At 69.7% G+C, this 55,997-nt stretch carries 53 protein-coding genes, 1 tRNA gene and 1 pseudogene (1 of these 55 running past the window's edge); 37 read left to right on the top strand and 18 right to left on the bottom strand.

All coding sequences use genetic code 11. The features are described 5' to 3' along the window. On the top strand, positions 1 to 1,121 hold the 3' portion of the coding sequence (gene dprA / locus F0U44_RS08200) for a DNA-processing protein DprA (protein WP_149727827.1). The gene continues 19 nt to the left of window position 1, outside the view; 1,121 of the gene's 1,140 nt are visible here — the last part of the coding sequence; its start codon lies off the left edge, out of view; its stop codon occupies positions 1,119 to 1,121. Between the two features lie 21 nt (positions 1,122 to 1,142). Here dprA and F0U44_RS08195 read toward each other — a convergent pair whose 3' ends face one another. Continuing rightward, positions 1,143 to 2,651, bottom strand: a complete 1,509-nt coding sequence (locus F0U44_RS08195; protein ID WP_149727826.1) for a hypothetical protein — start codon at positions 2,649 to 2,651, stop codon at positions 1,143 to 1,145. Positions 2,652 to 2,997: 346 nt separating this feature from the next. Between F0U44_RS08195 and F0U44_RS08190 the strand changes: the two genes are divergently transcribed. After that, on the top strand, positions 2,998 to 3,897 hold the full coding sequence (locus F0U44_RS08190; RefSeq protein WP_149728966.1) for a tyrosine recombinase XerC: 900 nt from the start codon (positions 2,998 to 3,000) through the stop codon (positions 3,895 to 3,897). Between the two features lie 3 nt (positions 3,898 to 3,900). On the opposite strand, the gene F0U44_RS08185 is transcribed toward F0U44_RS08190, so the two are convergent. After that, positions 3,901 to 4,488, bottom strand: coding sequence for a M23 family metallopeptidase (locus F0U44_RS08185; RefSeq protein WP_149727825.1), 588 nt, complete (start codon positions 4,486 to 4,488; stop codon positions 3,901 to 3,903). 343 nt (positions 4,489 to 4,831) lie between these two features. Between F0U44_RS08185 and rpsB the strand changes: the two genes are divergently transcribed. The 8 genes from rpsB to F0U44_RS08145 all read left to right on the top strand — a co-directional run bounded on the left by rpsB (position 4,832) and on the right by F0U44_RS08145 (position 11,812). Then, on the top strand, positions 4,832 to 5,782 hold the full coding sequence (gene rpsB, locus F0U44_RS08180; protein WP_149727824.1) for a 30S ribosomal protein S2: 951 nt from the start codon (positions 4,832 to 4,834) through the stop codon (positions 5,780 to 5,782). 53 nt (positions 5,783 to 5,835) lie between these two features. After that, on the top strand, positions 5,836 to 6,645 hold the full coding sequence (gene tsf / locus F0U44_RS08175) for a translation elongation factor Ts (RefSeq protein ID WP_149727823.1): 810 nt from the start codon (positions 5,836 to 5,838) through the stop codon (positions 6,643 to 6,645). Between the two features lie 156 nt (positions 6,646 to 6,801). After that, positions 6,802 to 7,986 (top strand): SHOCT domain-containing protein, encoded by a 1,185-nt coding sequence (locus F0U44_RS08170; protein ID WP_149727822.1) that lies wholly within the window; start codon positions 6,802 to 6,804, stop codon positions 7,984 to 7,986. 1 nt (position 7,987) lies between these two features. Then, positions 7,988 to 9,262, top strand: a complete 1,275-nt coding sequence (locus F0U44_RS08165) for a TFIIB-type zinc ribbon-containing protein (protein WP_149727821.1) — start codon at positions 7,988 to 7,990, stop codon at positions 9,260 to 9,262. Beyond that, entirely contained in the window at positions 9,259 to 9,540 is a 282-nt protein-coding gene (locus F0U44_RS08160) for a hypothetical protein (RefSeq protein WP_149727820.1), read from the top strand. Before F0U44_RS08165 ends, F0U44_RS08160 begins: the two co-directional genes overlap by 4 nt. A gap of 34 nt (positions 9,541 to 9,574) precedes the next feature. Next, complete coding sequence (pyrH, locus tag F0U44_RS08155) at positions 9,575 to 10,288, top strand: UMP kinase (protein WP_149727819.1); 714 nt, start codon at positions 9,575 to 9,577, stop codon at positions 10,286 to 10,288. A gap of 53 nt (positions 10,289 to 10,341) precedes the next feature. Further along, positions 10,342 to 10,896 carry a ribosome recycling factor gene (frr, locus tag F0U44_RS08150; RefSeq protein WP_246160470.1) on the top strand — a complete coding sequence of 185 codons (555 nt, stop codon included), beginning with the start codon at positions 10,342 to 10,344 and terminating at the stop codon, positions 10,894 to 10,896. Positions 10,897 to 10,918: 22 nt separating this feature from the next. After that, complete coding sequence (locus F0U44_RS08145; protein WP_149727817.1) at positions 10,919 to 11,812, top strand: phosphatidate cytidylyltransferase; 894 nt, start codon at positions 10,919 to 10,921, stop codon at positions 11,810 to 11,812. A 9-nt stretch (positions 11,813 to 11,821) separates the two neighbouring features. Here F0U44_RS08145 and F0U44_RS08140 read toward each other — a convergent pair whose 3' ends face one another. Then, positions 11,822 to 12,349, bottom strand: coding sequence for a glycosyltransferase (locus F0U44_RS08140; protein ID WP_188113391.1), 528 nt, complete (start codon positions 12,347 to 12,349; stop codon positions 11,822 to 11,824). 166 nt (positions 12,350 to 12,515) lie between these two features. Between F0U44_RS08140 and F0U44_RS08135 the strand changes: the two genes are divergently transcribed. Together F0U44_RS08135 and rlmN are read left to right on the top strand one after the other, a co-directional pair. Next, positions 12,516 to 12,944, top strand: coding sequence for a hypothetical protein (locus F0U44_RS08135; RefSeq protein ID WP_246160384.1), 429 nt, complete (start codon positions 12,516 to 12,518; stop codon positions 12,942 to 12,944). Positions 12,945 to 12,951: 7 nt separating this feature from the next. Next, positions 12,952 to 14,085 carry a dual-specificity RNA methyltransferase RlmN gene (gene rlmN, locus F0U44_RS08130; RefSeq protein ID WP_149727815.1) on the top strand — a complete coding sequence of 378 codons (1,134 nt, stop codon included), beginning with the start codon at positions 12,952 to 12,954 and terminating at the stop codon, positions 14,083 to 14,085. Between the two features lie 44 nt (positions 14,086 to 14,129). Here the strand turns inward: rlmN and F0U44_RS08125 are convergent, their stop codons facing one another. Then, positions 14,130 to 15,830: a TIGR03767 family metallophosphoesterase gene (locus F0U44_RS08125; protein ID WP_223163625.1), complete on the bottom strand. Its 1,701-nt coding sequence runs from the start codon at positions 15,828 to 15,830 to the stop codon at positions 14,130 to 14,132. Between the two features lie 130 nt (positions 15,831 to 15,960). Here F0U44_RS08125 and F0U44_RS08120 point away from each other — a divergent pair, with 130 nt between their 5' ends. Then, positions 15,961 to 17,082, top strand: coding sequence for a glycosyltransferase family 4 protein (locus tag F0U44_RS08120; RefSeq protein ID WP_149727814.1), 1,122 nt, complete (start codon positions 15,961 to 15,963; stop codon positions 17,080 to 17,082). Here F0U44_RS08120 and F0U44_RS08115 read toward each other — a convergent pair. Together F0U44_RS08115 and F0U44_RS08110 are read right to left on the bottom strand one after the other, a co-directional pair. Then, complete coding sequence (locus F0U44_RS08115) at positions 17,051 to 17,917, bottom strand: LOG family protein (protein ID WP_223163624.1); 867 nt, start codon at positions 17,915 to 17,917, stop codon at positions 17,051 to 17,053. The genes F0U44_RS08120 and F0U44_RS08115 overlap by 32 nt on opposite strands. Then, positions 17,914 to 18,618 (bottom strand): winged helix-turn-helix transcriptional regulator, encoded by a 705-nt coding sequence (locus tag F0U44_RS08110; protein ID WP_149727812.1) that lies wholly within the window; start codon positions 18,616 to 18,618, stop codon positions 17,914 to 17,916. The genes F0U44_RS08115 and F0U44_RS08110 overlap by 4 nt, the downstream gene beginning before the upstream one ends. Positions 18,619 to 18,721: 103 nt before the next feature. On the opposite strand from F0U44_RS08110, the gene F0U44_RS08105 reads away from it, so the two are divergent. Next, positions 18,722 to 19,894: an acyl-CoA dehydrogenase family protein gene (locus F0U44_RS08105; protein ID WP_149727811.1), complete on the top strand. Its 1,173-nt coding sequence runs from the start codon at positions 18,722 to 18,724 to the stop codon at positions 19,892 to 19,894. A gap of 49 nt (positions 19,895 to 19,943) precedes the next feature. Continuing rightward, positions 19,944 to 21,263 (top strand): choice-of-anchor P family protein, encoded by a 1,320-nt coding sequence (locus tag F0U44_RS08100; protein WP_149727810.1) that lies wholly within the window; start codon positions 19,944 to 19,946, stop codon positions 21,261 to 21,263. 8 nt (positions 21,264 to 21,271) lie between these two features. Here F0U44_RS08100 and F0U44_RS08095 read toward each other — a convergent pair whose 3' ends face one another. Next, complete coding sequence (locus F0U44_RS08095) at positions 21,272 to 22,165, bottom strand: serine protein kinase RIO (protein ID WP_149727809.1); 894 nt, start codon at positions 22,163 to 22,165, stop codon at positions 21,272 to 21,274. Between the two features lie 187 nt (positions 22,166 to 22,352). Here F0U44_RS08095 and F0U44_RS08090 point away from each other — a divergent pair, with 187 nt between their 5' ends. From F0U44_RS08090 to F0U44_RS08075, 4 genes are read left to right on the top strand one after another with little or no spacing between them, the layout of a single operon-like run. Beyond that, positions 22,353 to 23,783 carry a M1 family metallopeptidase gene (locus F0U44_RS08090; protein WP_149727808.1) on the top strand — a complete coding sequence of 477 codons (1,431 nt, stop codon included), beginning with the start codon at positions 22,353 to 22,355 and terminating at the stop codon, positions 23,781 to 23,783. Between the two features lie 59 nt (positions 23,784 to 23,842). Further along, positions 23,843 to 24,340: a MarR family winged helix-turn-helix transcriptional regulator gene (locus F0U44_RS08085; protein WP_149727807.1), complete on the top strand. Its 498-nt coding sequence runs from the start codon at positions 23,843 to 23,845 to the stop codon at positions 24,338 to 24,340. A 10-nt stretch (positions 24,341 to 24,350) separates the two neighbouring features. Continuing rightward, positions 24,351 to 25,301 carry a co-chaperone YbbN gene (locus F0U44_RS08080; protein WP_149727806.1) on the top strand — a complete coding sequence of 317 codons (951 nt, stop codon included), beginning with the start codon at positions 24,351 to 24,353 and terminating at the stop codon, positions 25,299 to 25,301. 11 nt (positions 25,302 to 25,312) lie between these two features. Beyond that, positions 25,313 to 26,047: an EI24 domain-containing protein gene (locus F0U44_RS08075; protein WP_149727805.1), complete on the top strand. Its 735-nt coding sequence runs from the start codon at positions 25,313 to 25,315 to the stop codon at positions 26,045 to 26,047. On the opposite strand, the gene F0U44_RS08070 is transcribed toward F0U44_RS08075, so the two are convergent. Further along, on the bottom strand, positions 26,033 to 26,923 hold the full coding sequence (locus tag F0U44_RS08070) for a LysR family transcriptional regulator (protein ID WP_149727804.1): 891 nt from the start codon (positions 26,921 to 26,923) through the stop codon (positions 26,033 to 26,035). The two genes, F0U44_RS08075 and F0U44_RS08070, sit on opposite strands and share 15 nt — an antisense overlap. Before the next feature lie 13 nt (positions 26,924 to 26,936). Here F0U44_RS08070 and F0U44_RS08065 point away from each other — a divergent pair. Further along, positions 26,937 to 27,824 (top strand): annotated as a pseudogene (locus tag F0U44_RS08065) (EamA family transporter); the annotation flags it as partial. Between the two features lie 33 nt (positions 27,825 to 27,857). On the opposite strand, the gene F0U44_RS08060 reads toward F0U44_RS08065, so the two are convergent. The 6 genes from F0U44_RS08060 to F0U44_RS08035 all read right to left on the bottom strand — a co-directional run bounded on the left by F0U44_RS08060 (position 27,858) and on the right by F0U44_RS08035 (position 36,297). Next, positions 27,858 to 28,628 carry an NUDIX domain-containing protein gene (locus F0U44_RS08060; RefSeq protein ID WP_149727803.1) on the bottom strand — a complete coding sequence of 257 codons (771 nt, stop codon included), beginning with the start codon at positions 28,626 to 28,628 and terminating at the stop codon, positions 27,858 to 27,860. Between the two features lie 41 nt (positions 28,629 to 28,669). Further along, positions 28,670 to 29,206 (bottom strand): hypothetical protein, encoded by a 537-nt coding sequence (locus tag F0U44_RS08055; protein WP_149727802.1) that lies wholly within the window; start codon positions 29,204 to 29,206, stop codon positions 28,670 to 28,672. Between the two features lie 68 nt (positions 29,207 to 29,274). Then, positions 29,275 to 31,284, bottom strand: a complete 2,010-nt coding sequence (gene glgB, locus F0U44_RS08050) for a 1,4-alpha-glucan branching protein GlgB (RefSeq protein WP_149727801.1) — start codon at positions 31,282 to 31,284, stop codon at positions 29,275 to 29,277. Further along, positions 31,206 to 32,537, bottom strand: coding sequence for a maltokinase N-terminal cap-like domain-containing protein (locus F0U44_RS08045; RefSeq protein WP_149727800.1), 1,332 nt, complete (start codon positions 32,535 to 32,537; stop codon positions 31,206 to 31,208). Before F0U44_RS08045 ends, glgB begins: the two co-directional genes overlap by 79 nt. A gap of 35 nt (positions 32,538 to 32,572) precedes the next feature. Beyond that, on the bottom strand, positions 32,573 to 34,321 hold the full coding sequence (treS, locus tag F0U44_RS08040; protein ID WP_149727799.1) for a maltose alpha-D-glucosyltransferase: 1,749 nt from the start codon (positions 34,319 to 34,321) through the stop codon (positions 32,573 to 32,575). After that, positions 34,318 to 36,297 (bottom strand): alpha-1,4-glucan--maltose-1-phosphate maltosyltransferase, encoded by a 1,980-nt coding sequence (locus F0U44_RS08035; protein ID WP_149727798.1) that lies wholly within the window; start codon positions 36,295 to 36,297, stop codon positions 34,318 to 34,320. The genes treS and F0U44_RS08035 overlap by 4 nt, the downstream gene beginning before the upstream one ends. An 82-nt stretch (positions 36,298 to 36,379) precedes the next feature. On the opposite strand from F0U44_RS08035, the gene F0U44_RS08030 reads away from it, so the two are divergent. Next, the gene (locus F0U44_RS08030; protein ID WP_149727797.1) at positions 36,380 to 36,970 is read left to right on the top strand and encodes a class I SAM-dependent methyltransferase; all 591 of its coding nucleotides are present in this window, start codon (positions 36,380 to 36,382) and stop codon (positions 36,968 to 36,970) included. Here the strand turns inward: F0U44_RS08030 and F0U44_RS08025 are convergent. Next, the gene (locus F0U44_RS08025) at positions 36,960 to 38,171 is read right to left on the bottom strand and encodes a molybdopterin molybdotransferase MoeA (protein ID WP_149727796.1); all 1,212 of its coding nucleotides are present in this window, start codon (positions 38,169 to 38,171) and stop codon (positions 36,960 to 36,962) included. The two genes, F0U44_RS08030 and F0U44_RS08025, sit on opposite strands and share 11 nt — an antisense overlap. A gap of 180 nt (positions 38,172 to 38,351) precedes the next feature. Here F0U44_RS08025 and glgP point away from each other — a divergent pair, with 180 nt between their 5' ends. Next, positions 38,352 to 40,946, top strand: a complete 2,595-nt coding sequence (gene glgP / locus F0U44_RS08020; protein ID WP_149727795.1) for an alpha-glucan family phosphorylase — start codon at positions 38,352 to 38,354, stop codon at positions 40,944 to 40,946. Positions 40,947 to 41,043: 97 nt separating this feature from the next. After that, entirely contained in the window at positions 41,044 to 41,286 is a 243-nt protein-coding gene (locus F0U44_RS08015; protein WP_149727794.1) for a hypothetical protein, read from the top strand. Between the two features lie 3 nt (positions 41,287 to 41,289). On the opposite strand, the gene glgX is transcribed toward F0U44_RS08015, so the two are convergent. Next, positions 41,290 to 43,407, bottom strand: coding sequence for a glycogen debranching protein GlgX (gene glgX / locus F0U44_RS08010; protein WP_149727793.1), 2,118 nt, complete (start codon positions 43,405 to 43,407; stop codon positions 41,290 to 41,292). 73 nt (positions 43,408 to 43,480) lie between these two features. Between glgX and F0U44_RS08005 the strand changes: the two genes are divergently transcribed. The 4 genes from F0U44_RS08005 (at position 43,481) to F0U44_RS07990 (ending at position 46,544) form a co-directional block, all read left to right on the top strand. Further along, entirely contained in the window at positions 43,481 to 44,263 is a 783-nt protein-coding gene (locus F0U44_RS08005) for an enoyl-CoA hydratase/isomerase family protein (protein ID WP_149727792.1), read from the top strand. A gap of 5 nt (positions 44,264 to 44,268) precedes the next feature. Further along, the gene (locus F0U44_RS08000; protein WP_223163622.1) at positions 44,269 to 44,619 is read left to right on the top strand and encodes a hypothetical protein; all 351 of its coding nucleotides are present in this window, start codon (positions 44,269 to 44,271) and stop codon (positions 44,617 to 44,619) included. A 190-nt stretch (positions 44,620 to 44,809) separates the two neighbouring features. Beyond that, positions 44,810 to 45,580, top strand: coding sequence for an electron transfer flavoprotein subunit beta/FixA family protein (locus F0U44_RS07995; protein WP_246160380.1), 771 nt, complete (start codon positions 44,810 to 44,812; stop codon positions 45,578 to 45,580). A gap of 13 nt (positions 45,581 to 45,593) precedes the next feature. Beyond that, on the top strand, positions 45,594 to 46,544 hold the full coding sequence (locus F0U44_RS07990) for an electron transfer flavoprotein subunit alpha/FixB family protein (RefSeq protein ID WP_149727790.1): 951 nt from the start codon (positions 45,594 to 45,596) through the stop codon (positions 46,542 to 46,544). A 63-nt stretch (positions 46,545 to 46,607) separates the two neighbouring features. On the opposite strand, the gene F0U44_RS07985 is transcribed toward F0U44_RS07990, so the two are convergent. Further along, positions 46,608 to 48,122 carry a lysyl oxidase family protein gene (locus tag F0U44_RS07985; RefSeq protein ID WP_149727789.1) on the bottom strand — a complete coding sequence of 505 codons (1,515 nt, stop codon included), beginning with the start codon at positions 48,120 to 48,122 and terminating at the stop codon, positions 46,608 to 46,610. Between the two features lie 106 nt (positions 48,123 to 48,228). Between F0U44_RS07985 and F0U44_RS07980 the strand changes: the two genes are divergently transcribed. The 3 genes from F0U44_RS07980 (at position 48,229) to F0U44_RS07970 (ending at position 52,237) form a co-directional block, all read left to right on the top strand. Continuing rightward, the gene (locus F0U44_RS07980; protein WP_149727788.1) at positions 48,229 to 49,479 is read left to right on the top strand and encodes a glutamate-5-semialdehyde dehydrogenase; all 1,251 of its coding nucleotides are present in this window, start codon (positions 48,229 to 48,231) and stop codon (positions 49,477 to 49,479) included. Between the two features lie 2 nt (positions 49,480 to 49,481). Then, complete coding sequence (locus F0U44_RS07975) at positions 49,482 to 51,023, top strand: LuxR C-terminal-related transcriptional regulator (protein ID WP_149727787.1); 1,542 nt, start codon at positions 49,482 to 49,484, stop codon at positions 51,021 to 51,023. Positions 51,024 to 51,145: 122 nt separating this feature from the next. Then, positions 51,146 to 52,237, top strand: coding sequence for a class I SAM-dependent methyltransferase (locus F0U44_RS07970; protein ID WP_149727786.1), 1,092 nt, complete (start codon positions 51,146 to 51,148; stop codon positions 52,235 to 52,237). 25 nt (positions 52,238 to 52,262) lie between these two features. Here the strand turns inward: F0U44_RS07970 and F0U44_RS07965 are convergent, their stop codons facing one another. Continuing rightward, positions 52,263 to 52,853: a 1-acyl-sn-glycerol-3-phosphate acyltransferase gene (locus F0U44_RS07965; protein ID WP_223163621.1), complete on the bottom strand. Its 591-nt coding sequence runs from the start codon at positions 52,851 to 52,853 to the stop codon at positions 52,263 to 52,265. 38 nt (positions 52,854 to 52,891) lie between these two features. On the opposite strand from F0U44_RS07965, the gene F0U44_RS07960 reads away from it, so the two are divergent. The 7 genes from F0U44_RS07960 to F0U44_RS07935 all read left to right on the top strand — a co-directional run bounded on the left by F0U44_RS07960 (position 52,892) and on the right by F0U44_RS07935 (position 55,971). Next, complete coding sequence (locus F0U44_RS07960; protein WP_149727785.1) at positions 52,892 to 53,536, top strand: CDP-alcohol phosphatidyltransferase family protein; 645 nt, start codon at positions 52,892 to 52,894, stop codon at positions 53,534 to 53,536. After that, positions 53,533 to 53,994: a YqaA family protein gene (locus tag F0U44_RS07955; protein WP_149727784.1), complete on the top strand. Its 462-nt coding sequence runs from the start codon at positions 53,533 to 53,535 to the stop codon at positions 53,992 to 53,994. The genes F0U44_RS07960 and F0U44_RS07955 overlap by 4 nt, the downstream gene beginning before the upstream one ends. A gap of 18 nt (positions 53,995 to 54,012) precedes the next feature. Then, positions 54,013 to 54,171, top strand: coding sequence for a hypothetical protein (locus tag F0U44_RS22960; protein WP_188113389.1), 159 nt, complete (start codon positions 54,013 to 54,015; stop codon positions 54,169 to 54,171). 43 nt (positions 54,172 to 54,214) lie between these two features. Next, positions 54,215 to 54,802 carry a nicotinate-nucleotide adenylyltransferase gene (nadD, locus tag F0U44_RS07950; RefSeq protein ID WP_246160469.1) on the top strand — a complete coding sequence of 196 codons (588 nt, stop codon included), beginning with the start codon at positions 54,215 to 54,217 and terminating at the stop codon, positions 54,800 to 54,802. Next, positions 54,799 to 55,182, top strand: a complete 384-nt coding sequence (gene rsfS / locus F0U44_RS07945) for a ribosome silencing factor (protein ID WP_149727782.1) — start codon at positions 54,799 to 54,801, stop codon at positions 55,180 to 55,182. Before nadD ends, rsfS begins: the two co-directional genes overlap by 4 nt. Continuing rightward, positions 55,175 to 55,789: a histidine phosphatase family protein gene (locus F0U44_RS07940; protein ID WP_149727781.1), complete on the top strand. Its 615-nt coding sequence runs from the start codon at positions 55,175 to 55,177 to the stop codon at positions 55,787 to 55,789. The genes rsfS and F0U44_RS07940 overlap by 8 nt, the downstream gene beginning before the upstream one ends. Positions 55,790 to 55,898: 109 nt before the next feature. Next, positions 55,899 to 55,971: transfer RNA gene (locus F0U44_RS07935), tRNA-Ala, on the top strand. Positions 55,972 to 55,997: the final 26 nt, after the last annotated feature.

Raw genomic sequence — 55,997 nt, 5'->3', positions numbered from 1 at the left:
GGCGTGCTCGGGTGATCCTGAGCCTCGTCAGCGAGCCCGGTGACTGGGGCTTCACCACACTTGCGCACGAGCTGGGCGGACGCGCCCTCCTCGAGGCGCTGCACAGCGATCCCGACCGCCACGACCTGCTCAGCGCTGCTGCAGCCCGCCTGTCGACGGTCGATGGTGACGCCACCCTGGCTCGCGCGGCGGCGGCAGGGATGCGGTTCGTGATCCCGGGTGACGCCGAATGGCCCGAGCAGCTCACCGCGCTCCATGGGAGCGACCCGCTTAACGAGCGCGGTGGCGTCCCGATCGGGCTGTGGGTCCGTGGGCCGCTGCTCCTCGACACCCTGACCGACTCGGTGTCGATCGTCGGTTCGCGGACCTCGAGCTCCTACGGTGAGGAGATCGCGGCCGGCATCGCCGGTCAGGTCGCGGCAGCGGGTCACCCGGTCATCTCCGGCGCGGCGTTCGGCATCGACTACGCCGCGCACCGAGGCGCGGTGAGCATGCAAGGGCACACCGTGGCAGTCCTCGCCTGCGGCGCCGACCGGATCTACCCGCCCGCTCACCGGCGGATGCTCGAACACCTCGCCGCCGAGCACGCGATCGTGTCGGAAGCGCCGCCCGGTGCTGCGGCCCAGCGGGTGCGCTTCCTGGCACGCAACCGCCTTATTGCCGCACTCGCCAAGGGCTCGGTGATCGTGGAGGCGGCCGCACGCAGCGGGGCGCTCAACACCGCCAACTGGGCGCAGCGCCTCAACCGGGTCGTCATGGCGGTGCCAGGGCCCGTCAGCAGCGGCAGTTCGGAGGGCGCCCATCACCTCATCCGGGTCGGCGCGGCAACGCTGGTGACAGGTGGCGCCGATGTGCTCGAGCTGGTCGGCGGCTCGGGTCAGCACCTGGTCTCCGAACCGCGAGGGCCGTCGACTCGGCGCGACCGGATGTCGGTCAAGCAGCGTCAGGTCCTCGACGCGGTCCCGGTCACCTGCGGCGCCACCGCGGTCTCGATCGCCACCGTCGCGGGGCTCGGGATCATCGAGGTCCGCAAGGCACTGGGGCGGCTCGAGGACGCTGGTCTGGTGACCCAGGCGGGCGGATCCTGGGTCGTGCGCCCCGAGACTTCCGCAATGGTTTGACCACCGCGCCGCCGGGAGGCGTCACCACTGCCGGCGCGCCACCAGCCATCGATTGTCGTCCTTGGCGTCGACGAACTCGCCATGAAGCAAATCTGTCGTGAAGGTCTGCTTGATCTTCGGTTTCCAGTCGTCGAAACACACGAGCTCATCGGAGAGCAGGCGCTCCAGCGGGTCGTTGCCCGGGATGAGAAGTGCGCCGTCGTTGAGCGTCCATCCCTTCACATGACCCCGCGACCAGTCGCTGCTCGTCTGCCACTGAGCGAGGACGCCAACGATCGCCAGAGTCACGTCCTTCTGTGGGCCCTGGGGTAAGGCTGCGATCAGCTTGTGGATGCCTGAAATGGCGGCCCTCGCCGCGCGCTTCGCGAGGCGCCCTCCGTGCTTGATCGCGAAGGCGATCGCGTCTGCCGCCGAATCGATCGCCTTCGCCATGGGGCGGACGATTTTCTCGAGCTTCTTCCCGTCGATCTTGCGCAGTAGCCCAGCGACGATCCTGAAACCTCGAGGGACCTTCGTGACGTACTTGATCTTGCCGATGATGGGAATTCCCATGCACATCTGGACCGACGCGCGAGCCGTGACAGTGTCGCCCTCGACCTTCACATCGGGCTCGGTCCAGCGTTCGTGTGGCGTGAGGAAGAAGCGAATCGCCTGCGCGAGGAACTCGGCAGCGAGGGTCGTCGCCGGAGTGACACCAGCGGCGACCGAGTCCAGCACGAGGACGTCACCTGTCGAGTTCTTGCACCAGGTCGTATCGAGGCTGAACTCATACGACGGCGGATCGACATCGGGCGGGCCGACCTCGAACGTGTCCAAAGTGGTGTAGTCAGCGGTGGCGCACAACTGATCGAGCGAGGAACATCCCGTCCCATCGTCAGCGAGGTTCGGACCCGGTGTGACGCGCGCCTGGTCGTCCAGCGGCGTCACGATCGTCGGCGTCGCATCGACCGTATCCGGGATGCCGTCTGCGTCGTAATCGCACTCGTTGGTCAACCGCACACGAAGCTCGTAGCCACCCGTGCGGGTCTCGGAGTAGTTCGGCTCCTGGAAGTCGCAGCCGTCGAACAGCTCCTGACAGAGCTCGTCCAGGGTGGCTTCGATCTGGTAGTCGAAACGCGATGTGTCCGCGTCGAAGTACTCCTCTGACCGCTCCGTCGCGACGCTGTCGAAGTAAGCCGCCCCTCCGACCGCTCCGGCCTGGAAGTCGGGAATCGGACCTGTCCCGAAGATGGGATCGCAGCGAGGATCGTTCTCCTGGATGGCCGGCTGGCCAAGGCCGCCGGTGCCTATGCGCCGAGCCTCGAGGTCGACAGGGCTGATGTAGGTCCGCGACGACCTGTCAGCCGTCTGCCGTAACCCCGTACAGGGGCTGCCGCTGGCCCATGAGTAGAAGTCGACCTCGCCGGTGACTTCGTCCGTCGTGCCATGTCCGTCGGGGCCGACGAAGAACTGCCAGGTCGCATCGACCTCGTCTGACTGACCGTGGCCGTCGCTCTCGGAGATCCACGTGAACGACGACGCTCCTCTCATCCTGATAAGCCCGGAGTAGTCGCGAAACGCGGGGGCTCGGTCGTCGGCACCGGCAGTCTCGGTTGACTGATCGGCCGACGCCCTCGCCGGTGAGACGGCTGGACCGAAGGAGGCCACCATGCCCGCGACGGCGCTGAGCGCAACGAGTGCGCGTCTTGTTGTTCCCACCATCTACCCCCTGGATCGTGGCCTGCTGCCTTCCGGCTCGTCCCGAGGTAGTGCCGTCTGTCGAACGTGGGCCAGCATAATGAACCCCGCGCGGCACCGCCGCGATACACGTAGCGCTTCTTAGACTCAGGACGTGTCCGCCGAACCCGATGTCCCGGAGGACGGTCTTCCCGAGGCGATGGCGCGCGTGCTCGGCGACTACGAGCGTCACCTCACCTCCGAGCGCAACCTCGCGCCGCTCACGGTGACGGCCTACTCGAAGGACATCGCCGCGCTCCTCGACCACGCCCACCGGCTCGGCTTCACCGAGGTTGCCGAGCTGGACCTGCGGACCCTGCGCAGCTGGCTCGCTAAGCAGCAGACCATGGGCCGCTCGCGGACCACGCTCGCCCGCCGGGCCACCGCGGCCCGCGTCTTCACCGCGTGGCTGGCGCGCACCGGACGGGTCCCGAGCGACGTCGGCTCGTCGTTGGGCTCACCGAAGCCGCACCAGACCCTGCCGAGCGTGCTGCGGGTCGACGAGGCACGCGAGCTGATCGCGACGGCGACCGCCTTGGCCGACGACGGCAGTCCGGTCGGCCTGCGCGACGTGGCGATGCTCGAGCTGCTCTACGCGACCGGCATGCGCGTCGGCGAGCTGTGCGGGCTCGACATCGACGACCTCGACCGTGACCGCAACGTGGTGAGGGTCTTCGGCAAGGGACGCAAGGAACGCACGGTCCCGTTCGGCCAGCCGGCCGCGCAGGCGCTCGACACCTGGCTCGTGCGGGGGCGCGCCCCCTTGGCGCGTGCCGGCTCCGGGCCCGCGCTGTTCCTCGGCGCCCGCGGCGGCCGCATCGACCAGCGTGCGGTCCGCACCCTGGTGCACCAGCGCATCGCCGACGTGCCGGGGGCGCCCGATCTCGGGCCGCACGGTCTTCGCCACACCGCGGCCACCCATCTCCTCGAAGGGGGCGCTGACCTGAGGTCGGTGCAGGAGCTGTTGGGTCACGCATCGCTGGCGACGACGCAGCGCTACACCCACGTGACGACCGACCGGCTTCGCTCGGCCTACCGCCAGGCCCACCCGCGGGCCTGATCGTCACGCCGGCCACCCGACGGGTCGCCATCGGGCGTAGGGGAGCGGCGCAGGCATCCACGACCCGGTGGGTGGTGGGGCCGCCGGAAGGTCGCGCCAAAGCGGAAGCAGCCGGACCGGCCCGGCATCGACCAGGAGGAGCGGGTCGAGGTAGGTCTGGTCCCTCAGCCAGCCCCAGTGCAGGCAGACCCGGGGCGCGCAATGGGAACCGGTCGGCTGCAACGCCCCGATGACCGCTCCTTCCGCGACCACGTCGCCGACCGACACGCGAGCGGCCACCGGTTGGTACGTCGTACGGGTGTCTCCGTGGCTCACGACGACCACCCCCAGCCCCGCGAGGGTGCCCGCGAAGGTCACCCGGCCCGGGAGTGCTGCCAGCACCTGCTCGCTGGCGTGGCCGAGGAGGTCGACGCCGCGGTGACCGGCGCCGTAGGTGGACGTCGGTGGGTCGAACCGCGCCGCCACCTCCGGCTGCGGCCGCAGCGGCCATGAGCCGAGCGGATCGTCCCCGGCAGCAGCGGGGGAGACCGGCGCGAGGGTAATCAGGGCGGGGAGCAGGACTGCTCGGAGCAGCAGGGAGACAGGTCGCATACGAGGACCCTCGCCGGCATCTCGGACGAACCGGGCGCCGTACGGGCTGAGCCTGTGGATGACGCGGACCCGTAGCGCTCCTGTGGACGCTCAGCGGCCTCCGCGGCGATTGGTGGCGCGGGGGCAGGGGCGAGTAGTCTGGGCGGACCGGTTCCAGGACCGTCGGTCGGGCATGCCCGCCGAAGGGAATGGATCGGAATACGCACGCCAGCAGACCACGACGGCTCTCTCTCCGAGCGCCGGCCGCCCGTGGGTGCAGGTCCTCAGTCCCGAGTGATCGGGTCGGACCGCACGCCGGCGTCAGGACCGAACTGAAAACAACCACACATAGGAGACACCCATCATGGCTGTCGTGACCATGCGCCAGCTCCTCGAGAGCGGCGTCCACTTCGGACACCAGACCCGTCGTTGGAACCCGAAGATGAAGCGCTTCATCATGACGGAGCGCAACGGCATCTACATCATCGACCTGCAGCAGTCGCTGGCCTACATCGACCGCAGTTACGCCTTCATCAAGGAGACCGTGGCCAAGGGCGGGACGATCATGTTCGTCGGCACCAAGAAGCAGGCTCAGGAGGCGATCGCCGAGCAGGCGACCCGCGTCGGCATGCCCTACGTCAACCAGCGTTGGCTCGGCGGCATGCTCACCAACTTCCAGACCGTCCACCAGCGGATCAACCGCCTCAAGGAGCTCGACGAGGTCGACTTCGAGGACGTCGCGGGCAGCAGCCGCACCAAGAAGGAGCTGCTGCAGATGCGCCGCGAGCGCGACAAGCTCAACAAGTCGCTCGGTGGCATCCGCGAGATGGTCCGCACCCCCTCTGCGGTGTGGATCGTCGACACCAACAAGGAGCACCTGGCGGTCGAGGAGGCGCGCAAGCTGCGCATCCCGATCATCGCGATCCTCGACTCCAACTGCGACCCGGATGACGTCGACTTCCCGATCCCGGGCAACGACGACGCCATCCGCGCCGTCGGCCTGCTGACCCGCGTGATCGCGGACGCCGTCGCCGAGGGCCTCATCGCCCGCTCCGGCGCCAAGTCCGAGGGTGAGCCCACCCCGGGCGCCGAGGAGCCGCTGGCCGAGTGGGAGCGCGAGCTGCTCGAGCAGCCCGAGGCCGCTGCCGAGGCGCCCGTCGCCGACGCGCCCGCCGCTGAGGCGCCTGCTGCCGACGCCCCCGCCGCTGAGGCGCCTGCTGCTGAGGCCCCCGTCGAGGAGGCCCCGGTCGCCGAGGCTCCTGCCGAGGAGACCGTTGAGGTCGCCGCCGAGACCGAGGCTCCGGCCGAGGCCTGATCCGGCTTCCGCCGTACTCCTTAACCACCACACGTAGATCCGAGGGAGGATCCATGGCATTCACCGCTGCCGACGTCAAGAAGCTCCGTGAGCTGACCCAGGCCGGGATGATGGACTGCAAGAAGGCGCTCGACGAGACCGACGGCGACTTCGACAAGGCCGTCGAGCTGCTTCGCGTCAAGGGCGAGGCCAAGATGAACGCTCGTGCCGCTGAGCGCGACGCGTCCGCCGGTCTGGTCGCTGCTTCGGGCAGCGCCCTGATCAGCCTCAAGTCCGAGACGGACTTCGTCGCGAAGAACGAGGCGTTCGTCAACGCCGCCCAGGCGATCGCCGACGCGGCCAACGCCAACAAGATCGGCGACGCCGAGGCCCTCAAGGCCGTGTCGCTGGGCGACAAGACCGTCGGCGAGACGGTCGACGACCTGGCGCGCACCATCGGCGAGAAGATCGAGCTCGGCGAGGTGGCCTACTTCGAGGGTGCGACCACGGTCTACCTGCACAAGAAGGCGACCGACCTTCCCCCGGCTCTCGGCGTGCTCGTTGAGTACGAAGGTGACGAGGCTGCCGCCAAGCAGGCCGCTCAGCAGGCTGCGGCGCTCAAGGCGCAGTACCTCACCAGCGACCAGGTGCCGGCAGATGTCGTCGCGGCTGAGAAGGACGTGCTGACCAAGAAGACGCTCGAGGAGGGCAAGCCCGAGGCTGCCGTCGCCAAGATCGTCGAGGGTCGCATCAACGCGTTCTTCAAGGAGATCGTCCTGCTCGACCAGGAGTCGGTCTTCGAGTCGAAGAAGTCCGTCAAGCAGGTCCTGGATGCCGCTGGCACCTCGGTGACCCGCTTCGCGCGCTTCGAGGTCGGCACCTGACGCCCCCTCGCACCACTTGATCGAAGGCCGGTCCCACATCCGTGGGGCCGGCCTTCGGCATTTTAGGTTTGAGGCCTTCGGCAGTCGGATAGTTTCTCTGACGCGCACGACGCACTTTCGCGAGCGTGCCTCTCGTCAGGTGAAGGAGCAACGCAGGTGGGACTCATCCAGGCCGCTATCGGTTCGATCGGCGGCACTCTCGCTGACCAGTGGGTCGACTTCTTCACCGTTCCCGACGGCATCAGCCCGACGGCGGCGATCTTCCCCGCCGTCAAGAAGGGCGACAACGCCGGCCGCGGGAGCAACACCCAGGGATCCGACGGCGTCATCACCAACGGGTCGAAGTTCGTCGTCCCCGAGGGCTACGGCCTGGTCCTGCTCGAGGACGGCGGCTTCACCGGCTTCGCCGCCGAGCCCGGCGCCTACGAGTGGAAGTCCGACGAGCCCGCGTCGCAGTCGATCTTCACGGGCGGTGGCTTGGTCGACTCCGTCATCAAGCAGAGCTGGGAGCGCTTCAAGTTCGGCGGCCGTCCTTCGACGCAGCAGAACGCGCTCTTCGTCTGCCTCAAGGAGCTGCCCAACAACAAGTTCGGCACCCAGTCGGAGATCTACTGGGACGACGCGTTCCTCAACACCCAGGTCGGCGCGATCACGCGCGGCACCTACACGCTGAAGATCACCGACCCGCTGACCTTCATCCGCAACTTCGTCCCGGCCAACATCATCTCCGGCCGCGGCGTCTTCGACTTCACCGACATGGACAACCCCGCCGGTGAGCAGCTCTTCAACGAGGTCGTCGGCTCGCTGGCGCCAGCCTTCTCGATGTACACGAACGACCCTGCCAAGGGCAACCGCATCGCCAAGCTCCAGCAGGACTCCATCGGCTTCGCGCAGTCGCTCTCGGCCGCTGTCGAGCAGAACTACCAGTGGAAGACCGGGCGCGGGCTCGAGATCTTCAAGACCGCGATCATCTCGATCGAGTACGACGCCAACACCCGTGAGCTGCTGAAGAACGTCCAGCGCGCAGACGCCCTGTCCGGTGCCCGCGGCAACTCCAACCTGCAGGCCTCGGTCGCCGCAGGTTTCGAGGCGGCTGGTGAGAACGCCGGTCCCGGCGGACTGATCGGGATGGGCATGGCCGCTGGTGGCGCGGGCATCGGTGGCCTGCAGCAGCCGGTCGCCCAGCCGGCTCCTCCGGCCCCGGCCGCACCTGCGGCACCGGCAGCCCCTGCTGCGGAGGACCCGATGGCGGTCCTCACCAAGGCCAAGGCGATGCTCGACGCAGGTCTCATCACGCAGGAGGACTACGACGCGGCCAAGGCAAAGGCGCTCGGTCTCTGAGATGACGCAGGAGCCCACTGACGCCGCCCCGCCGCCGCCCCCGCAGCAGCCGACCTTCGACGGTCCGCCCCTGTCGCTGGAGGAGGAGCTCGCTGCGGCGAAGGCCGAGCCCGAGGCCGGGCCGAGCATCGAGACGATCAACGAGTCGCTGAAGGACGGGCTCAACAAGTGCCCGAAGTGCGGCTCGACCGACGTGAGCCTGCGGGGCTCCACCGGCCAGCTCGTCTGCCACTTCTGCCGCCACGAGTGGCAGGAGGCGCGGGTCGAGGAGCAGTTCGGTCTCGGTGACGGCATCGACTCGCTCGAGGGCACGGTCATCGCGAGCGGCGCGAAGGACATCCAAGCCGATGCGGCCGACATGCTCACCTTCAAGTGCGAGGCGTGCGGCGCGGAGGTCGTGGTCGATACGGCCCACGCGCTCAATGCCCGGTGCCACTGGTGCCGGCACACGCTCAACGTCAACCAGCAGATCCCCAACGGGGCCGTGCCCGACGCCGTACTCCCGTTCAAGCTGACCAGGGAGGAGGCGATCGAGAAGATCCGCGAGTTCGCCTCCAAGCGGCGGCTTTTCGCCCACCGGCAGTTCAAGAAGGAGTTCGTGCCGGAGAACGTCCTCGGCGTCTACATGCCCTACCTGGTCATCGACGCCCGGGCCGAGTCGCACTACTGGGGCAAGGGCGAGGTCCAGACGAGGCGTTGGACCGAGAAGCACGGCGACAACAACGTCACCTACTACGCCGCCGACGTCTATCAGGTGGCTCGCCAGGTGAGCTTCACCGTCGATGACCTGACGGTCGAGGGATCCGCAGAACGACTCGACTTCAACGGCGCCAAGACCAACAACATCATCAACACGATCCTGCCGTTCGACACCAAGAACGCGGTGCAGTGGAACTCCAGCTACCTGGTGGGCTTCACCAGCGAGAAGCGTGACGTCAACGTCGAGGCGATGAAGCCGGTCCTCGAGGACCAGCTGCTCTCGATCGGCCGTTCGCAGGTGCGCGGCTCGCTCGACAAGTTCGGGCGCGGCGTGCGCTGGGAGCAGGAGAAGGTCGACGTCGGCGGGTCCCGCTGGGTGTCGATGTATCTCCCGGTGTGGCTCTACTCCTTCCAGCAGGAGAGCAACAAGATGCTCCACTACATCGCGGTCAACGCCCGGACCGGCGAGACCATGGGCAGCATCCCGGTCTCGCAGCCCAAGCTGCTCCTCGCAGCATTCACGGTCGGCACCTTCCTCGAAGGCATCGCCGGCGCGATCTTGGTGGCGGCCTCATGACGATCGACCTGATCCAGCTACTGGCCCAGTCCAGCGACAGCAACCCGGTCTGGTTGCTGGCCGCGGGGCCGGCGGGCGGCGCAGCGACCTACTGGGCCTTCTGGCGCTACTACCGCAACACCGACAAGTCCCACCAGTTCGAGCGCGACACCATCATCGCTGCGCAGCCGGTCCAGGGGGGCGAGGAGAAGGTCGACCACATCTCCAAGACCCGTGACTCCGACATCGACGGTGACAACAGCAACAACCACCGTCAGCGGGTCCAGCGGATCGTTTGAACAGACGAGGTGACTGCCCGGTAGGGTCGCCTGCGTGACGGGTTACAAGCGCGTGCTTCTGAAGCTGTCCGGTGAGGTCTTCGGCGGCGGGAAGCTCGGTGTCGACCCCGATGTCGTCCAGGGCGTCGCCAAGGAGATCGCCTCGGTGGTCGAGTCCGGCACCCAGATCGCGGTCGTCATCGGTGGTGGCAACTTCTTCCGCGGTGCCGAGCTGCAGCAGCGCGGCATGGACCGGGCGCGGGCCGACTACATGGGCATGCTCGGCATCGTCATGAACTGCCTGGCGCTCCAGGACTTCCTCGAGAAGCTCGGCATCGACACCCGGGTCCAGAGCGCGATCACGATGGGCCAGGTCGCCGAGCCCTACATCCCGCGCCGCGCGATCCGTCACATGGAGAAGGGGCGGGTCGTCATCTTCGGCGCCGGCATGGGCATGCCCTACTTCTCCACCGACACCGTGGCAGTCCAGCGGGCCCTCGAGAGCAAGTGCGACGTCGTGCTGGTGGCCAAGAGCGGGGTCGACGGTGTCTACAGCGCCGACCCGCACGTCGACCCGACGGCGACCAAGTACGACGAGGTCACCTACGACGAGGCGATCGTCCAGGGCCTGCGGATCATGGACCAGACCGCGTTCGCGCTGTGTGGCGAGAACAAGCTGCCGATGGTCGTCTTCGGCATGGAGCCGGAGGGCAACATCCTCCGGGTCGTGCAAGGTGAGAAGATCGGCACGCTCGTCAGCGCCGGCTGACCTCGCCGGATCTCGACAAGCTCGATCAACGAAGGACGAAGGGGCACTAGATGATCAACGACATCCTCAACGAGGCCGACGGCAAGATGGACAAGTCGGTCGGCGCGACCCGTGAGGAGTTCGCGACCATCCGGGCAGGTCGGGCCCACCCGAGCATGTTCAGCAAGATCATGGTCGACTACTACGGCTCCCCGACGCCGATCCAGCAGCTCGCGTCGTTCACCGCCCCCGAGGCGCGGATCATCCTGGTCCAGCCCTTCGACGTGGGCGCCATGGGCAACGTGGAGAAGGCCATCCGTGACTCCGACCTCGGCATCAACCCGGCCAACGACGGCAAGGTCTTGCGCTGCGTCTTCCCCGAGCTGACCGAGGAGCGCCGCAAGGAGTTCATCAAGCTGGCCAAGGAGAAGGCCGAGGGCGGCAAGATCGCTGTCCGTCAGGTCCGCCAGAAGGCCAAGCAGAACCTCGAGCGCCTCGAGAAGGACGGCGAGGCCGGCAAGGACGACGTCGCCGGGGCCGAGAAGCGCCTCGACGGCATCACCAAGCAGCACACGGACGCCATCGACGACCTCCTCAAGGCCAAGGAAGCCGAGCTCCTCGAGGTCTGAGCCTCGAAGGAGACAACCGTCGATGACCGACATCACCCCGCCGGCCGCCGCTGCGCCGGAAGCCCCGAAGAAGGACCACGGCCGCGCCGGCCGCGACCTCAAGGCCGCGGTCGCCTCGGCCGTCGTACTGCTGGCCGCGATCGGCACCTCGCTGTACTTCTGGAAGCCGGCCTTCATGGTGATCGTCGCCGTGGCGGTGGTCGTCGCGGTCTGGGAGCTGCGCAAGGGCATGCTCGCCAAGGACATCGACCTGCCCGAGCAGCCGTTGATGGTCGGCGGTGTCGTCATGGTCGTCGTCGCCTACACCTCGGGTGCGGCGGCGCTGGTCACCGCGACCGCGGTGACCTCGCTCGCGATCATGTTGTGGCTGCTGCGCCGCGGCGTCGACGGCTACGTCAAGAACGCCACCGCATCGGTCTTCACCCTCGTCTACCTGCCGTTCCTGGGCTCGTTCGTCGCCCTGATGCTGGCCGAGGGCGGTGAGACGTGGACCGGCGGCGGGTTCGACGACGACGGCGTCGCCGGCATCCTCACCTTCATCCTCGTGACGATCGCCTCGGACATCGGTGGCTACATCGCGGGCGTGCTGTTCGGCAAGCACCCGATGGCGCCGGTGATCTCCCCGAAGAAGTCGTGGGAGGGGTTTGCCGGATCCCTCATCGCGTGCCTCGGTGCGGGCTGGGCGCTGGTCGTCTACCTGCTCGACGGCGACTGGTGGGTCGGGCTGTGCCTCGGCCTGATCGCGGTCGTGATGGCCACCCTGGGCGACCTCTGCGAGTCGGTGATCAAGCGCGACCTCGGCATCAAGGACATGAGCCAGGTGATCCCGGGCCACGGTGGCCTGATGGACCGGCTCGACTCGCTGCTGGCCACGATCGCCCCGATCTGGCTGCTGCTCCACTACGCCGTCTTCTAGTCCCCACTGTCAGGCGCCGTGCGCTGAGGCGCGTGCCGCCGCCAGCGCGATCCCGCTGGCCGGCTCCGGCGGAACAGTGAGTACGTCGACCATCGCATCGGCGATCGACAGCACCGTGTCGCCGTAGGCCACCACATCGGCCAGGACCGCGCGCAGGCCCGGCAGATCGCGGGCGACGACGGGCACGCCGGAGGCGAGCGCCTCGAGCGCTGCCGCGCAGTGGTCGGCTGAGCTCGGGAGGTGGACGAAGCCGGCGGCTGCTGCGATCAACCGCGAAAGGTCCGCGTCGCTGACGTCGCCCAGGACGACGGGGGAGACCCCGAGCTCCCAGGCTCGCTCGACGAACTCCGCCCCGTAGTCGGTGGGGACGTCGGCCCGCCACCCCGCAACGACCAGGCGCACGCCCGCCAGGGCCCGTCGCTCCTGGAGCATGGCGGCGTAGGCCTCGAGCAGCTCGATGCTGCCGAGCTCAGGTGCGATCCCGCCGACGGCCAGCAGGTAGCTCCCGTAGCGTCTGGGGTCGACTGTCGTGCTCACGGCGGATTCCTCCCGAGATAGATCCAGATCCGCTCACTACTGCAACGGTAGGTCGACGGCCGCGGCCGGGGATCCTCCGATCGGTCATTTCCGCGGTGGCCGATGGGTGGGCGATGGGCTCAGGATCAGGCTGATGCCTGCCCGGGCGGCTACCCTTGAAGGCAACATGGAGCAGGCAGTGGAGACCCCGGGGCCCGCCGCGAGCGACCCCGTCGAGGTCGACGCGGCGCTCGACGTCGTGGTCAGCGACCGCGATGCCGACGGCGACTCCGAGAAGACCTCGCGACGGCCCGACTGGTGGCACCGTGACCACCCGGTCTTCGTGCCGCTCGCCGGCTTCTTCACCGGCATGGTCTTCATCATCGTCGTGCCGGGCGCCTACGGAGCGATCCTCAAGAGCGTCGTGGGCTACAAGCGCGCCGAGGACCTCTTCCCGTTCGTGCTCCTGACCCTCGTCGTGCCGATCGCCCTGCTGGCTCCGCGCCACACGCGGAGGTTCGGCCGCTACATGCTCTTCGGGGTGGTGGCGACCGCGATCGTAGTGGTCGGCGTCGCTCTCGGCGTGCTGTGGTTCCTCATCAACCGCGATCGGTGACCGCTCAGTGACCAGTCCTGAAGAGCCCATCCGACTGCCGCTCGTGCTCGCGGAGCCGAAGGGCCGCAAGAAGCCCCCGCCGCACCTCGCCGACCTCGATGCCGAGGAGCGCAAGGCGCGCCTTGTCGAGCTGGGGCTTCCGGGCTTCCGGGCCAAGCAGCTGTCGACCCACTACTTCGCACGCCTGGCCGACGACCCGGCCCAGATGACCGACCTGCCGGCGGCCCAGCGCGACGAGCTGGTCTCCGCGCTGCTGCCGCACCTGATGACGCCGCTGCGCACGCTCGAGGCTGACCGCGGCACGACCCGCAAGACGCTGTGGCGGCTCTTCGACGGAGCGCTGGTCGAGTCGGTGCTGATGCGCTACCCGGGGCGCGTGACCATGTGCGTGTCCAGCCAGGCCGGCTGCGGCATGGCCTGCCCGTTCTGCGCCACCGGCCAGGGCGGCCTCCAGCGCAACATGTCGACCGCGGAGATCGTCGAGCAGGTGCTCGCGGGGGCGCGGGCGCTGGCGCGCGACGAGGTGCCGGGCGGCACCGGTCGCGTCAACAACGTCGTGTTCATGGGCATGGGTGAGCCCCTCGCCAACTACAAGGCCGTCATCGGCGCCGTCCGCCGGCTCACCGACGACGCCCCTGACGGCTACGGCATGTCGGCCCGCGGCATCACGGTCTCGACCGTCGGCCTGGTGCCCCGCATCCGCCAGCTGGCCGACGAGGGCATCCCGGTGACGCTGGCGCTCAGCCTGCACGCGCCCGACGACGAGCTGCGCAACGAGCTGGTGCCGATCAACACCCGCTTCTCCGTGGCCGAGACCGTCGAGGCGGCCTGGTCCTACGCGGAGAAGACCAAGCGCCGCGTCTCGATTGAGTACGCCATGATGCGCGGCATCAACGACCAGGCGTGGCGGGCCGACCTGCTCGGCGACGTCCTGACGTCGTACGGCGACTGGGGCTGGGTCCACGTCAACCTGATCCCGCTCAACCCCACGCCGGGGTCGAAGTGGACCGCGTCCGACCCGGCCGACGAGCGCGAGTTCGTGCGCCGTCTCGAGGCCAAGGGCGTCCCGACCACGGTGCGCGACACCCGGGGTCGGGAGATCGACGGGGCGTGCGGCCAGTTGGCCGCCGCCCCCGACTAGAGCCTCGGTTTCGAGGCTCGCTTCGCTCGCACCTCAACCAGCGGCTACGCCAGCGGGTTGTCGATCAGCAGCTCGGTGTTGCGGTCGAGCGGCGACCCGGTCGACGCCGCCAGGTTGTTCTGCGGGTCGTTGACCGACAGCTCGCGGCTGAGCGACGCGAGGACCAGGGTGTTGCCGATCCGGCCGTTGAAGTCGAGCGGTCCGCCGTGGTCGAGGACCGTGGTCATGATCGACCAGGTGCCGTCGGCGTTGTCGACCACCTCGATGATCCGCGCCTGCTGCGGGTAGTCGATGTGCGAGGCGGTGTTGATCTCCCAGAAGCCGCCCGTGCCGGCAGCGTTGGGGTGAGCGGTGATCTTGTTGACGTGCGTGTGGCCGTTGACCCACGCGATGACGTGCTGCTGGGTGAGCAGGTAGTCCACGACGTCGCCACCGAGCACGCGCGGGAGCTGGGGGTCGCCTCCGGTGAGGATGAGCGGGTTGGACATCGACGAGCTCGTGTGGTGGCTGTAGACGATGACCGCCTTGCCGGTGGCCGCCTCGATCGTCGCCTTCAGCCAGGTGAACTGCTCGCCGTCGAGCGACCCGTCCGCGTAGCCGTTGGGGTTGACGGAGTCCATCACGACGTGACGGATGGTGCCCTCATCGAAGTAGTAGTAGGCGGTGCCGTCGTCGACGTTGGCCTGCGTGAAGCCGTGACCCGCCGGCAGGCCCGTGGTGACGAAGTGCTCCTCCACGATCTCCTTGCGGGTCAGGTTGTGGCGGTTCTTGTCGCGCGTGACCAGTCGGACGGTCGGTGAGACGCTCAGGTCGCCGACGAGGCCGAGCACGTCGCCTGCGGTCAGCGCGTCGATCACCTCGGTGTCACTGAGGCCGACCGGCGGCGAGATCACCTTCAGCGCCGACACCGCCAAGGTGTTGAGCTGGAGCGTGTGCGGGAAGTTGCCCTGCACGAGACCGTCGTGGTTGCCGAAGACGCTGTACCAGGGGATGTCGAGTCCCGCAGCGGTGAACGGGCGGCGGCACGCGTTGAGCAGGTTGTTGACCGTGGGGAAACCGTGCTCGGTCTTGTACTTGTCCGCCTTCTCCTTGAGCGGGACGGGGTGCGGGTGCCAGTAGTCCGTGTCGTAGTAGGTCTTGTTGTTGTCCATGACGCCCTCGTAGGTCGTCAGCTTCCCGCTGTCGGGACGGACGGACCCGCCGTCCATGATGTCGATGTACCAGCGGGTCTCGTTGTACTGGCAGTTGTCGGAGTTGTCGCCGGTCTCGATGGTGAACGCGAAGTCGAGCCCGGTCACGGGCCCCTTCTTCTGCGCGTTGACCGCCTGGACCATGGCGTCGGCCACGTGGGCGGTGAGCATCTCCTGGGGGCGGTAGGACGACGACAGCAGCCCCGGCGTCTCGAACCGGTCGAGCCACTCGACGCGGGCCGGCGACTGGTGGTCGACGACGTGCATGTCGCTGAACTGGACGAAGGCCTGCAGCCCGACTCTGCGCGTGTCGCGGCCGGACTGAGCGGCGACGCCGAGGTCGGTGCGCACCAGGCGTACCTCGCCGGGGCCCTGGACGATCTTCGAGTAGCCCAGCGCGTTGGGTGGCCCCGGTTGGAGCGTCCGCGTGAGCGTGGTGCGGGCGGCGACGGCGGCGCGAGAGGAGCCGGGCAAGGCGACGCCGTTGACTGCTGCGGCCGCCACACCTCCTCCGAGCAGGCCGGCGCGCATGAGGTCGCGTCGTGACAGCTTCACGGGGCTCCAACGATCCGGGAGTGACTTAGGTCACGCGTCCTGCAAGGTTGTGACAGACGTTCATCCTGAGGTCACTGGGACCTCGCGTCGGGTCGCCTTCGCGTTGGTTCGGATCCCTAGCGTCAGCCCCATGAAGCTCCGGGTCCTCATCGTCTCCGAGTCGTTCCTCCCGCAGATCAACGGCGTGACCAACTCCGTACGGCGGGTGCTCGAGCATCTCGCCGCCGAGGGGCACGAGGCCGAGCTCATCGCGCCGACCGGCCCCGACGTCTACGCCGGATTCCGCGTGACCCGTGCCCGCGGCGCCAACCTGCCCTTCTACAAGGACTTCCGTATCGGACTCGAGACGCAGCGCCGGCTGCGCGCCGCGATGGTCCGCTTTCGCCCCGACGTGGTCCACATCGCCTCGCCGGCGACCCTCGGCTACCAGGCAGCCCGGGCGGCTGGCGAGCTCGGCATCCCGACGGTCGCGATCTACCAGACCGACCTGGTCGGCTTCGCGGATCGCTACGACTTCCCGGGCGGAGCGCGCGCGGCGGCGGCGCTGACGCGCAAGATCCACCTGCAGGTCGACCGGACGCTCGCCCCGTCGACCGCGAGCATGACCCAGCTCCTCGATCTCGGCGTCCCCGGCCTCGAGCGGTGGGGCCGCGGCGTCGACCTCCACGCGTTCCACCCGCGCCACCGCGACGAGGAGCTGCGTCGTGCGCTGGCGCCCGGAAAGCTGCTCGTCGGGTACGTCGGTCGGCTCGCCGCTGAGAAGGAGCTGGAGCTCCTCACGCACATCTCGAGCGACAACCGGTTCGGCCTCGTCATCGTCGGCGCCGGCCCCGAGGAGGAGCGGTTGCGCGCGCTGCTCCCGGACGCGCACTTCCTCGGCCTGCTGCACGGCAGGGACCTGAGCCGTGCCTACGCCTCGCTCGACGTGTTCGTCCACACCGGCCGCCACGAGACGTTCTGCCAGTCGGCGCAGGAGGCCCTGGCGTCGGCGGTGCCGGTGGTCGCCCCCGCGCAGGGCGGCCCGCTCGACGTGGTCTGCGACGGCTTCACCGGGCTGCTCTACGAGCCGGGTGACGGCGACGCGATGGCCGCCGCCGTCGACCGGCTCGTCAGCGACCGGGGAATGCGTGAGCGGCTGCGTGCGGCAGCGGTCCGGAGCGTGCAGGAGCGGTCGTGGTCATCGATCAACGAGCAGCTCGTCGGCCACTACCGCGCCGTGATCACCGAGCGTCCGGAGCTGATGGTCGGCTGACCGGTGGTCGGTTGAGGAGCGCCGCGGCCTCGTCGACGGTGTCGACGAGGTGCACGTGGTCCTCCATCGCCCGACCGCGGGCAAGGGCCGTGAGCAGCTGCCAGGCAGGGAGGGTCTCGGTCCAGTACCGCCTGCCCACCAGCACCATCGGCGCGACCTTGTCCCCGGTCGCGTAGTAGTTCTCGCAGGCATCTTGGAAGATCTCCTGCACAGTGCCGCCCGCGCCGGGCAGGAAGACGATGCCGGCGTCGCAGATCATCAGCAGGATCGCCTCGCGCTGGGCGTTCCTGAAGTACTTCGCGATCGAGGTCGCGAACACGTTGGGCGGCTCGTGCCCGTAGAACCAGGTCGGCACGCCGAGGTTGGGGCTCGGCGTCGGACAGAGCGCGCGGGCGCGCCAGGCAGCGTCGACCCAGGCGTCGACCGACGGCCGGAAGCTCGGCACCTCGGCCAGGACGCCGAGGGCCTCGTCCACCGCGGCGTCGTCCGCCTCGGCCAGCGAAGCACCCAGGTTGGCTGCCTCCATCGCGCCGGGGCCGCCGCCGGTGGCGACCGTGTGCGTGGCACCGAGCGTTCGTCCCAGGCGGGTCGCGTCGGCGTACTCCTGACTGCCGCGTTCGGCGGCGTGGCCGCCCATCACCCCGACGAGCTTCCGCGGGTCGCACCATCGCCCGAGCGCCTGGTCGATGCTCTCGTCGTGGAGGGCACGGGTCAGCAGCGCGTCGGGGGAGCGGTCCTCCGAGGACCACTGATAGGCGCGCGCGTCGCTCGAGGTGGAGTACGGCGTCGCGTCGTAGAGCTCCTCGGGCCGGTAGAGGCCGTCGCGGCTCCTCACGAACCCGTGCGCGCCGCGCGGTCGGCGCGCTCGCGGGTCACCTCGGCCCAGGGGCTCCACAGGAACCAGCGGGGGAGGGCCGCGACCAGACGGGGTGCTCCGGTCACCTCGATGCGTCCCTCGTCGACCGCCTCGTGCCACTTCCGGTAGCCCTGGAAGACGTCGGCGAAGTCGTCGGTCGAGGCGGCCGCGACCACGTCGACCTCGAAGCCGGGGTGCTGGTGGCAGACCGAGACGTCGCTGCGGTCGAGGATGAGCCAGATCGTCTGCGGCGTCGGCGCCGTGTGCCGGAACTCCACGACCGTTCGGACCGGCGGGAGCTTGTCGCGGTCGACCCGGCGGTGCATCCACCACATGAGGGTCGTCGGCGGCACGTCGTGGGGACGAATCTCGTCGAAGAGCCATTCGATCGCCCATCGCCCGAGCGCGTCGATGACCCGGTGGAGGTCCTGGCCGGCGGGGGTCAGGTGATATTCGTTCCCACGGCCCGTCGGCGACGGCCAGGTCTGGATGACTCCCTTGTTCTCCAGGTGACGCAGCCGCTGCACGAGGAGGGAGCGCGACATGCCGGGCATCGCTCGCGCGATGTCGTTGAACCGGGTGTTGCCGAGCACGAGCTCGCGGATCACGAGCGGGGTCCAGCGGTCGGCGACGACCTCGGCCGCCAGCTGCACCGCGCAGAAGTCTCCGTAGTCGGGCATGACGGCAGGATCGCAGAGGCCTGGGTCGGTAGTCACGAATTTGGACCAGGTAGGTCACGATCTTGGACTAGTTGCGGATGTCGCCCGGGCCCACAGTGGACCCATGACCGCAACCATCGCCCCCGCCACCGGCTCCAGCGCCGACTCCAGCGCCGACTCCGCCCCCAGCCCGGCCGCCCGCGCGGCGGCGATCGGGCCGGCGATCGCCCAGCACGCGGCCCGCCACGACCGCGAAGGCACCTTCGTCACCGAGGCCTACGACGAGCTCCGCGCAGCCGGCCTCCTCAAGGCCGCCGTGCCGGTCGAACTCGGTGGCGACGGTGCGACCGTCGCCGAGCTGACGGCTCTGCAGCGCGAGCTGGGCCACCACTGCGGATCGACGGCTCTGGCGAGCTCGATGCACCAGCACGTCGTGGCGTTCACGGCCTGGCGCTACCGCCGGGGCCTGCCCGGCGCCGAGGCGACGCTGCGTCGGGTCGCGGACGAGGGCATCCTGCTCGTCTCGACCGGCGGAGGGGACTACACGCATCCCCACGGTGAGGCCGTGAAGGTCGACGGCGGCTACCGGGTCTCGGGGCACAAGCGGTTCGCGAGCCAGTCGAGCCACGGCACCGTGCTCTCGACGATGTTCGTCCTCGACGACCCCGAGCAGGGCCAGCGGGTGCTCAACGTCCCGGTGCCCGTCGCCGCCGACGGGGTGACCGTTGCCGACAACTGGAACACGATGGGCATGCGCGGCACCGCGAGCAACGACGTCGTCATCAAGGACGTGTTCGTTCCCGATGAGCGGGTCCTCGCGAATCGCCCGTACGGCGTCGTGGACCCGCCGCTCCAGGTCATCTCCGAGATCGCCTTCCCGATCGTCAGCGGGGCCTACCTCGGGATCGCCGAGGGCGCGGCCGCCGCCGCCATCGCGGCAGCGGGCAGCAAGGCCGAGAGCCCTCTGGTCCAGCGTCAGGTCGGTCGGGTGCGCCAGCTGCTCCAGGTCGCGTCGTGGGCGCTGGACGGAGCTATCGGGGCCGTCGGTGACGACCCACAGCCCTCGCACGAGACCTACCTCGCGGTGATGGCCGCGAAGGCCCAGGTCGCCGAGGCGGTCATCGAGGTCTGCGACCTCGCGATGGACCTCGCCGGCGGACCTGCGTTCTTCAAGGGTTCGGTGGTGGAGCGCGCCTACCGCGACGTCCGTGCGATCAAGTTCCACCCGCTCACGCCGGAGGCCACCCTGGTCGAGCTGGGGCGGCACGCGCTCGGTATCACCGGCATCCTGCGCTAAGTGGGGCCTTCCTACCCATCCGGTCTAGTCCGGGGTTAGGTTTGGCTCCATGCTCCCCACATCTCGGATCGGTTCGTCCCTGCTCGCCCTCGTCACGGGCGCCGCGATCTTCCTCGGCCCCCTCGCCCCGGCCGCCCCAGCTGCGCCGGTGACCCCGACCCGCGCGGCAGCGGAGGGCGACACCGAACCGGTCTTCCACGCGGTCAGCGGCGGCACCCGGATCAACGTCGCCGGGGTGGTCCGTTCCGAGCTGACCGCAGCGAGCACGATGCGGGTGAAGACAGCGCCACGTCAGACCGGCAACAAGACGGCCGGCGTCAACCTGCTCCACGGGCTCGTCAAGGCCGAAGGGGTCGAGACCTCCCAGAAGACCACGCGGAAGCTCGGCGGCGGCATCACGGTCACGTCCGAGGCGAAGCTGGCCGACGTCCGCCTGCTCAACGGTGCGATCACCGTCAAGGCGATCGTGACCACGGCGAGCGCGACGATCGATGCCAACGGGGAGGTCTCGCGCAAGGGTCGCACCAAGCTCGTCGGTCTGCGGGTGGCGGACCACCACATCCCGCTGGTGGTTCCGAAGAACTTCGGGCTGGAGATCCCCGGCGTCGCCTCGATCGTGCTCAACCGGGTGCGCGGCCAGATCGGTGGCGACGCGCTCATCAAGTCCGAGGCGACGGGCATCGCCGTCACGCTGCTCGAGCCGCGTGATGGGCTCAGCGCCGGCGCGAGCATCGAGGTGACGCCGACCAAGGCCAGCATCTTGCTGCCGAAGCCGATCAACGGCGACCCGGCGTTCGGGTTCGCCTACTCCTCACGCGTCGCGGTGCACGCCGGTGACGCGGTCAACGTCATGTCCGCCCCGACCGGGATCGTGATCTGCCCGGCAGGCGGCACCAACGGCGTCGAGCTGACCAATGCGACCACCCGCGCCCGGCTCCCCGGAGTCGTCGACGTCCAGGGCCTGGCCAACACCGCCGACGCGGTCGTCACCAACCGGCTGACCGACGGCAAGATGATCGCCCACATCGGTGCGGTCAACCTCCTCGGTGGTGCGATCACCCTCGACGCCATCACCGCGACGTCACGTGTCATCCAGAAGGGTGATCGCCGTGCCAAGAAGCGTGCCCACGCGGAGATCCTCGGCCTCGTCATCGGCGGCAACCCGATCCCGGTCGGCGTCGAGCCCAACACGGTGATCGAGATCCCCGGGCTGGTGAAGGTGATCATCAACGAGCAGACGCGGCTGCCCTTCCCCTACAACGGCCGGGCCGTTCGCGCGCTGCACGTGATCGCCCTGCCCGGCGCCCCCGACGACATCGCCGGCATCGACATCGAGATCGGCGTCGCCGCCGCCTGGGTCAACCGCTGACCGAGTCGTCAGAAGGCGTGGGCCATCAGGTCGCCGAACAGGTCCTGGGCGTCGACCGGTAGCCCACGTCGGGCGAACCACTCGCAGACGTTGGTGCAGTCCCGCAGCAGGAAGTCGAAACCGGCGGCGTTGCCGACCAGGTCGACGACCTGGGGGAGGTCGATGATCACGAGCCGGTCGCCCGCGGCCAAGATGTTGTAGGGCGACAGGTCTCCGTGCACGAGGCCGGCTTGGACGAGCGTGCCGAGTGCCTCACGCAGCTGGTCGAAGTACGACGCCAGGAGGGCTGGCTCGGGGCGGGTCTGGGCCAGCCGAGGCGCGCTGTCGCCGTCGACGGTGATCCACTCCATCAACAGCTCGGTGCCGTCGATCTGCACGGGGTAGGGGACCGGCAGGCCCAGCTGCCAGCAACGAACGAGTGCCGACCACTCCGAGACGGCCCACTCGCCCGCCGCAACCTCCCGGCCGAAGGTGCTCTTGCGCTTGAGGGCGCGCTCGTCGCGCGACCGTTTCATGCTGCGCCCCTCCGTGTAGGTCGCTGACCGGTGGAAGGACCGGTGCTCGGGGGCGCGGTAGCGCTTGGCCGCCATCACGACGGACCGGGTCGGGTCGTGCGGGTCGGCCCGCTCGAGCAGGAAGACGTCGGCCTCCTTGCCGGTCTTCAGGATGCCGAGCTCGGTGTCGATCGCGCCTTGGGAGGTGACGACCCAGTCGGGCCGAGGCTCGGGGCCACGGCTGAGCGGCTCGACATCGAGCCAGGTGGACCATCGTTGGCCCGGGCCGAGCTCGTCGTAGGCGACGAAGTCGAAGACGAACCGGGGGTCGAGCGGGTCGGACGGGGTCGGCTCGATCGCCGGGAAGGTGCCGGTCTCAGCCGGCGTGGAGGGGTGCTCCAGAAACATGGTGGTGGGTGCTCCGATGAGAGGTGAAATGGTCTGCGGACAGGCCAAGGACAGTCGTGGACATGTCACGCTCCTCTCGATCGGCACCCGCGCGGATCGCGCAGGTCGCGCAGCCATGGTCGCGTCGACGGCGCGGATGGCGCAACGGATTTAAGGACGGTGCCCGGTGCCGGGTTAGGTTGTCCGCGTGCTGCGTCGCTCTCGGATCTCCACGTCCACCCCGCTCATCGCCCTGCTGCTTGCGGTGGCCCTCACCAGCCCGCTTGCCAGCAGCGCAGGTGCCGGGCCTGCTCCGGAGCTGCCGGATCCCTACTACCCGGCCGACGGTGCGCCGGGGCTCGACGTCCTCCACTACGACGTCCACGACCGCTACCGGTTCAGCGACCGATTCGTGTCGGGTGTGACAACGGTGCGGCTCAAGCCGGACGCCGAGGCCGCGAGCTTCAGTCTCGACCTGCTCCTCAAGGTCGACTCGGTCAAGGTCGACGGTGTCGAGGCCGAGTTCGACAAGCCCGACGCTCATGAGCTGGTCATCACGCCGGCGGATCCCCTCACCGCCAGCGACCCGGTCGACGTCACCGTCCGCTATCACGGCTTCCCGCAGCGCATCAGTTGGCAGGGCGAGAGCAACTGGCTCGCCGACGGCCACGAGGTCGTCACCATGAACGAGCCGCACATGGCGGCCTGGTGGTTCCCGAGCAACGACCACCCCAGCGACAAGGCGCGCTTCGACATCCGGATCACCACGGGCAAGGACCGCGAGGTCGTCAGCAACGGCGTGCGGGTCGAGCGCACGGTCAACGGCAAGCGGGCGACGACCCACTGGCGGATGAGCGACCCGATGGCGACGTACCTCGCCTTCTTCGCCGCGGGTGACTTCGTCATCGAGAAGGGCAAGGCGCACGGCCTGCGCTACTACAACGCGGTCTCGCGCCAGCTCGGCCTGGCCGACCGGCAGCGCGCGCTCTTCGCCCTGCGCAAGTCGGCGAAGGTCACCGCCTGGCTCCAAGACGAGCTCGGCGACTACCCGTTCGCCAGCACCGGCGGTGTGGTGACGAGCCTCGATGTCGGCTTCGCGCTGGAGAACCAGAGCCGGCCGACCTACGGCAGCTGGATCTACGGCGGCGTCGTGGTGCACGAGCTGGCCCACCAGTGGTTCGGCGACGCGGTCTCGGTCGCGCGCTGGCAGGACATCTGGCTCAACGAGGGTTTCGCGACCTACATGGAGCTGCGCTGGACCGAGGCGCACGGCGGGCGCTCGACGAGCGCGTCCCTGCATCAGCAATATCGCGACAGCCGGGAGGACGACAGCTTCTGGTCCCTCGACATCGCCGACCCTTGTGCCGGGCAGAGCCCGTGCGACTGGCGCAAGCTCTTCGCGTCCGCCGTCTACGAGCGTGGCTCGATGGCACTCGCCGCACTGCGCAACGTCATCGGCACCGACGACTTCCGCAAGCTGCTGCGCCGTTGGGTCTCGCTGCACGGGGGTGGCAACGCCACCGTCGAGGAGTTCGAGGCGTTGGCCGAGGAGGTGTCGGGTGACGAGCTCGACGTCTTCTTCCAGGCCTGGCTCAGCGCAGACACCGCGCCCCCGAACACTGCGGCCTACGGTCTCTAGGTCCGATTCGACGGGACCTGCAGCGCGGTGCCCCTCGGGGGGCCTAGGGTGCCTTACTGATGCTGCCCTTCGACCCCATCGACGAAGCCTCGCGCCAGTGGACCAAGCGCTGGGACGCCGCCGACGCCATGCACGCCGTGACCTCGCTGATGCGCGTGCAGCAGCTGGTGCTCGCTCGCCTCGACTCGCTGCTCCGTCCGCACGGCCTGTCCTTCGCGCGCTACGAGGCGCTGGTCCTCCTCGTCTTCTCCTCACGTGGCTCGCTGCCGCTGGGGAAGATGGGGGAGCGGCTGCAGGTGCACCCGACGTCGGTCACCTCGATCGTCCGCAGGCTCGAGGCCAGCGGGCTGATCGTCCGGGTGCCGCACCCCGAGGACGGTCGCGCGGTGCTGGCCGAGATCACCCCCGCGGGCCGCGCGCTCGTCGAGAGGGCGACCGCCGACCTGGTGGCGGCAGGCTTCGCTCTCGACGACCTCGACCAGGCGCAGCACAACGCGTTGTCCGAGCTGCTGCGTCCGGTCCGGGCCGCGGCCGGTGACTACGACCCCGACTCCTAGACTCTGCTGCATGACGCAGCCTTTCGCAGGCCGAGGAGCGATCGACCTCTCGGCACTGAAGCGCCCCGCGCCCCAGCCCGCCCCCACCGCGGCGGGCGGCGGGACCGCGCCGGGCATGTCGGCCTACGCCCTCGACGTCAACGAGGAGAACTTCCAAGGCGTCCTCCAGGCCTCGACCACAGCGCCGGTCGTCCTCGTCTTCCACTCGCCGAGCCAGGCTCCTGAGAGCACGCAGATGGCCGACGACGTCGCCGACCTCGTCGGCCAGTACGACGGCCGCTTCCTCGCCGGCATCGTCGACGTGGATGCGCAGGCGCAGATCGCCCAGGTGATCGCGCAGGCCAGCCAGCTGCAGCAGCTGCCCGTGCCTTTGCTGATGGTCTTCCTCGACGGCCGTCCCGCGATCCAGCCGATCCCGGGCATGGTCACCCGCGAGGAGCTCAGCACCCTCTTCAACCAGCTCGGCCAACAGCTGACCGCGCAGGGCATCACCGGACGCCACCAGCCCCTTGCCACGGTGCCCACCGAGGGCGAGGAGGAGGTCGGCCCCGACCCGCGCTACGCCGCGGCCCAGGACGCGCTGGCGGCGGGCGACATGGACGCCGCGGTCGCGGAGTACCAGAAGCTCGCCGACGCCAACCCCGCCGACGCCGAGGCCGCTGCCGGGCTCGCGATGGCCAAGATCCTGCAGCGCACGCAGGGCGTCGACCTCAACGCCGCACGTGCTGCCGCTGCGGCAGCCCCCGACGACGTCGACGCTCAGATCATGGTCGCCGACCTCGACCTGCTCGGTGGCCACGTCGAGGACGCCTTCGCGCGTCTGGTCGAGCTCGTGCGTCGTACGTCGGACAAGGAGCGGGACCGTGCGCGGGACCACCTGGTCAGCCTCTTCGCCGCTGTCGGCAACGAGGACCCTCGAGTTCTGAAGGGCCGCCAGGCGCTGGCCTCGGCCCTCTTCTGAGCGGCCAGCCGATGGGCTTCGCGCACGGAGCGGGTTTCCTCTTCCGTGGCCTGAAGATGTGGCGCCAGCGCCCCGCGCTGATGCTGCTGGGCATCGTGCCGGCTGTGCTGGTGCTGATCGTGATGGTCGCCCTGTTCGTCACGGTCGTCCTGGTCGCCGACGACCTAGTCGACTGGGCTACGCCCTTCGCTGACGACTGGTCCGAGCCGTGGCAAGGCATCGTGCGGATCGGGCTCTACCTCGCCATGATCCTCGGCTCGCTCTTCCTCTTCGTCGTGACGTTCACCGGTCTGACGCTCGCCGTCGGGGACCCGTTCTACGAGAAGATCTGGCGCGAGACCGAGCTCATGATCGGCGGCGACGTGCCCGCTCGGGGTGTCGGTTGGTTGCGCGGTGCACTCGACGGTGCCGGGCTGATCGCGCTCGGCGTCGTGACGACCGTCGGAGTCTTCGTCATCGGCCTGGTACCGGTCGTCGGCCCCGTGGTCGGACCGATCCTCGGCGTCGTGGTCTCCGGTCGACTCGTGGCGGGCGAGCTCGTGTCGCGCGGCCTCGAGGCGCGCGGCATGGACCGCGCCGCCCAGAAGGCACTGCTCGCCGGCCACCGGCAGTCGATGCTGGGCTTCGGCACCGTCGTCCAGCTGTGCTTCCTGGTGCCCTTCGGTGCGGTCGTGATGATGCCGGCCGCGGTGGTCGGCTCGACGATGCTCGCGCGCGAGGCGCTGGACGGCTCAGCCGGCGCGTAGCGCGTCGAGCACGGCGCGGACGGCGGGGGAGTCGGCCATCGTGCGGCGGTGGAGCGCGTCGACCAGGCGGGTCGGCACCGGGTCGTAGACGTCGATCGCGACCAGGTCGGGACCCAGCGGGGCTCGACCGAGCCGCGGGACCAGGGCGACACCGAGCCCGGCGGCGACCAGGGCGAGGTGGGACTCGAACTCCATGGACACGTGGGCGATCCGCGGTGGTCGCCCGGTGCCGTCGTACATCCGGTGCAGCCACTGCCGGCAGATCGTGCCCTCGGGCGTCGCGATCCAATCGACGTCGAGCAGGTCGCGCGGCGTCACCTTGTCCCGGGAAGCGAGCGGGTGGTCGGCGGCGACGATGAGGTCGGCGACATCGTCGGCGACGCGGGTGGTCGCGAGATGGTCGGGTACGGCGAAGGTCACGCCTCCCCAGCGGTGCACGATGCCGACCTCGCACTGACCGGCGGCGACGAGGTCGACGGTGTCCCACGGTTCGCGCTCGTCGAGGGTGAGGCGGAGGCCGGGATGCTCGTCGAGCAGTCGGCGAGCGACCGGCGCGACGAGGCCGCGCATCGCGGTCGAGAAGGCGACCAGTCGCACGCTGCCGGTGACGACCCCTGCCCGGTGCTGGATCTCGGCCTCGAGCCGCTCGAGGTCGGCGAGGACCTGCTCGCCCGCCTCGACGAGGTGGCGGCCGTGGCTGGTGAGCATGACCCCGCGACCGACGCGCTCCAGGAGAGGTACGCCGACCTGACGCTCGAGCCGCTTCACCTGTTGTGACACGGCGCTCGGCGTGAAGCCGGTGGCCTCGGCTGCAGCGATGACCGACCCGTGGGTGGCGACCGCGCGCAGGCCGCTGAGGGCAGCCAGATCAATCATGTAGCGAGACTACATGGAATGCGGCACAAACATTCGCTGGTGCTTCACGATCGGCGCCCGCACGATAGAGCCCATGAGCCGTCGTGACTGCCTCCTCGCCGCCCTCGTCGCGGGCCTGTGGGGGTTCAACTTCGTCGTGATCGAGTGGGGGATGGGCGACGTGCCCCCGCTGCTCTTCGCGGCGGTGCGGTTCACGGCAGTGGTCCTGCCGGCGGTCTTCCTGGTGCCGCGCCCGGACGCGCCGTGGCGCGTCGTGGTCGCGGTCGGCGTCTTCATGTCGCTCGGCCAGTTCGGGCTCCTCTACTCCGCGATGGCAGCAGGCATGCCGGCGGGACTGGCCGGCCTCGTGCTCCAGGCCCAGGTGGTGTTGACCATCGTGCTCGCCGCGATCGCCCTCCGGGAGCGGCCGACCCGGGCGCAGGTGGTCGGTGTCGGTCTCGGCGCAGTCGGACTGGTTGTGGTCGGGCTGGGCCGCGGCGGTCACATCGCCGCAGTCGCCCTCGTCCTCTGCCTGCTCGCCGCGCTCTCCTGGGCGATCGGCAACGTCGTCTCTCGCGCATCGGGCGTCACCGGCGGGCTCCCGCTCACGGTGTGGTCGGCGCTCGTCGTCCCCGTGCCCTTGGTCGGCCTGGCGGTGGCGCTCGACGGCCCCGGCGCGGTCGCCGACGGCATGGCCGCCTTCGGCTGGCAGGCGGCGGTCTCGACCCTCTACACGGCCGGGCTCGCTTCGCTCGTCGGCTACGCGATCTTCAACGGGCTGCTCTCGCGCAACCCGTCGGCCGCCGTCGTCCCGTGGATCCTGCTCGTGCCGCCGGTGTCGATCGGCTCGGCGTGGCTCCTGCTCGGCGAGCAGCCGACGCCGGCCGAACTGGTGGGCGGTGCCGTGCTGGTCGCGGGGGTGCTGGTCGCGCTGCGACCCGCCGGCGATCGGTGGCTAGCGGCCCGACTCGGTGTAGGCCGGACCGCCACCGAGGTTGGCGAGGGCCGCTCGGACACGGCGGGCGGTGAAGTCGGCGGCGCGCTCCTCGACCTGGTCGAGGGTGCAGAACTCGGCCGTGCGGATCTCGCGCGCCTGCGGCACGATCCGCTCGACGAGCGAGGCGTCGTGGGTGCCACCGTCGAAGACCAGGCACAGCGCGTCGTCCCAGCCGCCCCACGGGGGTAGCCAGTCGGTCAGCAGCAGCGGGCCGGCGGGGATCTCGAGGCCGAGCTCCTCCTCGACCTCGCGGGAGACCGCCAACAGCGGTGACTCGCCGACCTCGACCACGCCGCCCGGGAGGTCCCAGTCGGCCTTGTAGGTGAGCTGGCACAGCAGCACCCGCGGCTCGGGAGAGGTGTCGCGGATCAGCATCTGGCTGATCCCGCGCTTGCGGGGCAGGAACGAGTTGAGGAGGGCGCGGAAGCCGCCCGGCTCGTGCACCTCGACGTCGTCGGCCAGCCGCGCGAAGACGACGAGGTCCCCGCCGATGCGTCGCTGGATGCCCTCGCGGCGCAGGCCCGCCCAGGTGGCGATCCGCTGGCCCTCGTCGTCACCCTCGGCCACGAGCGTCTCGACACGGTCATGGTCGAGCAGCGCGGCGGCCACGTCACGTCGTACGACGTCGACGGCGGCCTGCCACCCGCGCTCGGTCAGGTCCGCCGTCCAGTGGATGCGGGCGACCCGGTCGGACACGGTGGAGAGCTGCGTGTCGGGCTGGTCGGGCACGGGTCCACCCTAACCAGACCCGTTCCGGCTTCCGTCAGGAGTCAGCCTCGCTGCAGCACCAGGTGCTGATGGGTGTGGTCGCGCTCGGTGCGATCGTTCGATCCGTAGTGAAGGCGGGAGTGGACCGTGAACCGCCACTGGTCCTGAAGTCCGCCGTGGAAGCAGCCCTGTGGGAAGCCGAGCCGGATCAGGTCGCGGCCCTCGGCCCAGCGAACCGTCGCATCGGGGCACGCGCGCGCTGCCGACCAGCCGTCGCCCCACTCACGGAAGTGGGTGACGACCGTGCCGTCACCCCGCTGGCGTACTTCGACGTTGAGGCCGAAGACGCCCTCGAACGACGGGTCGGACATGTAGAAGGTGAAGCGCCCGGCATCGGTGAGGTCGCGCACGTGGGCGACCATCTCGACATGGCGCGGGGCGTTGCGCACGTGCAGCCCGGTCAGGTCGATCGCGGCGAGCTTGCCGCCCCCGGTCGCGTAGAGGACCGCGCCGGTCTCGGCCGACGCTGGCGGCGTGGGCGCGAAGCCGTTGATCAGGAGCGCCGCGGCCGTCGCAGCGAGGATGCTGAGCTTGTTCACGAGGGGAGCCTTCCTCCGAGGGGGTTCGAGAGTACGACGCAAGATCCGGCGAGAAGGTTGCGTGGGCGTCAGCCGGCTGCTGGTGCGCGGAGCCAGATCGTCGCCAAGGGCGGGAGCGTGAGGATGGCGTAGGCGGGACTGCCGCCGGGCGCCCGAGCCTCGAGGGCGGGTGCCTCCTGCGCCACCAGCTCGCCGAGGTTGCCGACGCCCGAGCCGCCGTAGCTCTCCGCGTCGGTGTTGAGGACCTCGGCCCACCGCCCCGCCCGCGGGAGGCCCAGCCGGTAGAAGCCGTGGGTGCTGTTGGCGAAGTTGGTGACGCAGACCAGGTCGGGCTCACCGGAGCCTTCGGGTGCCTTGCGGATGAAGGAGAAGACGTTGTGGCCGGCGTCGTTGGCGTCGATCCACGCGAAGCCCGCGGGGTCGTTGTCCTGCAGCCAGAGGGCGGGGACCTCGCGGTAGCGCGCGTTGAGGTCGCGCACCATCGACTGCATGCCGACGTGGGCAGGATCGGCGAGCAGCCACCAGTCGAGCTCGCGCGACTCCGCCCACTCGGAGTCCTGGGCGAACTCCGAGCCCATGAAGAGCAGCGGCTTGCCCGGGTGGGCCCACATGTAGGCCAGGTAGGCCCTCAGGTTGGCCAGCTGCTGCCACCGGTCGCCGGGCATCTTGCGCAGCAGCGAGCCCTTGCCGTGGACGACCTCGTCGTGGCTGAGCGGCAGTACGTAGTTTTCGGTGAAGGCGTAGACGAGCGCGAAGGTGAGCTCGCCGTGGTGGTAGGCGCGGTGCACCGGCTCGCGCTTGAGGTAGCCGAGCGAGTCGTGCATCCAGCCCATGTTCCACTTGAACCCGAAGCCGAGCCCGCCGCCCGAGGTCGCACCGGTGACGCCCGGCCAGGAGGTCGACTCCTCGGCGATCGTCGTGATGCCGGGGACCCGCTTGTAGACGGTGGCGTTGAGCTCCTGGAGGAACTGGACGGCCTCGAGGTTCTCGTGGCCGCCATATTTGTTGGGGACCCACTCGCCATCGTTGCGGGCGTAGTCGAGGTAGAGCATCGAGGCGACGCCGTCGACCCGGAGCCCGTCGGCGTGGAACTCTTCGAGCCAGTAGACAGCGTTGGCGAAGAGGAAGTTGCGCACCTCGTTGCGCCCGAAGTCGAAGATGTGGGAGCCCCACTCCGGGTGCCAGCCCTTGCGCGGGTCGGGGTGCTCGTAGAGAGGGGTCCCGTCGAAGCGGACCAGTGCCCACTCGTCGGTCGCGAAGTGACCCGGCACCCAGTCGAGGATGACCCCGATGCCCGCCTGGTGGAGAGCGTCGACGAGGCGGCGGAAGCCGTCGGGGTCGCCGAAGCGCGAGTCGGGAGCGAAGTACGACGTCACGTGGTAGCCCCACGAGCCACCGAAGGGGTGCTGCATGACGGGCATCAGCTCGACGTGGGTGAAGCCGAGGTCGGCGAGGTAGCCGGGCAGCCCGGTGACGGGGTCGGCGAGCTCGTCGTAGGTCCAGAAGGTCCCGTCGGGATGGCGCTTCCACGAGGCGAGGTGCATCTCGTAGGTCGCCATCGGCTCGTTGACCGGCTGCCTCCGCGCCCGTTGCGCGAGCCACTCGTCGTCCTGCCAGACGTGGGTGGACGTGAAGACGCGGGAGGCGGTCTCGGGGGGCAGCTCGGCGTGGAACGCCATCGGGTCGGCCTTCTGGCGCCAGATCCCGTCGGCACCGTGGATCTGGAACTTGTACGTCGTCCCGCTCTCGACGCCCGGCACGAAGCCCGACCACACGCCCGCCCCGTCGACCTGCTCGAGGGCGTGGGCGTTGCCGTCCCAGGCGTTGAAGTCGCCGATGACGCTGACCGACCGCGCGTTGGGCGCCCACACCGAGAAGGACGTGCCGCCGTCACGCACGTGGGCGCCGAGGGCACGCCACAGCTGCTCGTGACGCCCCTCGCCGATCAGGTGGAGGTCGAGGTCACCGAGGCCGGCCGTCGCGCGTGGGTCGGGGGCGTTCACGGTGTGCCCACCCGCGCGGCTGCTTCCAGCGGGATCGGCAGCCAGGAGGGTCGGTTGCGGGCCTCGTAGACGCATTCGTAGACGGTCTTGTCGGCGACGTAGGCCGCCACGAGTGCGCCTTCGTCCGGGGTCAGCGAGGTGGCGCCCGCGTAGGCGGCCAGGAACGCGGCCTTGTTGCGCGCAGCCCACTCCTCGGCCCGCCGCTCGCGCTGGGCGACGACGTCCGAGTCGTCGCCGGGCATGGACCGGGCCATCGCGTGGGGTGCGTAGTCGAAGGAGCGCAGCATCCCGGCGACATCGCGCCACGGGCTGTCGGGCAGGAGCCGCTCGGCGAGCGGTTTCGCGGGCTCGCCCTCGAAGTCGACCAGCTTCCAGCCCTTGATCGTGCGCAGCGTCTGGCCGAGGTGGAGGTCGCCGTGGACGCGCTGCACCTCGATCTTCCCGAGGTCGGCCAGGGCGCCGTAGGCGCCGCGCAACCGGTCGGCGTGCTCGGCGAGCTCGGGCACCACGTCGATCGCCGCACCGAGCCGCAGCGACATCTGCTGGGCGATCAGCGTCGCGTCGAGGGTGTCGACGCCGAAGGCTTCGCGCAGCTCGGCGTGCACCTCGGCGAGGGAGGTGCCGAGTCGTGCCGCCTCGGCTGCGAAGTCGCCGCCGACCTCGTCGGCGTGGAGATCGGCCTCGGAGAAGAGGTCGCGCACGCTCGTGAGCGCGAACTCCCACCCGTCGCTGGCCGTGCGGAGGAACTGCTGCAGCATCGCCAGGTGCACCAGCTCGCCGTCGATGCTGCTCTCGACCCAGCCGTAGAGCGCGGCGACGTGGGGGGACCCGGCCTCGGTCAGGACCTGGTGGGTGGTGATGTCGGGGTTGGCGCCGGGGGTGATCTTGCGGAAGACCTTGAGCACGGAGTCCTCACCGAAGAGCACCGAGGAGTTGGACTGCTCGCCGCTGAAGAGCGCCGGGGCAGCCTCGAGATCGAGCTCGTGGCCGGGTTGGCGGACGAACGTGATCTCGTCGGTCGCGGGAGTTGCGGCGATCGCCTCGAGGAAGCGGGTCATGCTCCCGCGGTCGCGGAGCGCGTCGTAGGCGTGCACCCAGCCGTGGTCGTCGTCCTCCCACCAGCCGACGAACGCGTCGTCCAGGGTGCTCTCCGGCTCGGCGAGGAGCAGCAGCGGGAGCTGGTAGAGCTCCATCTCGCCGTCGTCGTAGGTCAGCTCGACGAGGTCGACCACAACCGTGGGTCCCTCGCCGGGGAGAGCGCCCAGACGTCGGGAGCCGGACACGGTGAAGGGGCGGCCCTTGCCGCCGAACCAACGCGCTTCGTTCACAAAGCCGAGAAGAGACTCAGCGCGGGTCGTCATGGCTACACCACCGGCCGCTCGTCGGTATCGGGATTGATGAGACGGAACCAGTAGAAGCCGTGGCCGCTCAGGGTCAGGAGGTAGGGCAGCTCACCCACCGCGGGGAACGCGACGCCGCCGACGAGTTCCACCGGCACGCGTCCCTCGAACCGGCGCAGGTCGAGCTCGACGGGCTGCGGGAAGCGGGAGAGGTTGTTGACGCACATGATCACGTCGTCCTCGCCGTCGGGACCCGTGTGCTCGCGGACGTAGGAGAGGACGGTCGGGTTGGAGCCGCCGAGATCGTTGAACGTCCCGAGCCCGAAGGCAGGGTGCTTGCGGCGGGCGTGGATCATGCGCTGCGTCCAGTGCAGGAGGGACGAGCTGTTCTCGAGCTGTGCTTCGACATTGACGCTCTGGTACCCGTAGATGTGGTCCTGGATAACAGGCAGGTGCAGCTTTCCGGGAGTGGCCGCGGAGAACCCGGCATTGCGGTCAGGGGTCCACTGCATCGGGGTGCGGACGCCGTCGCGGTCACCGAGCCAGATGTTGTCGCCCATCCCGATCTCGTCGCCGTAGTAGAGGACGGGCGAGCCCGGCAGTGAGAGCAGCAGAGCGGTGAACAGCTCGATCTGGTTGGTGTCGTTGTCGAGCAGGGGAGCGAGCCGGCGTCGAATGCCGATGTTGGCCTTCATCCGCGGGTCCTTGGCGTATTCGCCCCACATGTAGTCGCGGTCCTCGTCGGTGACCATCTCAAGGGTCAGCTCGTCGTGGTTGCGGAGGAAGATGCCCCACTGGCAGCCGTTCGGGATCGAGGGAGTCGCCGCCATGATCTCCGAGATCGGGTAGCGCGACTCCCGTCGTACGGCCATGAAGATGCGGGGCATCACCGGGAAGTGGAAGGCCATGTGGCACTCGGTGCCGACCATCTCTCCGGGCTCGCCGCCCTCGACCGGCTCCGGGCCGAAGTATTCGACGACGTCGTCGGGCCACTGGTTGGCCTCGCAGAGGAGCACGGTGCCGGGATATTTCTCGTCGACGAACCGCCGGACCACCTTGAGCGCTTCATGGGTCTCCGGGAGGTTCTCGCCGTTGGTGCCGGGCCTCTCGTAGAGGTAGGGCACGGCATCGAGCCGGAAGCCGTCGAGTCCCATGGCCAACCAGAAGTCCATCGCCTCGAGCATCGCCTCCATGACCTTCGGGTTGTCGAAGTTGAGGTCGGGCTGGTGGTGGAAGAAGCGGTGCCAGTAGTACTGGCCGCGCACGGGGTCGAAGGTCCAGTTGGACGGCTCGGTGTCGACGAAGATGATCCGCGCCTCTTGGTAGAGCTCGTCGGTGTCGGACCACACGTAGAAGTCGCCGTAGGGGCCGTCGGGATCGGTGCGCGACGCCTGGAACCACGGGTGCTGGTCGCTGGTGTGGTTCATGACGAAGTCGATGATCACGCGGATGCCGCGCTTGTGGGCCTCGTCGAGGAAGTGGTGGAAGTCGTCGACCGTGCCGGCCTCCGGAAGGATGTCGGTGTAGTCGGCGACGTCGTAGCCGCCGTCGCGCAGCGGCGAGGTGAAGAAGGGCGGCACCCACAGGCAGTCGACGCCGAGCCACTGCAGGTAGTCGAGCTTCTCCGTCAGTCCCCGGAAGTCACCGGTGCCGTCGGCGTTGGAGTCACGGAACGACCGGACCAGCACCTCGTAGAAGACGGCCGTCCGGAACCAGTCGGGCTCGTTGTTGAGCACCACCGACTTCTCGGAGCGACCGGGTGTGGCCGTCACTGGGCCGGCCTCACGGTCAGCACGTGCGCCGGCTCCTCGCGCGGGTCCAGCCGCACGAAGTTGTCCGCAGTCCAGGTCCACTCGCTGCCGGTGAGCTCGTCGTGGACCGGGAAGGACGTGCCGGACGGCAGGCCGAGCGCGGCGAGGTCGAGGTGGACCATCGTCTCGCGCACGGCGTGGGGGTCGAGGTTGATCACGACGATCACCTTGTCAGGACCGGCCGTCTTGCTGAAGCAGAGGATGCCGTCGTCTTCGGTGGGATGGATCACCAGGTTGCGCAGCTGCTGCAGCGCCGGGTGGCGTCGGCGGGCGTCGTTGAGCTTGGTGAGGTACGGCGCCAGCGACCGTCCCTCGGCCTCGGCGGCCTCCCAGTCGCGGATCCGGACCTGGTACTTCTCCGAGTCGAGGTACTCCTCGCTCCCCGGCCGCACCGCCACGTGCTCGAAGAGCTCGTAACCGGCGTAGACGCCCCAGCTGGGTGAACCGGTGGCCGCGAGGGCCGCCCGGATCTTGAAGGCCGCCGGGCCGCCGTACTGGAGGAACTCGTGGAGGATGTCGGGGGTGTTGACGAAGAAGTTGGGCCGCACCCGGTGGGCCGACTCGGTCGCCACCTCGCGCAGGTAGTCCTCGACCTCGCCCTTCGCGGTGCGCCAGGTGAAGTAGGAGTAGCTCTGGTGGAAGCCGATCGAACCGAGCGTCTGCAGCATCGGCGGCTTCGTGAACGCCTCCGACAAGAAGATCACGTCGGGGTCGGTCGTGCGGATCTCGGCGAGCAGCCACTGCCAGAAGAGGACCGGCTTGGTGTGCGGGTTGTCGACGCGGAAGATGCGCACGCCGTGCGCCATCCAGTGCCGCACCACGCGCAGGATTTCCTGGGCGAGACCCTCGGGGTCGTTGTCGAAGTTGAGCGGGTAGATGTCCTGGTATTTCTTCGGCGGGTTCTCCGCGTAGGCGATGGTGCCGTCGGCGCGGGTCGTGAACCACTCCGGGTGCGCGGCCACCCAGGGGTGATCGGGCGCGCACTGCAGGGCGAGGTCGAGGGCGACCTCGAGGCCGAGGGAGGCCGCGCTCGCGACGAACGCGTCGAAGTCGGCGAGGGTGCCGAGGTCGGGGTGGACCGCGTCGTGACCGCCGTCCTTGCTGCCGATCGCCCAAGGGGAGCCGGGGTCATCGGGTCCGGGAGTGAGGGTGTTGTTGGGACCCTTGCGGTTGACCTCGCCGATCGGGTGGATCGGCGGCAGGTAGATGACGTCGAAGCCCATCGCCGCGACGCCCTCCAGGCGCTTGGCGGCGGTCGAGAAGGTGCCGCTGACGACCGTGCCGGTCTTCGCGTCGCGGTAGGCGCCCTCCGAGCGCGGGAAGAACTCGTACCAGCTCCCGAACAGCGCCCGGGGGCGGTCGGCGTAGGCGGGGTAGGGGCCGTCGATGGTCACCAGCTCGCGGAGCGGGTTGGCCAGCAGCACGGCGGCCAGCTCCGGTGACTCCATCTGCGCCAGCCGGGCCTCGACCGGGCGCTTGACGTCGTGGGCTGCCTTGATGGCACCCGCGACCACGGTCTTGTCGCTCTTGGTCGTCAGGCTCGGGAGGACGCGCTCGAGGAGCAGCTTGCCCTCGGCGAACATGAGCTCCACGTCGACACCCGCGCGGATCTTGATGCCCGCGTCGTGCTGCCAGGTGGCGATGGGGTCGGACCATGCGTGGATCTCGAACGCCCACAGTCCCGGCAGGTCGGGCGTGACCCACGCGCTGTGGCGGTCGACGCTGTGCCGGTCGGTCACCGGTTGGGGTTGGAGCCGCACGGGCGGATGCCGGAGGCCGTCGGGGCCGATCAGCACGACCTCGGCGCCGAGCCGGTCGTGGCCCTCGCGAAACACCGTCGCCGAGACCGGGAAGGGCTCACCGACCGCTGCCTTCGCGGGCAGGCGGCCGCCGTCGACCACGGGCGTCACGTCGATCACGGGAATGCGTCCGACCATGACAACCACCCAATCACGTGCCTGGTGAAGGGGCGAGAGGGTGCTCCTCGGATCGGTGGGTAACCGTGCGTAGGTTGGTGCGATGACGCGGGAGATGTGGGATCGCGAGGCGGCCGTCTTCGACGACGAGCCGGACCACGGACTGGCGGACCGGGCGACGCGGGCGGCGTGGCGCGAGCTGTTGATCGGAGTGCTCCCGCCTGCGCCCGCACGCGTGGCCGACCTCGGGTGCGGCACCGGCACGCTGTCCCGGCTCCTGGTCGACGCCGGCTACGACGTCGACGGGTTGGACTTCTCGCCGGAGATGGTCCGCCGGGCCCGGGCCAAGGTGCCGGAGGCGAGGTTCGTCGAGGGGGACGCCGCCGATCCCCACCTGGAGGGCAGTCCCTACGACGTGGTGCTCAGCCGCCACGTGCTGTGGGCGATGTCCGACCCGGAGGCCGCCTTCGGGCGCTGGGTCGACCTGGTCCGGCCCGGCGGCACGGTCGTGCTGGTCGAGGGACACTGGTCGACCGGTGCCGGACTGACCGCAAGCGAGACCGAGGACGTCGTGCGCACCCGGCTCACTGAGGTCGAGGTACGGCCGCTCGCCGACGACATCTACTGGGGACGCCCGATCACCGACGAGCGCTACCTCGTGGTCGGCAGGGTCGTCGGCCGCGTCAGCGGGTGAGGTCCCAGACCTCTACGCCGGCCCCGGCCTCGAGTGACATCACCTCGGTCGGGACGTCCACCAGGCAGTCGGCGCGGGCCATCCAGCCGAGGAAACCCGACCCGGCGGGGCCGGTGAGCGCCACGGTGCCGGCGGACCGGTCGAGCAGGCCGCGCCGGAGCTGACGCTTGCCCGGCGGCGAGGTGAGTGCCTCGGTCAGCGTCGCGGTGACGACGTCGCGGTTCGGTCGAGGATGACCGAAGGCCGCTCGCAGTGCCGGACGCACGAACACCTCGAAGGACACGAGCGCGCTCACCGGGTTGCCGGGTAGGCAGACGACGGGCGTGCCGCCGTACTGACCGGAGCCCTGGGGCATCCCGGGCTGCATCGCCACCTTCGTGAACTCCACACCCCGAGGCCCGAGCGCGTCCTTGACCACCTCGTAGGCGCCGGCGCTGACGCCGCCCGAGGTCAGCACCAGGTCGATGCCGGCGTCGAGCTCCGCGTCGAGCGTCGCGAGGAACGTGGTGACGTCGTCGGAGGACCAGAGGCGTCGTACGGCGATGCATCCTGCGTCCTCGACCGCCGCCGCCAGCATGATGCTGTTGGAGTCACGGATCTGGCCGGCTGCCGGCTCCGGGTCGTCGGTGAGCTCGGAGCCGGTCGAGCAGACGAGCACCCGCGGCCGCGGGCGTACGACGACCGAGCCCACGCCGAGCGCCGCGAGGAGCCCGATCTGCGCCGGACCGATGACGGTGCCTCCGGGCAGCGCGGTCGCTCCGGCGACGATGTCGCCTCCTGCGACTCGCACGAACGAGCCGACCTCGCGGGCGGTCCGGATGGCGACGACCTCGGTGTCGCCGTCGGTCGCCTCGACCTCGACCACCGCGTCGGCGCCACGGGGGAGTGGTGCGCCGGTCATGATCCTGCGCGCGGTCCCCGCAGCGAGCTCCCCGCCGGGGGACCCGGCCGGGATGTCGGCCGTGACCGGCAGCCGGACCGGAGCGTCGTCGGACGCCGTGGAGATCTCAGCCGCCCGGACGGCGTAGCCGTCCATCGCGGAGTTGTCGAACGACGGCAACGACTCGGGCGCGAGGACCGGCTCCGCGAGCACCAGTCCCGCGGCCTCGGCAACGGGAAGGGTCGTCGGCGCGAGGCTCCCGATCAGCTCCGCGATCGCTCGTTGGTGCTCGGCGACGGTCCGGAGCGAGGTAGCAGGCACGCGGCCACCCTAATTGGGGAGACGAGGTGAGACAGCCCCCATGACTCCGTCTCACCCCGTCGCCTAGACCCACCAACGGCGAAGTGTGACGGGGGTTACGCCTGCGGTGACACTCTGTCGCAGGAATCGGCGCGCCGCGTCTATTGGATCGTTCCAGAGGTCTCGCGTTACCGTCAGGGGATGCGAGCCATCCGTCGCTTCACTGTCCGTCCCCTGCTGCCGCCCGTGCTGGCACCGCTCGGCGAGCTGGCTGGCAACCTGCGCTGGTCGTGGCACCCCGAGACGCAGGACGTCTTCGCGGCTGTCGACGCCGACCTCTGGTCCGCGGTCGGCCACGACCCCGTGCGGTTGCTCGGGGAGGTGTCGGCCGAGCGGTGGGACGAGCTGGCGGCCGACGAGGGCTTCCTCCGGCGGCTGGTCGAGGTCCGCGCCGACCTCGAGGCCTACCTGACGTCGCCGCGGTGGTACCAGCGCGCGTCCGACGGGCGCGAGCCCGATGTCGCGTGGCCGCGGCAGATCGCCTACTTCTCGCCGGAGTTCGGCATCACGGCCGTGCTGCCTCAGTACTCCGGCGGCCTGGGCATCCTCGCCGGTGACCACCTCAAGGCCGCGAGCGACCTCGGCGTACCGATCATCGGCGTCGGCCTGCTCTACCGCCACGGCTACTTCAAGCAGTCGCTGTCGCGGGAGGGCTGGCAGCAGGAGACCTACCCCGTCCTCGACCCCGACGGTCTGCCGATCTCGCTCCTGCGCGAGGCCGACGGCAGTCGGGCGACCATCACGCTGTCCCTGCCCGACGGCCCCGACCTGCTCGCGCGGATCTGGGTGGCGAGTGTCGGCCGGGTGCCGCTGCTGATGCTCGACACCGATGTCGAGGGCAATCCTGACCACTACGTCGACATCACCGACCGGCTCTACGGCGGCAACAGCGAGCACCGCCTGCGCCAGGAGATCCTCCTCGGCGTCGGCGGCGTGCGGGCGATCCGCACCTACTGCCGGATCACCGGGGCCCCCGAGCCCGAGGTCTTCCACACCAACGAGGGTCACGCCGGCTTCCTCGGAATCGAGCGGATCCGTGAGCTGACCGTGGCCGAGGGCGGCCCGCACCTCGACCTCGAGACGGCGGTCGAGGTCGGCCGGGCGTCGACGGTCTTCACGACCCACACACCGGTGCCGGCCGGCATCGACCGGTTCCCGGAGACCCTCGTCGAGCAGTACTTCGGCGACGCCGGTCCGACCCCCGGCGTACCCGTGGAACGGATCCTCGCCCTCGGCGCCGAGGACTACGAGGGCGGTGACCCGAGCGTCTTCAACATGGCGGTGATGGGCTTCCGGCTCGCCCAGCGCGCCAACGGCGTCTCCCAGTTGCACGGCCGGGTCAGCCGCGGGATGTTCAGCGGCCTGTGGCCGGCCTTCGACGAGGCCGAGGTGCCGATCGGCTCCATCACCAACGGCGTGCACGCGCCGACGTGGGTCGCCCGGGAGGTCATCGCCGTCGCGACGGCGCACGGGGCTGATCCCGAGAGCGACGACACCGAGGGGTTCTGGGCGGCCGTCGACAAGGTGCCGGCCAACGAGCTGTGGACGACGAAGCGGGCGCTGCGTGCTCGCCTGGTCGACGACGCCCGCCGCCGCCTCACCCGGTCGTGGGAGAAGCGTGGAGCCGCGCGCGCGGAGCTGGGCTGGATCGACTCCGCCCTCGACCCCGACGTCCTCACGATCGGCTTCGCCCGTCGCGCCGCGTCCTACAAGCGGCTCACGCTGATGATGCGCGACCCCGAGCGGCTCAAGGCGCTGCTGCTCCACCCCGACCGGCCGGTCCAGCTCGTGATCGCCGGCAAGGCGCACCCTGCCGACGACGGCGGCAAGAAGCTGATCCAAGACATCGTCCGGCTCTCCGACGACCCGGCCATCCGGCACCGCATCGTCTTCCTGCCCAACTACGACATCGCGATGGCGCAGCCGCTCTACCCCGGCTGCGACGTGTGGCTCAACAACCCGCTGCGCCCCTACGAGGCGTGTGGCACGTCGGGCATGAAGGCCGCTCTCAACGGTGGGCTCAACCTGTCGGTCCTCGACGGTTGGTGGGACGAGTGGTTCGACGGTGACAACGGCTGGGCGATCCCGACCGCCGACGGCGTCGACGACGTCGACCACCGCGACGACCTGGAAGCCGCTGCGCTCTACGACCTCATCGAGCACGAGGTCGCCCCGCGGTTTTACGACGTCGACCACGACGGCACGCCCGTGCGGTGGGTCGAGATGCTGCGCCACACCTGGAAGTCGCTGGGCCCGAAGGTGTTGGCGACCCGGATGGTGAGCGACTACGTGCGCCAGCTCTACGCGCCGGCCGCCCGCAACGCGCGCGCCCTCAACAGCGACTACGCCGGTGCCCGCGAGCTCGCCGCGTGGAAGGCCAGGATCAAGGGGGCGTGGTCCGGCGTCCGGGTCGAGCACGTCGAGGCTGTCGACGTCGGCGACGAGCCGCTGGTTGGTGCGCCGATGACCGTGCGGTCCTACGTCGCGCTCGGTGACCTCGGCCCGTCCGACGTCGAGGTCCAGCTGGTCCATGGCCGGGTCGACGCCGACGACGTCCTGGTCGACCCCGCGGTCACGGTCCTGCATGCCTCCGAGTCCTACGACGGCGGACGCCACCGCTACGACGCCGAGGTGGCGCTCCCGCGCAGCGGCCCGTTCGGTTACACCGTGCGAGTGGTGCCCTCCAACCCGTTGCTGGTCGCCTCGGCCGAGCTGGGGGTCGTCACCGTCGCGTAGCCGTTCCTCCACAGGCGACTGCTGCTCCGTTGGGCTCGGGTGCGTTCCCGACTAGGTTCCTTTGCAATTGCGTCGGACCGCGGCGCAGACTGGGGGAGTGGCGGACGTGGACATCGACACCTGGGTATCGACCCTGGCGATCATCGGCGCCATGTTCGCGCTCTACTTCACGCTGCGGCGCGAGCTGAAGTCCGACCTCGGCGAGTTCCGTGCTGAGGTCGGTCGGGAGTTCGCCAAGCTCGAGGGCCGCGTCAACACGCTGGACGACCGTGTTTACGCGCTCGCGGTGGGCATGCGACCGGTGATCGACGAGGCAGAGCGGCGCGCGGCGAAGCACTGAGCGCTACGCGCTCTCCTGGAGTACGACGACGCTCCTCCCGCCCACGACGAGCTCGTGCCCCGCGTGCACCTCGGTGCCCTCGGCCAGGTCGGGGTCGGTCGAGAGGACGATCTGCCCCCGGCTGACCCAGTCGTTGTCGGGGAGGTGCACGGCGCACGGCTCGGCGCCGGCGTGGAACCACATCAGGAAGGACGCGTCGATCACCTGCTCGCCGCGCGGCCCGGGCTCGCGCAGGGGCTTGCCGGAGACGAACATCCCGATGGTGCGCAGGCCGTCGTCGTACCAGTCGGCATCGGTCATCTCGCGGCCCGTGGGGTGCAGCCAAGCGACGTCCTTCGGGCCACCCACGATCGTGGGTCGACCCTCGAACCAGTGCCGTTGCCGCAAGGTCTGGTGGTCGCGCCGTAGGCGGAGCGCGGTCTTTGTCAGCTGGTAGACGTCGAGCCAAGCGTCGTCCGCGTGCCAGTCGATCCAGGAGATCTCGGAGTCTTGGCAGTAGGCGTTGTTGTTGCCCTGCTGGGTGCGCCCGCGCTCGTCGCCGGCGGTGAGCATCGGCACCCCATTGGCCAGGCACAAGGTGGCCATCAGGTTCATCGCCTGTCGCCGGCGGAGGGCGACGATGTCGGGGTCGTCGGTCTCGCCCTCGACACCGTGGTTCCACGACCGGTTGTTATCCGTGCCGTCGCGGTTGTCCTCGCCGTTGGCCTCGTTGTGCTTGCTGTCGTAGGAGACCAGGTCGCGCACGGTGAAGCCGTCGTGGGCGGTGACGAAGTTGACCGAGTTGTAGGCGGAGCGTCCGTCGTCGGCATAGAGGTCGGAGGACCCGGCGAGCCGCGTCGCGACGGCGTGCATGCCGTTGGTGTGGCCGCGCCAGAAGTCGCGGATCGTGTCGCGGTACTGGTCGTTCCACTCGACCCACGGCGGCGGCATGTTGCCCACCAGGTAGCCACTCATCGACGTGTCCCACGGTTCGGCGATCAGCTTGACGTGACGCAGCACCGGGTCCTGGCCCATCGCGACGAGCAGGTGGCACGACATGTCGACCTCGGTGCCGGAGCGCGCGAGGGCCGACATCAGGTCGAAGCGGAAGCCGTCGACGTGCATCTCGGTGACCCAGTAGCGCAGCGAGTCGAGGATCAGCCGCAGGGCGAGGGGGTCCTCGGCGTTGACCGTGTTGCCGCAGCCGGTGACGTCCCAGTAGGTGTCGTCGAAGGCCGTGACCTCACCGTCCTCGCCGGGCACCGGTGGGACCCGTCGGTAGAAGCCGCGGTCGTCGAGCCCGCGGAAGGACAAGGTCGCGCCGGACGCGCCGGCTTCGGCGGTGTGGTTGTAGACCACGTCGAGGATCACCTCGATCCCCGCACGATGGAGGGACTTCACCATCTGCTTGAACTCCGCGACCTGCTGGCCCGCGTCGCCCGCGGAGCTGTAGGCACCGTGGGGAGCAAAGAAGCCGATGCTGTTGTAGCCCCAGTAGTTGGTCAGCCCGCGCTCGACGAGGGCCGGCTCGGAGACAAACTGGTGGATGGGCAGCAGCTCGACCGCCGTGACACCGAGGTCGTTGAGGTAGTCGGTGACGACCGGATGGCCGAGGCCGGCGTAAGTGCCCCGCATCTCCTCCGGCACCCGGTCGTGGAGCTGCGTGAAGCCCTTGACGTGCAGCTCGTAGATGACCGTGTCGCGCCAGCGGCGGGTGATCGGCGCGTCGCCCTCCCAGTCGAAGGCCGGGTCGACCAGGACGCTGCGCGCCGAGCCGTCCGGTCCCGTGCTGACGGCGAGTCCGTAGGGGTCGAGGAGCACCTGCTGGGCATCGAAACGCAGGCCGTTGGCGGGGTCCCACGGCCCGTCGGCCCGGAAGCCGTAGCGCGTCCCGGGTGCCAGGTCGGGCACGGCGCCGTGCCAGATCCCGAGGGAGTGCTCGGTCAGGGGGAGCTGGCGCTCGGCCTCGACCCCACCGGGGTTTTCAGGGTCGTCGAAGAGGCACAACCACAGCTCGGTGGCGTCGGGCGCGTAGACCGCGAAGTTCGTTGCCTCGGGTGTCCAGGTGGCCCCGAGCGGCCAGTTCCGTCCTGGCCAGACGAGCGCGCGGTCACCGAGGCTGCGCCAGAGGCCAGGAGTCATGCTGTTGATTCTGCAACAATGCGCCCAAGCCCCCCAGCCAGCCCTTCCGCAACACAGATCACAGAGGAGTCAGATGACCAGCGAGTTCGTGCGACTCGAGGTAGCCGACGGTGTCGGAACGATCCGACTCGACCGGCCCAAGATGAACGCGATCAGCTTCCAGGTCCAAGACGAGCTCCTGGCCGCTGCTGCCGAGGCGACCGAGCGCACGGACGTGCGGGCCGTCGTGCTGTGGGGAGGCGAGAAGGTCTTCGCCGCCGGCAACGACGTCAAGGAGATGGCCGACAAGTCCTACGTCGACATGGTCGACCGGGGCGACGGCCTCCAGGCGCCGATCACTGCGATCGCGCGGATCCCGAAGCCGGTCATCGCTGCGGTCAACGGCTACGCCCTCGGTGGCGGCTGCGAGCTCGCGATGGCGGCCGACCTCCGCTTCGCCGCGGAGGACGCCGTCTTCGGCCAGCCCGAGGTGCTGCTCGGCATCATCCCGGGCGCCGGCGGCACACAGCGGCTCACCCGGCTTGTCGGACCGTCCACGGCCAAGGAGCTGATGTACACCGGTCGCTTCGTGAAGGCTGACGAGGCCCTCAAGATCGGGCTCGTCGACCGGGTCTTCCCGGCCGAGCAGGTCTACGGAGCCGCGGTCGCGTTCGCAGCGAAGTTCGCCAACGCGGCCCCTTACGCGTTGCGCGCGATCAAGGAGTGCGTCGACCGCGGGATCGAGACCGACCTCGACACCGGCCTCGCGATCGAACGTCAGCAGTTCGCCGCGGTGTTCGCAACCGCGGATCGCACCACGGGCATGCAATCCTTCATCGAGAACGGACCCGGCAAGGCCGAATTCGAGGGACGATGAGCAAGATGGCAGACAAGACCGCCGACGAGGGGACGGGTCGCAGCACGACGCTGACAGTCGCGCGCGTCCGCAGCGTCGCCTCACGCGCGGCCTGGGTCGTCTGTCTGACCCTGGCGCTCGTGCTCGCGGCGGCAGCCTTCAGCTTCGCCCTCGACGCCAACGTCAACAACGACCTCGTCAAGCTGGTGCGCGACCTCGCCAACGCCTTCGACCTCGGGTTCTTCGACCTCGACGAGCCGGTCAAGCGCTTCAAGAACCCCAACAGCGACGTGAAGACGGCGCTGTTCAACTACGGCATCGCCGCCGTGGTCTATCTCATCGTCGGGCGCTTCCTCGAGCGCCTGATCCGCCCGTAAGACGCGGTCATCGAGGGGCGAGGGTCCCGATACCGTGTGAGGTAGTCCACGTACGCGTGGTTACCGCCGCCGCACTACTGGGCGGTAGCCTGCGGGCGCTGTCCACATTTGGACCAACCGACGACCCACACGGGTCGCACGAGTGCAGGAAGGGGCCGGTCCGGCCACAACCATGAACATTGTCGTCTGTGTGAAGTACGTCCCCGACGCCACCGCGGACCCGCGGTTCGAGTCGGACAACACCGTTGACCGGGTCGGCGTCGACGGTCTCCTGTCGGAGCTCGACGAGTACGCCGTCGAGCAGGCTCTCCAGCTGAAGGAGGGCACCGAGGAGGAGGTGACGGTCACCGCGCTGACCGTCGGTCCCGAGAAGGCTGCCGACGCGGTGCGCAAGGCGCTGCAGATGGGCGCCGACCAGGGTGTCCACGTCCAGGACGACGCGATCGCCGGTTCTGACGCGATCGCGACCTCCCTGGTGCTCGCGAAGGCCGTCGAGAAGATCGGTTCCGTCGACGTCGTGCTCTGCGGCATGGCCTCGACCGACGGCGCGATGAGCGTCGTCCCGGCGATGCTCGCCGAGCGGCTCAACCTCCCCCAGGTCACCCTGGGCTCGCGCATCGAGCGCAAGGAGAACCAGCTCGCCGTCCAGCGCGACGGTGACACCGCCACCGAGGTCATCATCGGCGCGATGCCGCTGGTCGCGTCCGTGACCGACCAGTCGGGCGAGGCCCGCTACCCGTCCTTCAAGGGCATCATGGCGGCCAAGAAGAAGCCGCTCGAGACCTACAGCCTCGGCGACCTCGGTGTCGACGCGGGCGAGGTCGGCCTGTCTGTCGCGTGGAGCTCGGTCGCCGAGACCACCGCCCGCCCGCCGCGCACCGCTGGCGAGATCGTCAAGGACGAGGACGGCTCGGGCGCTACGGCGCTCGTCGGCTACCTCGCCTCGAAGAAGTTCATCTGAGGAGCAACAAGACATGTCTGAAGTTCTGGTTCTCGTCGACCACGTCGACGGCGCGGTCAAGAAGCCGACCTACGAGCTCCTCGCGATCGCCAAGCGCCTCGGTTCGCCGTCCGCCGTGTTCATCGGTGGCGCCGACAAGGCCGCCGGTGCTGCGGCCGACCTCGCCAAGTTCGGTGCGGAGAAGGTCTACGCGATCGACGACGCCGAGGTGAAGGGCTTCCTCGTGGCGCCCAAGGCCGAGGCTCTGCAGCAGGTGGCCCAGGCCGCCTCGCCGGCCGCGATCCTGATCGTCTCCACCGCCGAGGGCAAGGAGATCGCCGGTCGTCTCGCGATCAAGCTCGGCTCGGGCCTGATCACCGACGCCGTCGACGTCGACGCCGACGGCACGACCACGCAGTCGGTCTTCGCCGGCAGCTACACGGTCAAGGCCAAGGTCACCACCGGCACGCCGATCATCACCGTCAAGCCCAACTCGGCCGCCGCCGAGGAGGGTGCCGGCGCCGGCGCCGTCGAGCAGTTCGCGGTCACCATCTCCGACGCGGCCAAGGCTGCCCGGATCGTGGCGTCCAACCCGCGTGCCGCCAGCGGTCGCCCCGAGCTGTCCGAGGCCGCGATCGTGGTCTCCGGCGGTCGTGGCACCGGCGGTGACTTCACCGCGGTCGAGGGTCTCGCCGACGCGCTCGGTGCCGCGGTCGGCGCTTCGCGCGCCGCGGTCGACTCCGGCTGGAAGCCGCACAACCTGCAGATCGGTCAGACCGGCAAGGTCGTGTCGCCGCAGCTCTACGTCGCCGCCGGCATCTCCGGTGCCATCCAGCACCGCGCCGGCATGCAGACCTCGAAGACCATCATCGCGGTCAACAAGGACGAAGAGGCGCCGATCTTCGAGCTGGTCGACTTCGGTGTCGTCGGCGACCTGCACTCCGTGCTGCCCGCCGTGACCGCTGAGGTCGAGAAGCGTAAGTGACGCACTGAAGCACGAAGAAGCCCCCGGCACCGTGAGGTGCCGGGGGCTTCTTCGTTGTTGAGATCAGCGGCGGTAGTAGATGCCCTGGGACTCGTCGACGACGCCGACCTGCGGCACCGTCACCCGGCGCTTGCCGGTCTTGTCGGTCCAGAGGTGGATCTTGCGCAGCGCCTCGTTGTTGGTCGTGTCGGCCTCGATCAGGACGTCCTCGGGGTTGGCGAGGACCCGGACGTAGTAGAGCCCGTCCGGCAGGTTCTTGATCGCGAAGGACTGACCTGCGCGGAACTGCGCGTAGGTGTCGCCCCACCCGGCCGAGAGGACCTCACGGATCGAGCGGGTCTCGTAGCCGCCGCAGACGCTGCCGAGGTCGTCCTCGTAGGCCTCCCACTCGGCGCCTTCACCGGTGAAGTCGACCGCGTCGGTGTTGGCCAGGCAGAACGCCTCCTTGCCCGAGCGCACGGCGCGGGTCTTGTCGGCGTTGAGCAGCTCGTAGGTCGCGAAGTCCGTGAAGTGCCAGTGCTGGTGCGTGGGCCGCGGGTCCCACTCCATGGTGCCGACCTGCTGGTAGGCGACCTGGTCGCCGTTGGCGTCCAGGAAGTACTGGTAGGCGTCCATGATGTCCTCGTCGTCGCGACGGAAGCCGTCGACGACCAGCGGGGAGTTGCCGCCGTTCCAGACGTTGGCCGAGAACTGGAGCTGGGTGCCCTTGCGGTTGAGCTGGATGCCGAAGGCCGGCAGCGACCGCAGGTCGGGGACCGGGGTGCCCTCGGGGAGGTCGGCGAGCGAGTCGATGCCACCCGCCGGGTCGGGTTCGTGCCGGTTGGGCTTGAGCCGCGGGTCGGCGTGGGTGCGGCAGCCGCGCGCGGTCTGCTTGTCGATGATGCAGCCGCCTTCCTCGACGACGGTGAGCACCGTCGTCGTGGTGCGGTCGTCCTCGGACATGCCGAGCGCGTCGGCGTAGGCCTTGGTGACCGACACGGTCAGGTCGTATTCACCCGGGGCGACGTGGAAAGGCACGTCGTAGCCGAAGATGCTCGCCGCCCAGCCGTCCGGGATGCCCTGGACGCCGCCGAGGGAGTAGGGGTTGTAGTAGCAGGTGCGCGGATAGGGGTTGTTGATGTCGGCGTCGGGGTGAGCCCGCTCCGAGGTCTCGCCGATGCAGGTGCCGCGCTTCTTGACCACCGGCTGGGCGTCGGGGTCGTTGCGGTCGACCAGCTTGATCCGGACGAAGCTATCGAGCTTGCCGATCGTGGTCTGGTCAGGGAGGTCGACGTCGCCCAACGGGAGCTTCGCCACCGCGGTCGGCGCGGACTTGTAGTCCGCGGCGCGCTGCTCCCAGATCTCCAGCGGGGCGCCGGAGACCTCGAGCCGGATGCCGAGGTCGGAGTAGATGTTGCCGCGGCCGTAGGTGAAGGCAGTGACGGCGGCCGGCGCCTGCAGCTCCACGGTCGGGTTCACCGGGTCGGCGGCCGCAGCAGTGCTGGTGGCCGACGCGGCGATCAGGGGCGTGCCGAGCGTGGCGGCGGCCAGGGCGGCGACACCCCAGCGCTTCCGGCCGGGGGACAGGTGGTGGATCACGAACTCCTCCTCGAGCAGGACAAAGGTCAGGCGCGGGTCCGCGCCTTACTGGTAGACGCCCGAGACGACCGGTTGGTTGCGTCCGACCGGCACTAACCTTGCACAGGTGAGCATCGCCGATGACGTGATTGACGTAGCAGGCCGCGCGCGAGTCGCCAGCCGAGCCCTCGCGCTCGCTACGCGGGCGACCAAGGACGTCGCGCTCCACGCGATGGCCGACGCACTCCTCGCGCGCGCCGACGAGGTCGTCGCGGCGAATGCCGAGGACGTACGCAGGGCCGAGGAGGGCGGCACCCCGCCCAACATCATCGACCGGCTGCGCCTCACGCCCGACCGGATCGCGGGCATGGCCCAGGGGCTGCGAGACGTCGCGGGCCTGCCCGACCCCGTGGGCGAGGTCGTCCGCGGTGGTGTGCTCGCCAACGGGCTCGAGCTGCGCCAGGTGCGCGTGCCCTTCGGCGTCGTCGGCATGATCTACGAGGCTCGCCCCAACGTGACCGCCGACGCCGCCGGCATCTGCCTCAAGTCGGGCAACGCGGTGCTGCTGCGCGGCAGCTCGAGCGCTCGGTCGAGCAACACAGCGATCGTCGAGGTGCTCCGCGACGCGGTGGTCGGCGCTGGGCTGCCGGCCGACGTCGTGCAGCTGGTGCCCGGCGACACCCACGAGAGCGTCAAGGCGCTGATGCGCGCCCGGGGGCACGTCGACGTACTCATCCCGCGGGGTGGCGCCGGCCTCATCCAGTCGGTGGTCGAGGAGTCGACCGTGCCGGTGATCGAGACCGGCGTGGGCAACTGCCACGTCTACGTCGACGCGGCGGCCGACCTCGAGAAGGCGCTGGCGATCGTGATCAACGCCAAGACCCATCGCACCAGCGTCTGCAACGCCGCCGAGTCGCTCCTCGTGCACGAGTCGGTGGCCGACGCCTTCTTGCCGCGGGTGGTTGCGGCACTGCAGGAGGCCGGGGTGACGCTGCACGGCGACGAGGCGTTCTCCGCCTACGGCGACGTGGTGCCGGCCACCGACGAGGACTGGGCGACCGAATATCTCTCCCTCGACATCGCGGCGCGCGTCGTACCTGACCTGGACGCGGCGCTGGACCACATCCGCCGCTGGTCCAGCCAGCACTCCGATGCGATCGTCACCGAGGACCAGGCAGCAGCTCGCCGCTTCGTCGCCGAGGTCGACTCGGCCGCGGTCCTGGTCAACGCCTCGACCCGCTTCACTGACGGCGGCGAGTTCGGGTTCGGCGCTGAGATCGGGATCAGTACGCAGAAGCTGCACGCGCGAGGGCCGATGGGCCTTCCCGAGATGACGTCGACGAAATACGTCGTCATCGGTGAGGGCCACGTCAGGTAGCCATGTCCGGCCCGAGGTCGCATGCCGATCGGCTGAGCCAGGCGCTCCGAGCCAGGGAGCGCCGAGACTTCGTCGCGGCCTACGACGGGCTCACGGCACTCCGCCGGACGGGCGAGCTCGACAGCGAGGGGCTCTACGCCCTCGGCGATGCCGCGTGGTGGCTGGGGCTGATCCGGGAGACCATCGAGATCTGCGAGGAGTGCCACGAGCGCTTCGTGGCCGAGGGGCAGGTCGACCGGGCGGCGATGGTCGCCCTCGAGACCGGCTTCCACTGGATGATGCGCGGCGAGCCGGAGGTCGGCTCGGGGTGGTTGAGCCGCGCGCGGCGGCTGCTCGCGGGACAGCCCCCCAGCCTGGGGCAGGGGTTCCTCCTGTGGATGGACGCCCAGGGTCTGATGGGGATGGGCGACGCGGCGGGCGCGCTCGCCGCTGCCCGCCAGCTGCAGCAGATGGCCACCGACCTCGGCGAGCCGTTCCTCGGCTGCGCCGGACTCGCCCTGGAGGGCCTGCTGGCGATCCACGGCGGCGACCCGGCCCGCGGGTTCGAGCTCCTCGACGAGGCGATGCTCCCGGTGCTGGCTGGCCGGATCGGACCGGGGGAGTCGGGCAACCTCTACTGCCAGATGATCGCGATCTGCACCGAGCTGGGCGACGTCGCGCGGGCGCGCCGGTGGACCGAGGCGACCGAGCGCTGGTGCGACCTCTCGACCAGCGCCGTCATGTTCGCGGGCATCTGCCGGGTGCACCGCGCGCAGCTGTTGCGCATCCAGGGCGACCTCGATGCCGCCGAGCGCGCCGCTGCTCAGGCCTGCACGGACCTGGCCGACCTCAACGTCGAGGCCGTGGCCGAGGCGCACTACGAGATCGGCGAGTCGCGCCGGTTGCGCGGCGACCTGCTCGGCGCCGCCGAGGAGTACGACGCAGCAGCCGCTCTCGGTCGGGTCCCGCAACCCGGCGCCGCGCTCCTCCTGATCGCCCAGGGCCGGACCGACGATGCCGCCGTCGCCATCCGCGGTGCCCTCGCCGAGCAGGGCGCACCGTTCCCGCGCGCCCGGCTGCTCGCCGCCCAGGTCACGATCGGGTGTGCACGGGGTGACGTCGCGGCCGCCGACGCCGCAGCGGCAGAGCTCGAGCAGCTCGCTGCGACCTACGCCTCACCAGGGTTCCGCGCCTGGGCGCAGACCGCTCGGGGAGCGGTGCTCCTCGCCTCGGGAGATCCGGAAGCAGCGGTGGCGCCGCTGCGGGCGGCCGTTGCTGCCGCGCGCGCGATGGGTGCGATCTACGACGAAGACATCGCCCGATCGCTCCTCGACAGGGCGATCGCGCCGGAGCGGGCGATCGCGCTCCCCGGTGGTCTGACGGGCCGCGAGTGGGAGATCCTCGGCGCGGTCGCCGAGGGGTTGTCCAACCGGGAGGTCGCCGCCCGGCTCGTCATCAGCGAGAAGACCGTCGCGCGGCACCTGGCCAACATCTTCGTGAAGGTCGGGGTGGCCTCCCGCACGGCCGCCGCCGCGTGGGCCCACCAGCAACGCCCGGTCGGCTGACCAGCACCTGCACATCGATGTGCAGACGCGCGTTGCGCTGCTGCACATTTCAGCCGAAGCGCAGCGCGCTGACCCGGACCTAGCGTCGTGACTCCACCCTCCGACCCGTCCAGGAGCCCGTCATGACCATCACCACCGACACGCCCACCGCCCCTGTGGAGTCCGCCGCGATCGAGGAGTTCGCCGGCCGGATGCTCGGCGTCTTCAACGACTCCGCGCTGTGCCTGCTGCTGAGCGTCGGCCACCAGACCGGCCTGTTCGACACGATGGCCACGCTCTCGCCGTCGACCAGCGTCGAGATCGCCGCGGCCGCCGGGCTCCACGAGCGCTACGTGCGCGAGTGGCTCGACGGGGTGACCGCCGGTCGCGTCGTCGAGCACGATCCGGCACGGTCGACGTACTGGCTGCCGGCGGAGCACGCCGCCTGCCTCACCACGGCTGCAGGGCCGGGCAACTTCGCCCGGATGATGCAGCTCGTGCCGTTGCTGGCCCAGGTCGAGTCCGACGTCGTGCGCTGCTTCACCGAGGGCGGGGGAGTCGGCTACGAGGGCTTCCCGCGCTTCCACGCGCTGATGAACGAGGACAGCACGGCGACGCACGACGCCGGGCTCATCGACGCCGTGGTGCCGGCGGTGCCCGGGCTGCACGACAGGTTGACGGCGGGTGCCGCCGTCGCCGATGTCGGCTGCGGGTCAGGGCACGCGGTCAACCTGCTCGCCCGCGCCTACCCGGCCAGCCGGTTCGTCGGCTTCGACTTCGCGGCCGAAGCGATCGACGCCGCCCGTGCCGAAGCGGTCGCCTGGGGCTTGGACAACGCGGAATTCGTCGTCCGTGACATCGCTGAGCTCGGCGTCAGCGAGGAGTACGACGTCGTGACGGCCTTCGACGCGATCCACGACCAGGCGCACCCCGCGCGGGTGCTCGCCCAGGTCGCGACCGCCCTGAAGCCCGGCGGGACCTTCCTGATGGTCGACATCAAGGCGTCGAGCCACGTCCACGAGAACATCGACCAGCCCGGCTCGACCTTCCTCTACACCGTCTCGCTGATGCACTGCATGACGGTGTCGCTGGCCCAGGGCGGCGACGGGCTCGGGACGGCGTGGGGGCGTCAGACGGCCGAGCGGATGCTCGCCGAGGCGGGCTTCAACCACGTCGAGGTGCGCGAGGTCGCGCACGACATGTTCAACAGCTACTACGTCGCGACCCGGTCCTGACCGACGAAGCAGCCGGGGCGGGCGGTCAGGCTGGTTGCGCTGGGCCCTCCTCCCGGAGTCGGGGCTCGGCCCACTCCTCCGGGTGGACGCCGCGCTTGTCCTTGTAGAAGTCGCGGACCATGTCCATGTCGGCCACGACGTCGCCCGACGGGTCGAAGATCGGCCCCATCCCCAAGGTGCGGGTCGTGCCGTCGATGAAGCCGAGGCCGATGGGCAGGCCCGTCTGGCCGGCGATCTTGTAGAAGCCGGGCTTCCAATACTCGGTCTTGCTCCGCGTGGCCTCCGGGGCGATGACGAGCAGGAAGGAGTCGTGGCCCTCGGCCTCCTTGAGGAGCGCTCGGATCGTCGCACCGGGGTTGCCCTTGTCGAGGGGGATCCCGCCGAGCGCGCGCAGCAGCCACGAGAGCGGGCCCTTGAAGTAGGTGTGCTTGATGAGGACCTGCGGCCGAGCGCTGTTGCCCCAGGCGATGGCCAGCATGGCGATGAAGTCCCACCGCGAGGTGTGGGGAGCGCCGACGAGGATGCCCTTGGTCGGCACCGTGCCGACGAGCTTCCACCGCGTGGCTCGGATCAAGCCGCGTGCCAGACCTCGTCGGACCCTCATCTTGTGTGCCATGGGCTGACCGTAGTGGGTGGCAAGGTAGGTTTCGCGCCATGGCAGGTGGTCCGGACCGCTACTACGCAGACGCGTCCACCGAACGGCTGTTCACGGGCGCCACGATCATCACGTTCGTGCGCACGATCATCACGATCGCGATCGCGGTGTGGGCGGCTCACGAGGCCAGCCTCACTTGGATCGTGATCGGCTTGGTCACCTACTGGGTGGGCGACAGCATCGACGGGGAGTGGGCGCGCTGGCGCGACTGCGAGACCCGTATGGGCGCCGTGATCGACATGATGTGTGACCGGCTGAGCTGCGGGGTCCTCTACGTCGGCCTGATCTGGCTCCAGCCGGGCGGGTGGATCAGCGACGAGCCGATGCGCTGGATCGGGATCCCGGTCGCGATCTACCTCTTCGAGTTCATGGTCATCGACATGTACCTCTCGCTGGCCTTCCTCGCTTGGCCGATCCGCAGCCCCAACTACTTCCACGTGATCGACCGCCGGATCTACGTCTGGAACTGGTCGCGCGTCGGCAAGGCCGCCAACTCCGGTGCCTTCGCCGTCATCTTGCTCGTCAGCGGCTGGGTGTGGCTCGGCACCCTCATCGCGATCGGGCTGCTCGTCCTCAAGTGCGTCTCGCTGCGCTGGCTGCTCCAGCTCGGCCTGCCGGTGCCCGACAAGGTCGCGGTCGCATGATCCTGTGGCTGACGACGTTTGCTTTCAGCATCGCCTCGGCCCTGCTTCCCTTCCTCCCGATCGAGGTCTACATCCTCGGCGCCGCTGCCGCCGACCCGAGCGTGGGGACCTCGATCTCCCTGGGCATCGCAGCCGGTGCGGGAGCGACCGTCGGCAAGATCATCTGGTACGAAGCCGCCCGCCGCGGGGCCGAGTCGAAGTGGGCCCAGAAGAAGCTCGCCAAACCCAAGGTCAAGGCGAGCTACGAGAAGTGGGCCGGCCGCATGCAGGGGAGGCCCTGGTATGCCGCCGGGGTGATCTTCGTCGCCGCGTCGGCCGGCATCCCGCCTCTGCTCGCGATGGCGGCTGTCGCCGGCATCTTGAAGATGCCGATGTGGGTCTTCATCCCCACCGTCCTGGTCGGCCGGAGCATCCGCTTCACGCTGCTGTTCTTGGGCGTGGACTTCGCGGTGCACTGAGTCCGATACGATCCCGCCATGCAGATCAGCCTGACCGCTCTCACCCTGATCCAGGCCGCCGAGGAGCACGGCGAGCCCGCCGTGAACCCGTGGTTCATCGGTGGCGGCATGCTGGCCCTCCTGCTCTTCCTGCTCCTGGCGCTCGTCTGGTTCGGCGGCGGCCGGGACCACAGCTGAGGTCTCGATGACGGGCCCCGAGCGGCGGCCCCGCGTCGGGGTGATGGGTGGCACGTTCGACCCCATCCACCACGGCCACCTGGTGGCTGCCTCGGAGGTCCAGGGGTGGTTCGGGCTCGACGAGGTCATCTTCGTCCCGACCGGTGAGCCGTGGCAGAAGGCCGACCGCGAGGTCTCGCCCGCCGAGCACCGCTACCTGATGACGGTCATCGCGACGGCGGCCAACCCGCGGTTCACCGTCAGCCGGGTCGACATCGACCGTGGCGGTCCGACCTACACGAAGGACACGCTGCGTGACCTGCGCGCCGCGCGTCCCGACGCCGACCTGTTCTTCATCACCGGGGCCGACGCGCTGACCGACATCTTCAGCTGGCGCGACGCCGACGAGGTCTTCGCGCTGGCCCACTTCGTCGGTTGCACGCGCCCCGGCTCGGAGATGGACCCCGCCACGCTTTCGGCGATCCCGCCCGACCGTGTCACGATGTTGGAGGTGCCGGCGCTCGCGATCTCGTCCACCGACTGCCGTCAGCGGCAGGCGGCGGGGCAGCCGATCTGGTACCTCGTCCCCGATGGGGTCGTGCAATACATCACCAAGCACGGCCTCTACGCCGCACCACCCGGAGAAAAATGACCGCGACCGAGCACGCCGTCGAGCTGGTCCACGCGGCGGCACTCGCCGCCGCCGACAAGCTCGCCACCGAGATCCTGGCCTTCGACGTGAGCGAACAGCTCGCCATCACCGACGCCTTCCTGCTGGCGTCCGGCGCCAACGACCGGCAGGTCAAGGCGATCGTCGACGAGGTCGAGGACAAGTTGCGCGAGATCGGCGCCAAGCCGATCCGCCGCGAGGGCGAGCGCGACGGTCGCTGGGTCCTCATCGACTACGGCGAGATCGTGGTCCACGTGCAGCACACCGAGGAGCGGCAGTTCTACGCGCTCGAGCGGCTCTGGCGCGACTGCCCGATCATCGACCTGCCCGCCGAGGTCCACGGTCCCGTCTCCGGTGCCTGACCTCGAGCGGCGGCTCGTCCTTCTGCGACACGGCCGCACCGAGTGGAACGCCACCCAACGGATCCAGGGCCACCTCGACCCCGGCCTCGACGAGACCGGTCTGGCCCAGGCCACCGCCGTCGCGCCAGCGGTCGCGGCGCTCTCGCCCGTGCTGTTGCTCTCCTCCGACCTCCTGAGGGCGCGCCAGACGACCGGGCTGGTCGCCGAGGCGACAGGCCTCACGGCGTCGTACGACGAACGCCTGCGGGAGTGCTACCTGGGGGAGCGGCAGGGCCTCACCCACAGTGAGTACGCCGCCCTCGACCCTGAGGAGTACGCCCGGTTCCGTGCCGGCGACTGGGACGACATCCCGGGCGCCGAGACGCAGACCCAGGTCGCCGAGCGGTTCACCGCCGCGCTGAGGGAGGCTGCGGCGGCGATCGAGCCCGGCCAGACCGCCCTCGTGGTCGCGCACGGCGCGGCCATCCGCACCGCGATGGCCCACTGGCTCGGCTGGCCGATCGACTGGGCCCAGGACTTCCGGGCCCTGGCCAACTGCGGCTGGGTCGAGCTGGTCGAGCGGCCCTCCGGCCGCTGGGCCCTGGCCGCCTACAACCGGACGGCGTGATCCACCGCTGGTTGAGGTGCGAGCGCAGCGAGACTCGAAACCAAGGTCTCTACGACCCGGATTTCACCCACGCCGCGGCGTTCGGTAAGGTTCTCCGCGTTGCAACCACGGGGCTGTGGCGCAGCTGGTAGCGCATCTGCATGGCATGCAGAGGGTCAGGGGTTCGAGTCCCCTCAGCTCCACTTGTGTGATGAGTCGAGACATAGGT

This window comes from Nocardioides humilatus (assembly GCF_008373755.1).
GTDB lineage: Bacteria > Actinomycetota > Actinomycetes > Propionibacteriales > Nocardioidaceae > Nocardioides > Nocardioides humilatus.
This window is presented reverse-complemented; position numbering and strand designations above follow the sequence as displayed.

Coding starts and splice junctions, on each gene's coding strand:
- F0U44_RS08195 (WP_149727826.1), bottom strand. CDS start 2,651: ATGAGAGGAGCGTCGTCGTTCACGTGGATCTCCGAGAGCGACGGCCAC.
- F0U44_RS08190 (WP_149728966.1), top strand. CDS start 2,998: ATGGCGCGCGTGCTCGGCGACTACGAGCGTCACCTCACCTCCGAGCGC.
- F0U44_RS08185 (WP_149727825.1), bottom strand. CDS start 4,488: ATGCGACCTGTCTCCCTGCTGCTCCGAGCAGTCCTGCTCCCCGCCCTG.
- rpsB (WP_149727824.1), top strand. CDS start 4,832: ATGGCTGTCGTGACCATGCGCCAGCTCCTCGAGAGCGGCGTCCACTTC.
- tsf (WP_149727823.1), top strand. CDS start 5,836: ATGGCATTCACCGCTGCCGACGTCAAGAAGCTCCGTGAGCTGACCCAG.
- F0U44_RS08165 (WP_149727821.1), top strand. CDS start 7,988: ATGACGCAGGAGCCCACTGACGCCGCCCCGCCGCCGCCCCCGCAGCAG.
- F0U44_RS08160 (WP_149727820.1), top strand. CDS start 9,259: ATGACGATCGACCTGATCCAGCTACTGGCCCAGTCCAGCGACAGCAAC.
- F0U44_RS08145 (WP_149727817.1), top strand. CDS start 10,919: ATGACCGACATCACCCCGCCGGCCGCCGCTGCGCCGGAAGCCCCGAAG.
- F0U44_RS08135 (WP_246160384.1), top strand. CDS start 12,516: ATGGAGCAGGCAGTGGAGACCCCGGGGCCCGCCGCGAGCGACCCCGTC.
- F0U44_RS08120 (WP_149727814.1), top strand. CDS start 15,961: ATGAAGCTCCGGGTCCTCATCGTCTCCGAGTCGTTCCTCCCGCAGATC.
- F0U44_RS08110 (WP_149727812.1), bottom strand. CDS start 18,618: ATGCCCGACTACGGAGACTTCTGCGCGGTGCAGCTGGCGGCCGAGGTC.
- F0U44_RS08105 (WP_149727811.1), top strand. CDS start 18,722: ATGACCGCAACCATCGCCCCCGCCACCGGCTCCAGCGCCGACTCCAGC.
- F0U44_RS08100 (WP_149727810.1), top strand. CDS start 19,944: ATGCTCCCCACATCTCGGATCGGTTCGTCCCTGCTCGCCCTCGTCACG.
- F0U44_RS08095 (WP_149727809.1), bottom strand. CDS start 22,165: ATGTTTCTGGAGCACCCCTCCACGCCGGCTGAGACCGGCACCTTCCCG.
- F0U44_RS08085 (WP_149727807.1), top strand. CDS start 23,843: ATGCTGCCCTTCGACCCCATCGACGAAGCCTCGCGCCAGTGGACCAAG.
- F0U44_RS08080 (WP_149727806.1), top strand. CDS start 24,351: ATGACGCAGCCTTTCGCAGGCCGAGGAGCGATCGACCTCTCGGCACTG.
- F0U44_RS08075 (WP_149727805.1), top strand. CDS start 25,313: ATGGGCTTCGCGCACGGAGCGGGTTTCCTCTTCCGTGGCCTGAAGATG.
- F0U44_RS08070 (WP_149727804.1), bottom strand. CDS start 26,923: ATGATTGATCTGGCTGCCCTCAGCGGCCTGCGCGCGGTCGCCACCCAC.
- glgB (WP_149727801.1), bottom strand. CDS start 31,284: ATGCGTCTACGAGGCCCGCAACCGACCCTCCTGGCTGCCGATCCCGCT.
- F0U44_RS08035 (WP_149727798.1), bottom strand. CDS start 36,297: ATGGTCGGACGCATTCCCGTGATCGACGTGACGCCCGTGGTCGACGGC.
- F0U44_RS08030 (WP_149727797.1), top strand. CDS start 36,380: ATGACGCGGGAGATGTGGGATCGCGAGGCGGCCGTCTTCGACGACGAG.
- glgP (WP_149727795.1), top strand. CDS start 38,352: ATGCGAGCCATCCGTCGCTTCACTGTCCGTCCCCTGCTGCCGCCCGTG.
- glgX (WP_149727793.1), bottom strand. CDS start 43,407: ATGACTCCTGGCCTCTGGCGCAGCCTCGGTGACCGCGCGCTCGTCTGG.
- F0U44_RS08005 (WP_149727792.1), top strand. CDS start 43,481: ATGACCAGCGAGTTCGTGCGACTCGAGGTAGCCGACGGTGTCGGAACG.
- F0U44_RS08000 (WP_223163622.1), top strand. CDS start 44,269: ATGGCAGACAAGACCGCCGACGAGGGGACGGGTCGCAGCACGACGCTG.
- F0U44_RS07990 (WP_149727790.1), top strand. CDS start 45,594: ATGTCTGAAGTTCTGGTTCTCGTCGACCACGTCGACGGCGCGGTCAAG.
- F0U44_RS07975 (WP_149727787.1), top strand. CDS start 49,482: ATGTCCGGCCCGAGGTCGCATGCCGATCGGCTGAGCCAGGCGCTCCGA.
- F0U44_RS07970 (WP_149727786.1), top strand. CDS start 51,146: ATGACCATCACCACCGACACGCCCACCGCCCCTGTGGAGTCCGCCGCG.
- F0U44_RS07965 (WP_223163621.1), bottom strand. CDS start 52,853: ATGGCACACAAGATGAGGGTCCGACGAGGTCTGGCACGCGGCTTGATC.
- F0U44_RS07960 (WP_149727785.1), top strand. CDS start 52,892: ATGGCAGGTGGTCCGGACCGCTACTACGCAGACGCGTCCACCGAACGG.
- F0U44_RS07955 (WP_149727784.1), top strand. CDS start 53,533: ATGATCCTGTGGCTGACGACGTTTGCTTTCAGCATCGCCTCGGCCCTG.
- F0U44_RS22960 (WP_188113389.1), top strand. CDS start 54,013: ATGCAGATCAGCCTGACCGCTCTCACCCTGATCCAGGCCGCCGAGGAG.
- nadD (WP_246160469.1), top strand. CDS start 54,215: ATGGGTGGCACGTTCGACCCCATCCACCACGGCCACCTGGTGGCTGCC.
- rsfS (WP_149727782.1), top strand. CDS start 54,799: ATGACCGCGACCGAGCACGCCGTCGAGCTGGTCCACGCGGCGGCACTC.